Source organism: Paenibacillus sp. FSL R7-0345 (assembly GCF_038595055.1).
In the GTDB taxonomy this organism is placed as follows: domain Bacteria; phylum Bacillota; class Bacilli; order Paenibacillales; family Paenibacillaceae; genus Paenibacillus_AQ.
On record NZ_CP152002.1, the window covers coordinates 200,172 to 257,842 of the forward strand.

The window sequence follows — 57,671 nt, forward strand, 5'->3', positions numbered from 1 at the left end:
CTAATGAATGCCTTCAATGTCTTTCTAATGACAAATTATTATCGGAACAATATACCGGGCGCCTTGATTGAATCGGCCCAAATCGACGGAGCGAAAGAGCTGAAGATTTTCTTCAGAATAATCCTCCCTCTATCTGTGCCAGCCATAGCGACCATAGGGATATTCACAGGTCTTGCGTATTGGAATGATTGGATCAACGGCCTGTACTATATTACCCAACCGCAGCTCTTCGGCATTCAAAATTTACTTGTAAGAATGATGGATAACATTCAATTCCTGAAATCAGGAGCTGCCGGCTCTGCTCTTGGCTCAGGAGCCGTACAACTTCCAAGCAATTCAGTGCGGATGGCGCTTGCTGTAATTGGAGTGCTTCCAATTGTGATCATCTTCCCATTCATGCAGAAATATTTTATCAAAGGTGTAGTTGTCGGGGCTGTCAAGGGATAAAAAACACTTCAGAACATTGAACCGGGGGAGAGGGATTTTTATGAAAGTCCAGCAGGTTATTGATACTATATTGGATCGGTTTGGCGGAATTAAGTTTGAGCACACCTGCGACCAGCTTATGAGCGGAAGCTTTGATACAGAAGTTACCGGAATTGCAACAACGTTTATGGCTACCGTAGATGTCATTAATCAAGCTATTGAACGCGGTGCCAACTTCATTATTACGCATGAGCCCACTTATTACACCGGCCGCGATACAACCGATTGGCTGAATAACGACCCTGTATATGAGCAGAAAAAGAAGCTGCTTGATGACCATGGTATTGCAATTTGGCGTTTCCATGACCATATGCATGCAGCACCTACGGACCTGATTTATGACGGGTTGATGAAGGAAATCGGCTGGGAACCGTACTTAGTAAAAGATCAGAAGTTCCCTTATTGTTACCAAATTCCAGAGATGTCCTTAAAACAATTGAGCGCCATGTTTAAGGAAAAGCTTAACATGGATGTTATTCAAATTGTTGGTTCACCGGATACAAGGTGCAGAAGAGTTGGGATTTTGGTGGGTGGTGGAAGTCTGGGTCTGGGCACGGAAGAGATGCCAATGATTCTGATGAGAGAACAGAATCTTGATGTATTAGTGTGCGGCGACATTATCGAGTGGACACTATGCCCCTACGTCCGTGATGCTGCAGCCCTCGGCATGAACAAGGCGATGATTGTTCTGGGGCATGAGCGCAGTGAAGAGGCAGGAATGAAATACATGGCTGAATGGCTGACACCGATGCTGAGCAGCATTCCTGTTCACTTTGTAGATACGAAAGAACCGTTTATTTACTTGTAGAAAAAAGGCGGGTAGATGATGTCCTATCAAAATAGAGTATTACCTGAACTATTGGAGATTTTAAACAAAGCCCCAAAGATTGATTTGAATGAAGATATAGTTAGTATCAGGAAAATGGAACCGCCAGCTGCAGATCGTTCTCCTGAAGTGAAGATTACGACAAGGAACATTCAAGGTCCGGAATCTGAGCTGCTATTGAGAATTTACGAACCAGCGGACAGGAACGGAACTATCCTGCCGGCAGTTTACTGGATGCACGGTGGCGGATATATTCTGGGAAGCCCTGAAGGAGACGACGGGTTCTGTGAATACATGGTTAATGAATGCCAGTGTGTTGTTATCTCCGTTGACTATCGTCTTGCGCCTGAGCATCCCTTCCCTGCAGCTATAGAGGATTGTTATGCTGGCTTACAGTGGGTGTTTGCCCATGCGGAAGAATGTCAAATTGACCTCTCAAGAATTGCCATTGCAGGTGCCAGTGCCGGAGGCGGCTTGACCGCAGCGTTGTCCTTATTGGCGCGTGACCGGGGTGGACTGCAAATCGCTTTTCAAATGCCGCTGTATCCTATGCTTGATGATCGCAACGAAACTTCGTCAAGCTATGAAATTAACGAAGAGAATATGCCGAAAGCGTGGAATCGGGAGAGTAATCTGAAGGCTTGGGAATTATATCTGGGCCCAGACGCTGCAGCGGTGACTTCGCCATATGCTGCTCCAGGCAGAGCGGAAGATTTGACAGGACTGCCGCCGGCATATACGTTTATCGGTCAGTTGGATCCTTTCAGAGACGAAACCATAACTTACGTAGCCAGACTGGCGCAAGCCGGGGTGTCGGTCGAGTTCCATCTGTATCCGGGATGTTTCCATGGTTTTGATGCCATCTTCAACGATACAGAAGTCAGCAGGCAAGCTAGAAGTGGATGCATAGAGGTATTAAGAAAAGCTTTTAAACAATCGAATAAGGAGTAGATGGATGTGGCATTTTTTCAAGTGAATTTCTACTCGAAAACGTTGAAAAGATTGGTTTCTCTAAATGCCCTGATTCCGGTAGATACATTTGGGATTCCGGGTCAGGAAATGATTGAGCGGGGACCTATGAAATCACTGTACCTTTTGCATGGCTACTCCGGGAATCACATGGATTGGGTGGGCGGCACCAACATTCAAGAATTATCCCTGCTCCATAATATCGCTGTATTCATGCCTTCCGGAGAAAATAATTTTTACTTGGACGATACAGATAAAGGAGAATTGCATGCAGAATTTGTGGGCAACGAGCTCCTTGAATTTACCCGTAACGTATTCCCTATTTCCGCTAAGAGGGAGGATACCTTTATAGGCGGGTTATCCATGGGCGGATTTGGAGCGCTGCGTAATGGATTAAAATACTCGCACAATTTCAGCGGAATCATAGCTTTGTCTTCGGCATTAATCACGAAGAATATTGCCGGTATACCTGTTGATTTTAAGGACGCAATTGCGGACTATAACTACTATAAAAGAGTCTTCGGAGATTTGAACAAACTCATGGGAAGCGATAAAGATCCTGAAGAATTACTTCTCCGTTTAAAAAGGGCCAATGCGACCATTCCTAAAATATTTATGGCTTGCGGAACAGAAGATTTTTTATTGAGTGAAAACCGGGATTATCATAGCTTCCTTATGAAACAAGGGGTTGAACATACCTATGTTGAAGCTCCGGGAGTCCATAATTGGGTGTTCTGGAATGAGTTTATTGAGAAAGGCATCAAGTGGATGCTTCGCTAAACCATCTGTATATTATGCTGGACAAATCATTGGGAGGGCGTGTGAGCGAATGCTGCTTGAAGCGGAGTTAGTTCTGGAGCTTACTGTGGAACTGGGTGAAACCTTGGACGTTGGTAATACCCCTAATGGATTCCTAAGATTAATTCCAATAACCGGCGGAGGCTTTGCGGGGCCGGAAATCAAGGGAAGGATTCTTCCGGGAGGATATGATTGGAATACTACGCTAAATGATGGCAGGGCACATGCATTTGCCAAATATGCGCTTCAAACGGATGACGGTGTCTATATCTCCATCGAAAATGAAGGCTATCTAAGTTCTGGAATTCACAATAGTGCAATTCAAACGACACCGCGGTTTCAAGTGACGGATGGAAAGTACGACTGGCTGAGAAGCGGGGTTTTCGCAGGTAGCCTGGAAGCGGGCCAAACCGAAGTGCCCAGTGTATGCATAAAAATATATAAACTGAAATAGGTGTGAAGATGATTGAATTTGGAGACACGCTTACTTTTACAGATAGAAAGAATGATGTCTTGGCCATTGGTGAACTCTTGATCGATATGATCTCTGATGAATACGGCGATAACTTCGAGTCCGGTACCTATAAAAGGTTCTTTGGAGGGTCTCCGGCCAACATTGCCATGAATACGGGGCGACTTGGAATACACTCTCAGCTTGCTTCTGCCGTTGGTAAAGATGCGTTGGGGAATTTTTTGATCCATCAAATGCAATTTGCCGGCATAGATGCAAGCCTTATTCAACAGGTCGATTATTCCACGAGTATGGTCATGGTAACTAAAAGCGTAAGCACCCCGGTCCCGATATTCTATAGGGGTGCTGACTATTATTTATCCTTTACAGATGAACTGGATAAGGCCATAAAGAACTCCAAAATTGTTCATTTCTCATGCTGGCCTATTTCCAGAATTCCTGTTCGTCATACCATAGAGAAAGTTATCGATCAGGCTCAAAGAACCGGTTCTTTGATCTGCTTCGATCCAAACTATCATCCGTTGCTCTGGGAAAAGAATGAGGACGGAATTGAATATATCAAATCCCTTATCAAAAAGGTGGATATCGTGAAACCTTCCGAGGATGACGCGGAAAGATTGTTCGGGAAGGACAACCCCCTCAATCAGATAGACAAATTTCTTAAGCTCGGCGCTAAGCTTGTGGTTATGACGCTGGGAAAAGAAGGCGCTATTGTCTCTAACGGTAAGGAAACCATTCAATTCGATACTCTGGCGGATCAGATTGTGGACACTACTGGTGCAGGGGATGCATTCTGGTCAGGTTTTTATGCAGCCTTGGTGAAAGGATACACCCTTCAACAGTCTATCACCCTTGGTTTTGCAGTAAGCGCATATAAACTGAAGTTTCTTGGAGCTGTTGTAGACTTGCCAAAGCTGGATAAAATAAAACAAATGTATAGTTTATAGAGGATAACCAGGAGAGGAGAACGGGCATGGCGGTAAAAAACAAGGTGCAGCTAATTACTTATCCTGACTCTTTGGGGGGAGATCTGAGAACGCTCCATGATATTTTAATAAAGTATTTCTCGGATATATTTAAAGGGGGAATTCATATTCTCCCGCCATTCCCATCCTCCGGAGACCGGGGGTTTGCTCCACTTACTTACCTTGAGATCGATCCGGCATTCGGAACTTGGGAGGATATTAACGAGATCGGCGAAACCTTCGATGTGCTGGTTGATTTGATGGTCAATCATATTTCCAGGCAGTCCAAGTATTTTCAGGACTTTTTAGAAAAGGGCCGAAAATCGGAATATGCTGATCTGTTCATTACTCTGGATAAGGTCTGGGAAGACGGACAACCCGTTGAAGAGGATATCAGCAAAATGTTTTTGCGCAGACCCCTTCCCTATTCCAGCTTCAAGATTGCGGACACAGGTGAGGAAGAGACGGTATGGACGACTTTTGGCAAGAGTGATCCTTCGGAGCAGATTGATTTGGATATCCATTCCAATCAGGTTAGACAACTTTTTTCGCTATTCTTTGAAAACTTCAGCAAGCACAATGTGAAAATAGTCCGGTTGGATGCGGTAGGCTATATTATCAAAAAACTCGGAACGAGCTGCTTTTTTGTTGAACCGGAAATTTATGAATTTCTTGATTGGATCAAGGAGCTGGCAAGCTCATATGGAATTGAACTTCTGCCGGAAGTTCATGCTCATTATTCCATCCAGTACAAACTGGCTGAACACGGTTTCTGGATTTATGACTTCGTTCTGCCATACATGATACTGGATACCTTCATAAACCAATCCAATGAAAAGCTATTCGGTTATTTGAAAAACAGACCCGCCAAACAGTTTACCATGCTCGATTGTCATGATGGTATTCCCGTCAAGCCGGATATGGATGGTCTGATCGATCCCGCAGAGGCTAAAAAGCTTGTTGATGTATGTGTCGGAAGAGGCTCGAACTTAAGCTTGATTCTGTCGGATGAGCACAAGTCGGGTGATGGCTTTGATGTTCACCAGATCCGCTGCTCCTACTATTCAGTGTTGAACAATGATGGCGACGCCTACTTGGCCGCGCGATCCATTCAATTTTTTGTGCCGGGGATACCACAAGTCTATTACGTAGGACTTTTAGCTGGTGAGAACGATATGGAAGCGGTGAAGAAATCCGGAGAAGGACGTGAAATTAATCGTCATAACTTCACTGTGGAAGAGGTTGAAGAGGTAATTCAGAAGGATGTGGTGCAAAGGCTCCTGCAACTGATTCGTTTCAGAAATGAGTATGATGCATTTAATGGAGAGTTTAGCATAGCGGAGTGTCCTCAGGATGAAGTCCGGCTCTCCTGGAAAAAAGAGAAGACTTGGTGCGAATTAAATATCGATTTAAATACAAATAAGACTGTAATAAAGTATGTAGATGATAGCGGTATGGAGAACCGTTATGTGGTATAAATTAGGTAGAAAAGACACCTTGAGGGTGTCTTTTTCATTTTTTATTGGCTGGCGTGGCTGTTGGAACGGAGGGAAATTGAATGTGCTGGAGATGAACGTGGCGGTTGAAAATTAGGGGTGCATATGTTCGCAAAAATCGTTTATTTTCCTAAAATTTTGTGTATAATAAAGCTGACTGACCAACTTATTCCAAAGGGGATGAAGCATGATGTCAATCGGTTTGAACCCGTATTTTGTTTTTAATGGAAACAGAGGAGACGGAGGCGCGGGAGATTTTTGCTGCGCTGGGTGACGGCGGTCAGGTGGTCATGCCTCTGCAGAAGACGGATTGGAGCCCTTTGTATGGGATTGTAAAGGACAGGTTCGGTGTTACTTTTCAGGTGAATGTAAGTAACTAAGGAGGAATGATTGTGACCAAAGTAAAACAGACCATTGTGCCGCACCTATGGTATGACAAAGAAGCGGTAGAAGCCGCTAATTTTTACGCATCTGTTTTCCCCGAATCTAAGGTGACTAGCGTTACGCAACTTCATGACACGCCGTCCGGTGACTGTGATCAGGTTTCTTTTGAGATATGGGGACAGAAGTTTATGGCGATCAGTGCGGGGCCGTACTTCAAGTTAAACCCGTCGGTTTCTTTCTTCGTTAATTTTGATCCGTCACGCGATAAGGATGCAGCTGAGAAAATAGATGAGGTCTGGAACAAATTATCTGAAGGCGGACAAGCATTAATGCCGCTTGATAAATATCCGTTCAGTGAGCGGTACGGCTGGATTCAGGATAAATTCGGTGTGTCCTGGCAGCTGATGCTTACGAATCCGGAGGGCGAGGAGCGGCCGGCTATTATTCCGTCGTTTCTGTTTGTGGGTGATCAGTGCGGCAAGGCGGAAGAGGCGATGTCTCTTTATTTATCCGTATTTGGCAACTCGCGGCAGGGATCGGTCGCCCGCTACCCCAAAGGCTCGGAGCCTGACCGGGAAGGAACGATTATGTTCGCTGACTTCATGCTGGAGAATCAGTGGTTCACCGCAATGGACAGCGCGCATGAGCATAAATTCAGCTTCAACGAGGCCATCTCCTTTATGGTGAAATGCGATTCGCAAGAGGAAATTGACCACTACTGGGAGAGGCTGTCTGCCGTTCCGGAGGCTGAACAGTGCGGCTGGCTGAAGGATAAGTTCGGCGTGTCCTGGCAGATTGTTCCTTCTGCGCTGGATGAGCTGCTGGGAAAAGGAACACCTGAGCAAATGGAGCGGGTTACAAAGGCTTTTTTGCAGATGAAAAAGTTCGATCTTGCAGCCTTGCATAGGGCTTATAATGGCGAGTAGATGCACAGTACCTGTCGTATACCGGAGGAAATGATATAGTAAGGATGAGAAGCGGCGGGAGGTAGAACTCTTACCGCTTTTTTGGTGCGCCGGAGCATTTTCAACGGAAATTCAAAATAGTATCAAACGATCTAAAAAGTCCAATATAAGCTAATAAGCATCAGTGGAAATGGTTAAGAGGGAGATGAGTCACGGTTCACTTCAGAAAACATCCTAAATATTCGCTAAAATTGATAGCATTATGCTTTTAACATTCACTTTTGATACAAAATCAAAAATGACTATAGAAATCAGTAGCCATGATTTACAAGGGAATCTGTAAGGGCTTACAATCTGACATATCTTTGCTGATGCAAGAAGATCTGGATTCGGTCCAATACATCTATAGAGAAGCGAGGTGGGGCAGGAGCGAAAGCGATTCATTTATACTAATTCATATTGAAAACGCTTAATTATGAAGGACCGGAGAGCAAGCTTTCTCAGCAGGACTTGGCAGCTTCATGATTTTACGACGAGGAGTGAAGGTATTGAAGAGCAAGCTCAAAAAGTACATGTCTGTCGTTCTCACAGTTTCTATGGCATTTATGCTGATGCCCTCTGCGGTTTTGGGTGCGCCGCAAGGCGGCGGTAACGCAACTGCAGCTGCCGCTTTGACACAAGTAGGCGGTGTACTGGATTTTGAAGATGGCGAGTTAACAGGCACTGTAACCGGCGCTCCGGCAACCATAGGACCCGGGTCCGTTACGGTAGCAGTTTATGAATCTAACAAGGCACTCCGCGTTCAGCCTCCATCTGATACAGATTCAAATGAGGCCAAACAAGCCAGCTACTGGTGGACTCTTCCCTTAAACAGCGGTGAGTATGACCTGACCGGCAAAGATCAGGTTGAAGTATCCTTTGACTGGTGGGCTGATATTACCCGTCCAAGTGCCAACTCGCTTGATGTACGTCTTAATGACGGTACGGATCAAGTGGTAACGCTGCGGACTGCCGGAGGCGGGACAAATGCGGACTCACCGGCGACCATATCCTATTACGCCGGCAATATGAATGCGGCTAATGCTCCGGCAACAGGAGCGTCTGTTACTGCGCTAACAGGCGTGCCGCGACTGACCAAACTTTCAGCGACCCTGAGCCTTGATCTCCTGGCTCAAGTGGCAACAATCAGCGTTACTGACGGCGCTTCAAGGGTGTATACCACGCCTCAGCCGATAGCCATAGGCTCCGATAAACTGACCAGCCTGAGCATCGGTGCAAGCCGGGCAAGCGGACAGAACTGGGCAAGATTTAACGCGGTTACAGGTGTTGACTGGAATGAAGATACCTATGGCATGCGTGTTGACAATATCCTGTTCAAGGCAGCTTCGACCGGAGGCGTTAAACCGGTTATTAACCCAGGTGAGTTAACAATATCTCCGGCTTCTACTGCCAATCTGGAATATGGGGAAGGTTCTCTTGCCGATAAGCATTCAGCCACATTCAGCGCGGTTGTAATGCCTATTAATGCAACAGACCGGACGTTTACATGGTCGATCAGTGACGAGAAGATTGCTGCGATAACGGTAAATCCGGATAACAGTGTAACGATAACGGGGGTCGGTGCAGGCGAGGCCACTCTTACGGCTGTATCCGTTATGGACAGCTCGGTCAAGAGCAGTGTGCCGATCAAGGTTAAATATGTTCCTTCCGTTACTGAGCCGGCTCCGGACTTTTCTGCACTGTTGGCGGAGGGATACACACAGGAATTCGGGAGTAACTTTGCCGCTGGCGGAGAAGCTCCGCTATGGATATTTGCAGGCGGTACCTACCATACGCTTGCCAGAGAAGATGCTCCTCAGGTTAATAATTATTTCCGGTTTGACGCTTCCGGTTCAGGCAACCGCGGCGGTAAGGGGGATTTACCTCACGCCGTTTCCGGCAGCAAGGTCTATGTTAACTTAGACTGGAAGGTTCCGGCAGTTAACACCCTGCAGAATACGTTTAACCTGAGCTTCCAGGACGGTTCTAACGTTCTGCTTAGCTTAAGAACAGGTACTTATAACGGGGCAAGAACAATAGGTGCGTTTGCAGGGAGCCTGCCAGGGCCGACCGGGCCTAATCCGGCTAACTTCTGGAGTACTGACCGTTACCATGCGTTTACGTATAACGAGGTGAATACATGGTATACAGTCGGTGTAGAGTTTGATTTTGATACAATGCTCGCTACGGTTTCCCTTGTTCCAAGAGATGCTGCTGAAGCAGTGCCTTCGGTGCTGACTATTCCTTTTGAAGGAAGCCAGATCAGCTCGTTTGTCCTTACAGGTGAGCGTGCAGGCGGAAATAACGTGAGTGTAGTGGATAATGGCGTCGATAATTTGTACTTCTTTACTAAACAGCTTTCAGCGGACACGATAGTCGAAGTGCTGCCGTATGAATTCTTGCCGGTACTTCCGGAAACAGCAGACAGCAATACATTGGAGAGCTGGTTCAAGACCGTATACATCGGGGATGTGACTGACGAGGCAGGGCTTGATCTGCCGGCAACGGTTAAGGTTAAGCTCGCGGACGGCACAACTGCCGAGGTAGGCGTAACCTGGGCTTTAACGGAAGCCCCATGGTCTACAGCGGCTGCAGATCTGGTTTATAAGGCAGATAAACAGGGCGTATTTTCCTATGCCGGGACACTTACCAGTGTTCCTGACGTAGCGGTTAACAGAATGGGATTAAAGGCGAAGCTGTACATCGAGAACCGGCATAAAGACAAGGTTACTGCGGAGCCGATCTCAATGGAGTGGCTGGACAGAGGTGTGGTAGCCGTTCCGGTGAACAGCGGCGACGGTGTGCTTGTGACATGGCGCCTGCTGTCCTCTGAATACAACAAAGGCTTAACCTTTAATGTCTACAGAAACGGCGATAAGATTAACACGTCACCGGTTACTGTACTGGATTATGTGGATGCAGGCGGTAAAACCGGAGACAGATACGAAGTAGAGACTATAAACACTGGCTCGATGAGCAAGCCTGCAACAGCGTGGGCTAACAATTATGTAGATATTCCGCTTCAGAGACCGGCTGATCGTCCTAACCCGGCTCTGGCTTACGGTGCGACATCTAATGCCGACCCGATTACCTACACAGCCAATGACACATCTGTAGCGGATATTAACGATGATGGCCAGTATGAGATTCTTGTAAAATGGTATCCGTCCCAGGCCCAGGATCCGGGTCTTGCAAACCGGCATACCGGGGAAACCATTTTCGATGCCTATACGCTTGAAGGGAAATTGCTATGGAGAATCAACCTGGGTATCAATATCGTGTCCAGCGCCCATCACAGCGCATTTAACTTCTATGATCTGGATCAGGACGGAAAAGCGGAATTTTCAGTTAAGACAGCAGACGGAACCAGGGGTTATCTGCCTAAAGCGGACGGTACCATTGATGATCTGACTGATACTCCGGCTTGGGTATTGGGTGACCCGGAAGCGGTATGGGTAGGCAGCCTTCAGAATCCGGCAAAGGATAATCAGGTCAACAATACGGCGCTGGGCAGAGTTGCGTCTGGTCCGGAAACCTTTACGGTGTTTAACGGGGAAACCGGCAAACCGGTTGATACCGTTGATTATTTTGCACCGTACAGCATTAGCTCAAACTGGGGCGATAACAACAATAACCGCAGCGACCGCTTCAACGGAGCCGTTGCCTATATGCCGAAGAACGGCGAATATGGCGCAGAGCCTTATCCTACCGTTATTGAGGTGCGCGCTCACTACGGCCCGCAGTATGTAGCGGCATACCAGTTTATTGACGGTAAAATAGTGGAGATCTGGACGTTCACGCTGGCTGACTGGAACGCCGGCAGCAATCAGGGTAATCACAATGTTAAGGTGGCTGATCTGGATTTTGACGGCTATAACGAGGTTGTCCTTGGCGGCATCACAATTGATCAGGACGGAACGATTGTATGGAGCACCAACGGAACGAGAGGTACAGTAGCCGGAGGTCATGGTGACGCGCTGCATGTTGCCACGATGGTACCGGACAGCAACGAAATTTATGTTTTCCAGCCGCATGAAGCCAGTCCGCCAAACAATGTAACGCTGGTTCGCGGTTCCACAGGGGAGGCAGTGTGGACCTATTCAGCGAACTTAGGCGATGTTGGACGCGGCGTTGCAGCTAACGTAACTCCTTTACCGGGCTTTGAGGTGTGGGCGATAGGGACGCCTATGTACAATATTATGAACGGCAAAGTCATTACTGCTGATGTCGGCGGGATCGGCGTTGCTAACAAGGCGCCTGTTAACTTCATCCTGTATTGGGATGGAGATCTGCTGAGCGAGTTCTTTGACGGGCCTGATAACAACAATTCAACAGCCGCTCCAGCGATCACGAAATTCAACTATGATGTGACAACTGGGCAGAGCGAGCTTACAACGCTGCAGACCCTGACCGGAACCTATTCCAACAACGGGACCAAGGCGAATCCGGGCCTGATTGCCGATATATTCGGTGACTGGCGTGATGAAGTGCTTGTCCGCACCGATGACAATAATGCGCTGAGAATCTACACGACGGACATTCCAACGGATAATGTAATCTACACGCTGATGCATGATCCGCAGTACCGCCTGGCCGCTAACTCTCAGAACGCTATGTACAACCAGCCGGCGCATTTGAGCTTTTATCTGGGTGAAGACATCCGGGATGAGGTTCAGAACATGCAGCTTCCGGTGTCTAACATCTACTACACTGCAGAAGCTGACGTTACCCCGGCAGAGAATTCTGTTCTCTCTGTAACAGAGGCAACGTACTATACGAACGCGGGCGCTGACCTCACGGTAACGGTGACATTAAACGGCAACACGCTTACCGGGATCAAAAAAGGCGATTCTGCACTTGCTGATACCGACTACAGCCTGGATACTGTAACGCCGGATGGCAAACAGACGGTTACAATCAAGAGAAGCTATTTGGCAACACTGTCTAATGGTGATGTCCTGACCTTCGTGTTCAGTGCAGGGAAGTTTGCGAAGCTGAAGATTACGGTGACGACACAAGAGGTCTCTATTCCGGGATCAAACCCAGGATCAAACCCGGTTACTCCGACACCAACCCCGGGCCCTGCAGCGGGCTCAGGAACAGGTACCGGTTCTGCAGTGCAGACACCTACTCCGGAGAAGCCGATTTTAAAGAGCACCCTTGTGAACGCAGAGCAGACTAAGGCTAAGCTGCAGCAGGCACTGCAAGCAAATCAGCCGGTCAGCTTCTCAGACGTACCACAAACGCATTGGGCAGCAAAAGCAATCCGTTTAGCTTCACAGCTTGGCATCGTCGAAGGTATGCTTAACGGCGAGTTCAAGGGATCAAATCAAGTAACCCGGGCTGAATTCACTGCGATGATCGTCCGGACGTTGGGCATTGATACGACAGGAGCAGCAGGCTCCTTCTCTGACACTAAGGGTCATTGGGCAGATGCCTATATCACGGGATTACAACGTGCAGGTATCGTGAACGGTGCCGGGAACGGCAAGTTCAATCCTAACCAGGAGATCACCCGCGCCGAGATGGCTGCAATCCTGGCCCGTGTACTGGATATGAGTGCACCTGCCAGCGCAGCGCAATTCTCGGATCTCAGCAATCATTGGGCTGCAGACAGTATTGAGCAGCTTAGCAGAGCAGGTATCGTATCCGGTATGGGCGATGGTAAGTTTGCACCGAACGATACAGCTACCCGCAATCAGTCGGTAACGATTATTATGCGGATGCTGAATATCGTGCTTGATCTGGGTCTGGAGCTGTAGGACAGCTGATTTTAGAATCTCCACTTTAAATGCTGTTTGTGTCAGGTGAAATGAAGCGTTGACAGCAGAAATGAGGGGGCACCGATAAGCGGTGCTCCCTTTTTTGCTTATCCGGGATAACTAAAATTAGGGGATATCAAAACTGTGACCACATTCGTAGATATGAAGGCAACGTTGCTCATATAGTGGAGTTGCGGTCCATTTTGTTAGGTAATTTATTCAAATATGAACGGAGAGGAGCTTTACTATGATAATGGATAAAAAAGTTCTGCTGGCAGCCATCTTATCCTTATTTTTTGTAGTCCTTGTTCCCTATTCAACACCCGTAATTTATGCAGATCAGACTTTAAAAGTAATCTCAATATCAGTAGCAGGTCCGGCAAGAGCATTAAAGCCGAAACAGACCTATCAGTTAAAACCGGACGTAGTCACCTTACCACAAGACAGCAATGTAAAAATTGCGTACTCCTCGGCCAATACTCAGGTAGCAACAGTAAATATGAGCGGTCTTGTAACAGCTGTCAGCCCGGGGAAGGCCATTATATATGCCAGCTCGGGCGGAAAAAGTACATATGCTGTAATCAAGGTGGATTCAAGTGCAGTAAAACTCACTACAGGGCTGTGGGTGGAAAAGAAGAATATTAAAAAGCCAAAAGAACAGCTGTTAACAGAGGGTGCCGTTTATTTTAAACTCAAGAGTTTCGATAATCATGTGTTGACCGGACATTTTTTTGCCGTTAGTGCTCCTCCATCCAATCGGATAGCTGATGTTGAAATCAAGACAACACTGAAGAACGGCAAGGGAAGCTTCTCCTATACGGATGACGGCTGGGGGAACAGCGGGGAAGGAACTGTAGAAATGAAGGGCGGCACTCTTGAATTCAGCTTTAAGGAAACCCAATCAGACAGCATGGCAATGTGGCAGCTTGGAACGCATATTTTTATATTGTACAAATCTGAAAGTTAAATCCCCGATTTTTGCCTAACCTCCAATACTCCTTTATAATGATAGGCCAATGCTTCTAGACAGGAGGAAACTATGGCTTTTATTAAAAATCAGCTGGCGGAGTTTGGTGTAGGCGGGGTGATGCTGGATTATCTTTCGAATCTAATCATGGTTGCTTTTATAGCGCTGCTCTGTGTACTGGCTAATTTTGTAGTCAAAAAGCTGGTGCTGCGGGTCATCATTCACATCATCAATAACAACCGGTACACGTGGGATAACATTATTCTGGAGAAAAAGGTGTTCCACAAGCTGTCCCATCTGGCGCCCGCCTTCATTATCTACTACTCGGCTGCTATTTTTCCGTTATATCAGTCTCTGATTGAAAAAGCGGCAATGACCTATATGATTATCGTAACGATCACGGTACTGAATGCGCTGCTTGATGCGGTTGATGCGATTTACCGTACCTTTGATGTCTCCAGGATCAGACCGATTAAGGGCTACATTCAGGTTGCCAAAATCATTCTGTTCATCATCGGTGCTATTGTGGTAATCGCAAATCTGATCGGACAAAATCCGCTGATCATCCTTAGCGGGCTGGGCGCCTTGTCAGCGGTGCTGATGCTGATCTTTAAGGATTCCATACTGGGTCTGGTGGCGGGCGTCCAGCTGTCCTCCAATGACATGGTGCGGGTGGGCGACTGGATTGAAATGCCCAAATATAATGCGGACGGTGAGGTCATCGACATTACCCTGAACACCGTGAAGGTCATGAATTTTGATAAAACGATTACGATGATTCCCAGCTACGCCCTCATTTCGGACTCCTTCAGGAACTGGAGAGGCATGCAGGTGTCCGGCGGCAGACGGATCAAACGGAGCGTATATATTGATACGAGCAGCGTGTGCTTTTGCACCCGGGAAATGATTGATGAGTTTCAGAAAATCCATTATCTCAGTGATTATGTAACAGCGAAATTAAGCGAGATCAAGGCCTATAATATTGAGCATCAAGTGAATATGGAGAGCAATGTGAACGGAAGACAGCTCACGAATATCGGCGTATTCAGGGCTTACATTCAGGAATACCTGCGGAATCATCCGAAAATTCATAAGGATATGACCCTGCTCGTCCGCCAGCTGGCTCCGGGTGATAACGGGCTGCCTCTTGAGATCTACGCATTCAGCAATGATACCACCTGGGGGGTGTATGAGTCGGTGCAGGCGGATATTTTTGATCATATTTTTGCGGTTATCCCCACCTTCGGGCTGCGGGTGTTCCAGAATCCGACCGGCCATGATATTGTTCATCTAAAAGAGAAAGCGGAGCTTCAAACGATCATTCCCCTGTCAAATAATCATTAATCCAGAATTCTGCAATGCAGCTTGCGATATGAGTAAATGATTGTATCGCAACCCCATACACGAGGATATGCTGAGGTTGTTTCAGGACCTAATTTGTGGGAGGGAATGAAGTGAAGAAGAGAACGGCAAGGGTAACGGGGATTTTGCTTTTATTTACAATGGCCTTATCTTTGGTGGCCGGCAACTGGGCAAACCCTACGGCACATGCAGCAGGTGTGTCCATTACGGAAAGCGGGGGCTGGAATGAAACGGCTTATACGGAGTGGTCGCCGGTAAGCGGTGCAACGGGTTATAACGTATATGTGAAGCAGGCAGGCGCAGCGGACTCGCAGTATCAGCAGCTGGATAATCAGTTAATCCGCAACTACGCCTCCTACTGGAGAGCGGATGCAGTCGGGCTGGCCGCCGGGAGCTATGTAATGAAGGTAGAGGCTGTACTGTCAGGAGGAGGAACCGCCAGCAGTGTAACAGGTACGCTTAATGTGGCGGCGCATGACCGGTCGGGGTTTGCTTTTTCACCAAGCTCTCCCTTCGGCACGGGTTCTGGTGCTTATAATGCGAACGGGACGCTGAGAACTGGCGCGCAAGTCCTTTATGTCACCTCACAAACGGCCCAAACGGTAACCCTGCCTGTCAAAACCAGCAGCTCAGGTGCAGTGCAGACCGGCGTTGGCCTCGGCGAGATTTTGAACCTCAGACAAAAGGGTTATGATACGACTCCGCTGGCGATCCGGATTATCGGAAAGGTAACAGCGGCCGACCTGAGCGGACAGCTGAACAGCAGCGGCTACCTGCAGGTCAAAGGCAAAAATAACTACTCGGAAATGAACATCACCATCGAAGGGATCGGCCGGGATGCTTATGCGTACGGCTGGGGACTGCTCCTCCGTTACGTAGGCAACGTGGAAGTGAGAAACCTGGGGCTGATGCTGTTCCCGGACGACGGCGTCTCGATGGATAGCGGAAATGCGAATGTGTGGGTGCATAATAATGATCTTTTTTACGGGGCGGCAGGCGGAGATGCGGATCAAGCCAAGGGTGACGGCTCAACCGACCTCAAGAACGGTTCATCCTACATCACCATTTCCTACAATCATTACTGGGATTCGGGAAAATCCTCGCTGGTCGGCCTGACCGAACCGTCGGAGTTCTATGCTACCTTCCATCATAACTGGTTCGACCACTCGGATTCCCGCCATCCGCGGATCCGCGTAGCGTCGGTTCATATTTATAACAACTATTTTGACGGAATCTCCAAATATGGTGTGGGGATGACAAGCGGAGGCTCCGCTTTTGTAGAATCCAATGTCTTCCGCAATGCCAAGTATCCGATGATGATCTCCCTGCAGGGCACGGATGCCCTTGGGGAAGGCACCTTCTCTGGTGAAAACGGCGGGATGATCAAGGCGTACAACAATCAGGTGACGGGTGCAGCCAGCCTGATCTATGCCAACTCCGGCACGGGGACAGCTGCGGCTAATGCGACCTCTTTTGACGCTTATCTCGTATCCTCAAGAAGTGAGACCGTCCCAAGTTCATTCAAAGCTTTAGCAGGTGGTACGGCCTATAATAACTTTGATACGACCGTAAATACAGGGGTAAGCGCCGCTGCGGTTGATGCCGTCAGCTCGGTTGAGCAGAATGTAAAAGCAAAGGCCGGACGCCTGGGCGGCGGCGACTTTAGCTGGACCTTCAACAATGCCGTGGATGACGTATCGTATGCGCTCAATACCGCGCTGATGTCGGCGATCCGGGGGTATACTACCCAGCTTGTCTCTGTAGGTGGCAATTCCGGTGCCACACCAACACCGACACCGACGGCAACAGCAACACCTGCACCAACAGCAACACCTGCACCAACGGCAACTCCAGTGCCAACGGCAACGCCTGTGCCAACCGCGACTCCGGTACCGACAGCCACCCCGGCTACGGGTGTGTATGTCCACGACTTTACGGCATCCGGGAAAACGAGCAGCTTTTTTAACATCCAGGGCAATCTCTCTACCAGCAAAGGGACGGTAGTTTATAATGGCCTGACTCTGACCCAATGCCTGAAAATCGAGAGCTCGACCAGCATCCAGTTCACGGCGGCCAAAGCCTCGACGTTAACCCTGGTGTTCAACGCCGAAGGAACGCAGATTAAGGTGGACGGAACAAGCTATCCGATCACGAACCGGATTGCAACGATTCCGCTTGCGGCGGGGGCACATACGATTACGAAGGATAGTACGGCGAATTTGTATTATATGAAGCTGGAGTAGAGCGGACGGGCGGCCCTTTGGGGCCGCTTTTTCTATTTCCTCAGGGGACCCATTGACTTAAACCAGGGTTTAAGTCGTATGCTAGGGGTGTCGACAGGGTAAGATCACATTTGGAGGCCTTCAATATGAAAACAATTTCGATCGGTGAGGCTGCGGCTGCGCTTCGTATTCCGGAATCCACACTACGATATTATGAAAAGCAGGGGCTGCTTCCGCTGATCGAGCGTGACGGGGCGGGCAGACGGTTATTTTCGGAACATCAGATGGAGCTGCTGGAAACCATACTGCGGTTGAAGCATACACATATGCCCATTCAGGATATAAGGCAGTATATCGCCTGGGTCATTGAAGGGGAGAGCACAACGGAGCTGCGGCTTGAAATGATGACCAGGCATAAGCAGGCGGTGCCGGACTGCATGTACACGGGGAGCCGCTGGAAGCTTTTGCAGACGGAATTTTCAAAGGGCTGGAAGAAGGAAAAGCAGAGATCGGATACGGAACCTCGGTAGACCGCCTGCGTATGTCCCGCGATCTGGTGGATGAGTATACGGCGAAGATGTATGAGGCTAGTAAGCGTATGGTTGAGTAGCGAACTGAGCCATGCAGGTTTCACCTGCCGGATTTTGGTTTAGGAAGAGGTTGAGTGGTATAGTTAAACCAGTCCAGCCAAGGAGGTAATACAAAGTGAACCAGCATATTTCGGAAAAGGTTTTGAACGACGGTCTGAAAATACCCGCTATAGGCTTTGGTACAGCCTTTCTGAAAGGCGCAGATGGAGCGAAAGCAATTACGGGAGCCATTGAAGCCGGATACCGGCTGATTGACTCGGCGTTTAATTATGAGAATGAAGGGGCGGTCGGACAGGCTGTCCGTGAGAGCGGATTGCCGAGAGAAGAGCTGCGGATTACTTCGAAGCTTCCGGGGCGCCACCATGCTTATAAAGAGGCACTGGAGACGATTGAGGAGTCCTTATATAGAGCAGGCCTTGATTATTACGATCTGTATCTGATCCACTGGCCTAATCCGAAGACAGATAAATATGTGGAAGCCTGGCAGGCGATGATTGAGGCGAAGAAGCGCGGCTATGTCCGTTCCATCGGAGTCTGCAATTTCCTGCCGGAGCATAATGAACGTATTATAAAAGAGACCGGTGTAGCGCCGAGCATCAATCAGGTGGAACTGCATCCGCTGTTCAATCAGAAGCTACAGCGTGCAAAAGACGCCGGACACGGTATCGTAACGGAGTCCTGGAGCCCGCTCGGACGCGGTCACAGCATGCTGAAGAATGAACAGATTGCAGCCATCGCAGCTGCCCACGGCAAAACACCAACCCAAGCCATTCTGCGCTGGCATATCCAGCTTGGTGCGGTTCCGATCCCACGGACCAGCTCTGTGGAGCATCAGAAGGAGAATCTCGAAATCTTTGATTTTGAGCTGTCGGATGCTGAAATGAAGGTCATTTCAGGCATGAGCAAACCGGACGGACGGCTCTGGGAGCAGAATCCGGCGGAGTATGAAGAAATGTAAACTAAAAAAAGTGCCTTCCCCGTCGAACAGGGAAGGCACTTTTTATTGCAGTTCTCGCGGCTTCGGGTTTCTCGGCCGGCGCGGGGCCTTCTCCTGCCGGGCAGCACGGACCGGCCGCATGCCGGTCATCTCCGGCAGGTGCTTCCAGTAGCGCTTCGGCATCATGGAGGCGCGCTGCCGGTCGTTCTTGCGCTCTTTGATGCCGATGGCGTGATAGAAGCTCTGCCAGAGGCGGCGGTAAGCAGCTTCAGTCTCATCCGGCTGCGGCGGAACCCATTCATCGAGTGGAACAATGGCGTGCCGGCCGGGCTGATGAATCAGCGCTACCCTGTGGGTGCGGTCGTAGATCATGAAGCTCTCACTCTGGAACCGGTCGCAGAAATGGTCCTTGATAACGGGCAGAACGTAGCCTTGCGGTTCAATAACGGCTGCCATGACAGGGCCGTACACGGTGAACCGGATGAAGCCCAGATAATGATGGCTTTCCCGCCGGAGCAGCCGGACTGCCTTATTCAGGGCGAAGAACGTATCATCTGCAAGCATGTTCATTACTGCGCTGCCGTTGCTAAAGCCCAGATACAAAAAATTCAGCAGCAGCATCTCTTTATCCGGCACGGCAGACCAGAAGCCAAGGCGGACAAGCTCCTCCGCTTCGCGGGAAATCTTCAGCGGGATGGAGCGCAGCACGCGGTCTGCCTTGATCTTATCGGTCTCGATCCATTTTGCTTCCAGCAGCAGTCCTTGGCCGCTGCCCTCCGAGTGGATGGCCAGCGGCGTTTCCTTCCACTGGTAGCTCTCGAACACGCAGCATAGCAGGCCCTCAAAGCTGCCGTCATAGGAATAGGCTAAGGAGGAGGTTACAAACATGGTGCTTAACCTCCGTAACTGAAGGATGCAGCCACCCCGGCCTCAGGCAGGGCAGCTAAATAGCTGTCGTCGAAGAAGGAGAGCTGTTCGATCTCCGGCTGCTGAAACTTAGCCAGCTCCTGTCCGGACATCAGCGAGCGGAGCAGGGTATGCTCGCCTACCTTGAGGCCTTCCAGCGGCCGGCCTTTGCAGGTGATGAAGAACTGGGCGCGCTTGAGCACAACGCCGAGCTTCTTCAGCGCATGGAAATCAAGCGTTCCGGCCCGGCGGGCCTTGATGATCCGCTGGGCGCTCCGTACGCCGATGCCGGGCACGCGCAGCAGCATCTCATAAGGTGCGCGGTTGACCTCCACCGGGAACTGCTCCCGGTGGTTGATGGCCCAGCTGCATTTCGGATCAAGCAGCGGGTTGAAGTTGGGCGCTGCCTCATCGAGCAGCTCCTTGGCCTCGAAGCCGTAGAAGCGAAGCAGCCAGTCGGCCTGATACAGCCGGTGCTCGCGCAGCAATGGCGGCTTGGTATCCAGCGAGGGTAGCAGCGAATCCTCGACCACCGGGGTATAAGCGGAATAGAAAATCCGCTTGAGCTTATACTTCTTGTACAGTCCCTCTGTAAGGTTCAGAATCTGGTAATCGGTATCGGGCGTTGCGCCGACGATCATCTGGGTGCTCTGGCCCGCCGGCGCAAAGCGCGGGGCATGCTTATATTTGACGAGTTCCGTACTGTTCTCGGTAATCTTGTTCGTAATAAGGCCCATCGGCTGCAAAATAGACTGCTTGCTCTTGTCCGGAGCAAGCCGGCGCAGGCTCTCCTGGGAGGGCAGCTCGATGTTGACGCTCATCCGGTCGGCCAGCGTGCCCAGCCGGGACAGGAGGGCATCGTCTGCACCGGGGATGGCTTTTACATGGATATAGCCGCGGAAGTGATATTCATTGCGCAGCAGCTCAAGGGCGGCAATCAGCTGCTCGGTCGTATAGTCGGGACTGCGCATAATGCCGGAGCTGAGGAACAGCCCCTCTATATAATTGCGGCGGTAGAACTGCATCGTAACATCGGCAATTTCCTGCGGAGTAAAAGCGGCCCGGCGCACCGGGTTGGACTTGCGGTTGATGCAATAGGCACAGTCATAGATACAGCCGTTGGTCATCAGCACCTTGAGCAGCGAAATACAGCGCCCGTCAGCCGCGAAGCTGTGGCAGATTCCAAAGCTGACCGCGTTGCCCAGGCTTCCGGCCTGGCCGGAGCGCTGGGAACCGCTTGAGGTGCAGGCGACATCATATTTGGCTGATTCAGTCAAAATCTCTAGTTTCTCCATCATATCCATCGTTACACACTCCTCACAAAGAAAAGTATATAACGAACATATGTTCTTGTCAAAATCCAGATAATTGCACATAAAATCACGGAGTAATGAGCTTGCTGAGCACATAAAAACCTGAGAAGCCCGCTTGATTATGAGCTGAACGATGGGGGAATCTTGTGTAACCATATGTACCTATATGTAAGCCATACAGAAAGCTTGCACCAGAATTTTAACGGACTGAACAGCCGTTATTTGCGGAATATCGGGGCCCGATGCAGGCTAACGGACACCAGAGCCCCTATTGGGCTCAAATTAGTCTGGAAGCAGACTATCCCGCACAAATAACGCCTCCTGAGTCCGTTAAAACTTCAATATGCCAAAAAAACCTCCAATAGCGCCTCCTGAGTCCGTTAGAGACTTTCATTTTTGCAGCCATTGAGTCAGCGAATCAGAAAAATCTGCACATGAAGGAGAAGCATAAAATGTAACCGCATTCCTGCTTATGCTATAATAGCAACTAACAGAGAGAGAAAGTGCTTTACCAAAATTAGAATGGGAGTGTTGCGGGAATGAGAAAATATAACATTTGGCGGCCGATTATGCTGATTCTGGTTGTCTTCGTGACGAGATCACTGGTAACCACAGTCTGCCTGCTGTTTGGCATGTCAGAGGAGTCGGCGGGCAGCGTTGCGATGATCGGGATGATTATTGCCGCCCTGATTATGTATAACCGGATGATGAAAACCACCAGGCGCAAATAAAGCGCTGCAGGGTGTCTGCGTAAACAAGCCAAGCATTTATTAAATTCGTACAAGTCGGATAAACGAACTTATGAGAACATCAGCAAGCAAACCTCTCCTTACAAAAGACTGGCGGCAGACTGGCCGGCTTCCGGGTTAACAAAGAGGGGTTTCTTTTTTTTGCAAGTTTTCTCGGAGGAAGCGATAAGGCGAACTATTCTGCTGTTTATCCTAATAAAAAAGGGCGCCCCAGGCAGCCGTCGTTTGACGGGCTTGAGGGCGTCCTTTCTGCTGCGTAACGGGTTATGCGGCGGTTACTGATACCTGGAGTAAAGCAGCCAGATGAGCTCCCGGCGGCTGCTGACGCCTGCCTTGCTGAAGATTGACTTCAGGTGATCCTGCACAGTGTAGGCGGAGATGTGGAGGTTCAGGGCGAGTTCCTTTGTGGAGAGTCCTTTGGAGAGCAGCAGGGCGATTTCTTTTTCCCGTTCCGTGAAGCCGTAGGCTTCGGTAACCATGGGCAGCAGGTCGGCAGCTTTGGCTGCCGTGAAGGAGACGGCAAGCTGGACGAGACCCGATGGGCCGTCCAGCCTGCTGGCAGTAATGTTGATAAAACGCCCGTCGGGGGCGCGGAAGCAAACCCTCGCCGCCGCTGTGGATTCACCGGAAGCAGGTGATCCGCCCCGCGGCAGTTCACCCGCCGCCCGTTTCCCGGCCAGCGCCCGCAGGCTGACTGCCCTGACCGGCCCGGGCAGCGCGGGCCGGGACTGCTGTTCCATGCGCTGCAGCTGCTCCAGCCAGTAGCGCCCGCCCGGATTCTGGCTTACCGGCTCAAGCCGGTCATCCAGAATAATAATGCCCTCCTCCGGCTGCCCGCCGGAGTCAGTCAGGGCGGCCGGGTTCAGCGCCTTGGCCTTCAGGCGGCCCGCAATCAGCGGGGCAATATCGCGGATGAACTGCAGCTCCTCCTGCTGAAACGGTCCCTGTTCCGATTTGCGGAACAGGATCAGAAATCCCCAGCAGGCTTCGCCGGTCCGGAGTGCAGCCCTGAGCTCGTCCGCGAAGCCCGCGGGCTGCAGCACCTCACGGTATCGCCGGCTCAGCTCCGGCCGGCCGCCTGTGGCTTCCCATAACGAGGAAGCCGCAGCGTTAGAGCGGGCCAGCTCGGCGAACTTGTTATAGTCGTCATGCAAATACTCATTGTCGAGCAGGGCGCCATGAATGCGCTCCAGACCCTGCTCGGTAATAGCGCCTGTGGTGAGCAGGGTCTGCGGATCGACGGTCGTGCAGCAGGCTGCGTCAAAGGCCAGGCCTGTTCTGATCCGGGTCAGCATGATCTCCCTGTACATCAGGGAGGACAGCTCCTGCTTCTGATCCAGCTCCTGCAAAAGTTTAGTCATTGCGGCAGATGCTTCTTTCATAACATGGCCCTTTCGCTATATAGATAGATTGGTCTGCCTGAGGACTGTGCTGCGTTGAAGATAAATCCCAGTTATGTGGGATGGTGCAAAAGCGGTGCAGCTCTGATAATGAAAAGTAATTCTTATTATAGCTTACCGCAGCAATCCATCAAATGGAGGGGACTCTATGAGCAATAATATAAATGGGCCAGCCAACCCTTGGGAACAGGCCGATGGTGATCAATATACAAGCAATATCAGCCGCAAAATACCAGGCTATCAGCTGCAGTATGAGCTGATGGATACCCTGCTGACGGCACAGCTGGACAGGCAGGAGCAGCCACGGCTACTGGTCGTAGGCGCAGGCGGCGGCCAGGAGATTCTTACACTGGGACGGAACCATCCGGATTGGCGCTTCTGCGGCCTGGATACCTCCGCCCCGATGCTGAAGACGGCCCGGCAGCGGATTGCCGCAGCCGGAATTACAGCTCAGGCGGAGCTGCATCACGCCGATATCTGCTCCTGGAGCGGCGGCGGATATGATGCGGCAACCTGTATGCTGGTGCTGCATTTTGTGCAGGGGCGCGGGAGCAAGCTCGCGCTGCTGCAGGCCATTGCCGCGCGGCTGAAGCCAGGCGCGCCGCTGCTGATCTCGGCCATTAACGGCGACCCCGCTTCGCGGGCCTGGCAGGTACAAATGGCCGGCTGGAGGCTGCACATGCTGCGCGGCGGAATCGGGCAGGAGCAGGGGGAGGCTTTTACAGCCTCCTTTGGAGTGACTTCACATCCGCTCCCGGCAGAGGAGATGGAGCTGCTGCTGGAGCAGGCCGGCTTTACATCGCTGTCGAGATACTTTGGTTCTTACCTGATCGACGGATGGGTGGCGCTCAAGCGTTAAGCTTTCAGAATCAGCTTTCAGAATTTAAATGAAGGAGCAGGACAGAATGAGGACAGATATTGTTGTAATCGGCGGATATGGTCATGTGGGCGGGCAGATCTGCACGCTGCTGGACAGCAGATTTCCGGGTGTTGTCTACGCGGCAGGCCGCAATTTCGAGCGGGCAGAGCGGTTCAGCCAAAGCACCGGGGGCCGGATCAGGCCTATGCGGATTGACGCGGCTGAAGCTTTTCCGGCACAGCAGCTGAGTAAGGTCAAGCTGGTTGTTGTGTGTCTGGATCAACAGGACACTTCCTTTGCAGAGGCTTGTCTGAAAGAGGGGATTCACTATATTGATGTGACGGCAAGCCTCGACTTTTTCACCCGCATGGAGCAGCTGAACAGCTCCGGACATGATTATAAGGCGGCTGCGTTGCTGAGCGTAGGGCTGGCTCCGGGGTTGACCAACCTGCTGGCGGGCGAAGCCGCCCGCTCGCTGGATAAGGCGGAGCAGCTGGACATCGGCATTCTGCTGGGGCTCGGCGACAGCCACGGCCAAGCGGCGATTGAGTGGACAGTAGATAATCTGTCGGCACAGTTCGAGGTGATGCAGAAGGGCAGGGAAACCAGAGTGGACAGCCTTACGGATGGCCTGCTGACAGACTGGGGCACAGGGCTCGGCAAGCGCCGGGCCTACCGTTTTCCGTTCGCAGACCAGCAGACGCTGGCCCGGACCCTGCGTATCCCGACCGTCTCAACGAGACTGTGCTTTGACTCCAAAGCGGCCACGGCAGGCATTGCGCTGCTGCAAAAGCTCGGGCTACTGTCGCTGCTCAAAGGCAGACGGATGCGCGGGGCGGCTGTAGCCTCCTTTGGCCGCATCCGCTGGGGCAGTGAGCAGTATGCCGTTAAGGTGGAGGCCTCCGGCTTAAAGAACGGAGCGGCTGCCCGCTCCGAATATGTGATCCGCGGATTGAAGGAAGCTACAATCACCGCCCGGGTGGCTGCGATTGTAGCCGGGACAATCTATCTAGAGGGCCATAGCAAGCCGGGGATTCATCATCTGGAGCAGCTGTTCAGGGTGCAGCTGCAGACGGACCGCCTTACCCTGCAGCTGCAGGATCAGGTGCCTGACAGCGGCAGCTATAATACGATTAGCGGGATCAGCTGCTGGTCCCGGCATACTTGAAACAAGGAGGCACATACCCTCTTTTGCAGAAAACCGGATGAAAATCCAATCAAACCTTTGATTCTTGTAAGGGTATTCTTTATAGTAAGGGGAGAACCTGCAAAGGATAGGGATCTTACAACCGGGAGGAAACAAATTGAGCACTGATAAAATCGGAATTCCATTGGAAGGCTTTGCTGAATTCAGCAGAATAGTAGCTGCAGAGGGCGCTGTCCTGCTGCGTAATGAAGGAAATATACTGCCGCTTCGCGATAACGAAACCGCTTCAGTTTTTGGCAGAATTCAAGTAAACTACTACCGCAGCGGTACAGGGTCAGGCGGAAGCGTGAATGTAGCTTATACAACGAATCTGCTCGACGGGCTGCGCAGCAAGAAGAATATCAAGGTTAATGAAGAGCTGGCTGCAACCTATGAAAAGTGGATCCAGGAGCACCCGTTCGACAACGGCGGAGGCGGCTGGGCTGCTGAGCCTTGGCACCAGAAGGAAATGCCGCTGAGCGAGGAGCTGGTGAAGCAGGCCAGAAGCATGTCCGATAAGGCGATCATCGTCATCGGCCGTACTGCCGGCGAAGACCAGGATAATGCGGATGCGGCGGGAAGCTACCAGCTGACCGAGGATGAGAAGACGATGCTGAAGCAGGTAACGGCCTATTTTGAACAGACCATTGTCGTGCTGAACGTATCGAACATTATTGATATGAGCTGGCTGAATGAGGAGAGCTACGTTAATCCGATCTCTTCTGTGCTCTACTCCTGGCAGGGCGGGATGGAAGGCGGCAACGCGATTGCCGACGTGCTGGCTGGAGAAGTTACGCCAAACGGTAAATTGACGGATACCATTGCGTATTCCATTGATGATTATCCGTCGACGGTCAATTACGGCAACGAGTTCAAGAACCTGTACCAGGAAGATATTTATGTGGGCTACCGGTATTTTGAGACGTTTTGTCCGGAGAAGGTCCAGTTCGAATTCGGTTACGGGCTGTCCTATACCACTTTCAGAGTAGAGCCGAAAGAGGCGAAGCTGTTCACCAAGGATGAGAAGACTTATGCATGGATTGACGTAACCGTAACTAATACTGGCAGTACTTATGCCGGAAAAGAAGTCGTACAGGCTTATTACGAAGCGCCGCAGGGCAAGCTGGGTAAACCGGCAAAAGTGCTGGCAGCCTTCAGTAAGACCGGCGTGCTGTATCCGGGTGAATCCGAGACGATTGCCCTGGGCTTCGAGCTGCAGACTATGGCTTCCTACGATGATGCCGGTGTAACAGGACATCCTTCCGCTTATGTGCTGGAGGCCGGAACGTACCGTATATATGCGGGAACCAGCGTGAAGAACGTTCAGGCGATCGCTTTTGAAGGACAGGAAGGCTATATCGTGGAGGCGCTAGAAGTAGTGGAGCAGCTGCAGGAGGCGCTGGCGCCTTCGGAGAGCTTCACCAGAATGATGCCGGGTGCCCGCCGGGCGGACGGCTCCTATGAGCTGACTTATGTGGAGGCGCCGAAGCAGAAGATCTCGCTGGCCGAGCGCATTGAGCACAACCTGCCGCAGAGTCTGGAACAGACCGGCGATCAGGGCTATAAGCTGCGCGATGTGCAGGAGGGCAAGGTCAGCCTGGCAACGTTCATTGCCCAGCTGAGCGATGAGGATCTGGCTGCACTGGTCAGAGGCGAAGGCATGAGCAGTCCTCTGGTTACACCGGGAACAGCTTCGGCCTTCGGCGGCGTAACCGATTCGCTGTACAGCTTCGGCATTCCGGTGGCCTGCACATCGGACGGCCCGTCCGGCATCCGGATGGACAGCGGACAGAAGGCGACCCAGGTCGCGATTGGAACGCTGCTTGCGGCAACCTGGAACGCGGATCTGGTCGAAGAGCTGTACGTGCTGGAAGGACAAGAGCTGCTGCGCAACAATATCGATACGCTGCTCGGACCGGGACTTAATATCCGCCGCAGCCCGCTGAACGGGCGTAACTTTGAGTATTTCTCCGAAGATCCGCTGGTCTCCGGCGTATTCGCCGCAGCCTGCACCCGCGGTATCCGCAAAGGCGGCTCCAATGCGACGCTGAAGCATTTTGCCTGCAACAATCAGGAGAAATACCGCAGCAAGGTGGACGCTGTTGTATCGGAACGCGCTCTGCGCGAGATTTATCTGAAGGGCTTTGAGATTGCGGTCAAAGAGGGCGGAGCGAACTCGGTCATGACCTCGTATAACCCGGTTAACGGACACTGGGCGGCATCCAATTATGACCTGAATACAACCATTCTCCGCGGCGAATGGGGCTTCCGGGGCATTGTGATGACTGACTGGTGGGCGGTTATGAACGACTGTGCTGAGGGCGGACCGGCTGACCGGAAGTACACGAACTGGATGGTCCGTGCGCAAAATGACCTGTACATGGTAGTCAGCAACTATGGCGCAGAGACTAATGCCTATAGTGACAATACCATTGAATCGCTGGCCAACGGTACACTGACCCGCGGAGAACTGCAGCGCAGTGCGGCGAACATTCTGTACTTCATCCTGCAGTCTCCGGTATCCTCCAGAGAGCAAGTGATTGAAGAGACTGTTGAGTCCTTTACGCCTGCCCCGTCCCTGGCAGCAGGACAGGCACAGACGTTGTCCGCTCAAGGACTGATAACGCTGACTGCAGAAGGAACGGCTGTCCTGAACGTGGAGCAGGCCGGGGTATACCGGCTGTTTGCCCGCGTCATGTCTCCGGATACCGAGCTGGCGCAGAGCGCCTGCAACCTGAACCTGAACGGCCGGACGGTGACCACCGTTCAGACGAATGGTACAGACGGCCGCTGGATTCAGCTGAAGCTGGTTAAAGCCGAGCTGGAAGCTGGACTGTATGAGCTGACGCTTGAGCATGTGAAGCCTGGCATGCAGGTGGAAGCCTTCGAATTTAAGCTGGTTTAGGATAAGGCCGTAAGCGCCGTTTCCTGGCCCCGCAGCAAAAGACACTCCGGCCCCCGGCCGGGTGTCTTTTGCTTTTTTTGGTTATATAAGAGGTAAGCAACTATCCGGCTCCCGGTTCCGTCTGAAAGATATAGCCGCTGTAACCTACATCCTGAATAAACCAAGGGAGATGAGTACGATATGAAAAAAGCATTGCTGCTAACAATGTTAATGTGCAGCGTGGCCCTGGCCGGCTGCGGAAACAATACTGCTCAGAATACCCATTCAGCCGGATCAAACCAGGCTGAGCAAGCGACAGCCGCCCCATCAGCTCCGGCTACAGCAGCGCCGATGGAGACTGCAGCCGCCCCGGCGGCGACACCGGCGGCTGAACAAACACCGGCCGCCTCCGGCACCAAGGAGGAGTACCTGGCCAAGCTGGATGCTGTGGAAGCCGGGCTCAGCGATCTGCAGGAACAATATGATTCCGGAGTAACGGCATCCATGCGCGAGGCTGCCAGTGAGGAATATGAACGCTGGGACAAGGCCTTGAACGAAATATATGCGGCGCTGAAGCAGCAGCTGCCCGAGAGCGAAATGGCTGAGCTCAAGGAGAAGCAGCTGGAATGGATTACCTACCGGGACGAAACAGCAAAAAAAGCATCCCTGGAGTTTGAAGGCGGCACGATGGAGCCGCTGGAATATGTAGCGGTGCTGGGAAGTGTCACTAAAGACCGCTGCTACGAGCTGGTGAATATATACATGAAATAAACCTGCCGGATAAATAATCAGGCCGGACAGCGGTTTTCCTGATATCAGGAGATGCGCTGTCCGGCCTTTTTTGTGCCGATTATTAAAAGCTGCGGCTATTCCTTATTCATAAGCCCCTTCAGCCCGGTCATAAACGGCCGGATCTGCTTAATCATGCCATAGCCCATCTTCATGACCGGCATCGCCCGGCGCATCAGGCCGAAGAAGCGCAGCCCGCCGCCCATCAGTCCGCCCAGCCCTCCGAGTCCGGCGCCGGCGCCGCCCGCTCCGCCCAGTCCGCCTAACAGCGGTCCCAGGAGCGGCATAAAAGCGGACACTTCCGCCTGCTTGGCGCGGGGAGCAGCGGCTCCTCCCGCTTTTTTGCGGGCGCGCGGTGCGGCGGAGAGGACCACCGCCTCTTTTTCACAGCCGGTTATCCATCCTACATACGTCCGTCCGTCATGCAGCGTAATGCAGACCTTGCGGCCCTTCAGCTGCTTGGCCTGACTGCGGACTTTTGCTGAATTTCCCATCAAGGATCACCTCGCCTTCCTGTTTACTTTATAGTACACAGGGATTTGAATACGGCTTGTGCTGATGCAGGTGCGTAGCAAATAACAGTTGAGAAATGGGCGCCGGATAGAGTAGTATAACAGTATGGTATTTATTTATATGAATTAATTTATATTTATATTAAATAAAAGATTGGGAGAGTCCACAATGACAAATTTTCGTGATCAGCTTATCGCCCATTATAAGTTCGATGATGCCGCAAATGCCGGCAGAGACAGCTCGGGACAGGGACAAGACGGCGCAGCTTCCGGCACAACAGTACCAGTAGTAACCGAAGTAGGCGGAAGAACGGCTGCCAGGTTCGCAGGAGGACCAAGCGGCACATCCTATATTCAGCTGCCTGCCGGGCTGCTTACAAATGTAAGCGACAACAATGGCTTGACGGTAGCTGCCTGGGTGAACTTCAGCAAGGGTACGAATGTGTGGGAACGTATCATTGATTTTGGCAAAAGCGAGGCCGGACCCTACCTGTTCCTGACCCGCGGACTGCGCGGTACACTGACGGCCGGCGGCGATCTGTCGGCTGATCCGGGGAGAGGTTATGCAGCAGGGGAGTGGATTCATTTTGCGCTGTCTGTCACCGGGACGCAGGGCGGTACGCTGAGCAGCGCCGGTCCGGTCGTCTATGTGAATGGTGAGGCGGCGGCCGACGGCTCTATCAGCCAGACCTCAAGCGGAAATTACGCCCAGCTGCGCAGATGGTTCGCTACCTTTGCTGATCCGGACAATTACAGCCGCAATTTTATCGGGCGTTCGCAGTATGCGGTGGATGCTGATTTTGCCGGAGCGTTATCAGATCTGCGGATATACAAAGCCGGATTGTCGGAGGATGAGGTCATTGAAGTGATGTGTGAATCGCTGACCGACCAGGAGATTGTGAAGCTGGCCAGAGACAAGTATCTGCCTGTCCTGAATTCGATTGTAACCAGTAACTTATCCCTGCCTTCGTCGCTGATGGGCGGAAAAGTACAGGTGGTCTGGACGTCAAGCCAGCCCGCTGTCCTGTCGGACTATGGTGTCATTCAGGAAATTAGCGGGGCTGAGGCGGTAACGGTAACTGCGGTGCTGAGCAGGGGCAATGCCTCCAGTGAAAAAAGCTTCGGCCTCTCCGTGCTTCCGGCTCACTTGCCGCCCTACACGCTGACAGTGCATGGCGGCTGTGAGGTGCTGGATGTCAGTGAGGTGATGTATGGCCTGTTCTATGAGGATATCAACAATGCGGCTGATGGCGGCATTTATGCCGAGCTGGTGCAGAACCGTTCGTTTGAGTCCTTTGCTTTTGATACATACTCGCAGGTTTCCGGCGAATGCGGCTGTTCTACAGGACGGAACCGGGAGCCGCTGTTTGCCTGGTCGGGAGATACGGAGCTTATGAGCCCGCAGCATCACGGCGGCTTGAATGAGTTTTTTGGAATCGCGGATAAGGAGGTAAATGCGGTTTATGTGACAGTGGCGGACGGAGCAACGATCCGTAACCGCGGGTTCGCTGATTCTAACGGGCATTGTGCAATGTCGGTTGTTAAGGGCGCCAAATACGATTTTACAATCTGGGCCAAGGCGGAGTCCGGCGGGACGATTACGCTGCAGCTGCAGGATGCTGACGGTATGGCTGTCAGTGACGCAGTTATTGTACAGATAGAAGGCGGGACCGGCTGGAAGAAATACGGAGTGCTGCCGGAACAAGAAATTACACTGACAGGTACGGCTAAAGTGCTCGGTCAGCTTGTGCTCACTTTTAACGGTAAAATTTCCATTGATATGGTCTCACTTATGCCGCGCGATGTCTGGGGAGCAGGGGAGGAGACCGGCTCGCCGACTGCCCGCGCCAATTATCTCGGCAACCCGAACTACCGGCTGAGAAAAGATCTCGTGCAGGCACTCGCCGGCATGCATCCCAAATTCCTGCGCTTCCCGGGCGGCTGTATCTCCGAGGGCTCCTTCATCTGGGAGAACGTCTATGACTGGAAGGATTCGGTCGGAGCGGTGGAGCTGCGCAAGGAGAATTTTAACGTTTGGGGCTACATGATGACTATGGGCCTTGGTTATATGGAGTATTTTCAGCTGGCTGAGGATCTGAATGCGGCCCCGCTCCCGGTTATGGCCTGCGGCGTGCTGTGCCAGGCCCGGTCCGACTATGCCCATCCGGCAGGCGGGGCGCTGCGCGACTATTTTATACAAAACTTTACTGATCTCATCGACTTTGCGCTCAGTACCGATTTTGAGAGCAATGAATGGGCGGCGCTGCGCAAAACGATGGGTCACGAAGCACCGTTTGATCTGCGTTATCTGGGCGTGGGCAATGAGAACTGGGGTACGGAGTTTTTTGCTAACTTTGAAGTGTTCAAGGCGGCGATTGATGCTTATATGGAGTGCCACTATCCGGGTTATGAGCTGCATATTATCTCTACGGTCGGTGCCCAGGCGGATGACGATGCCTACCAGCAGGGCTGGAAGTTCCTGAGCGGCAATTTGCGGGGAACGGCTGAGGTGGCTTTTGCCGACGGCCATGATGTTATTGAAGAAACGGTGACCTGGTATCAGAAACAGCCGGATTACATGGACACCATTGCCGATGAGCACTACTACCGTTCCAATGAATATCTGCTCAAGAACGCTGACCGTTACAACTACTACTATAGAGCGTATCAGGCTGACGGCAGCATAGACTGGAAGGCGACCTCCAAGGTATTTGTCGGGGAGTATGCATCCACGGATAAAAATACACTGGCCGGCGCTGTCGCCGAAGCCGCAATCATGACCGGTTTTGAAAATAACGCTGACGTTGTGCGGCTGGCAGCCTATGCGCCGCTGTTCAACAAAGTGCTGACTGACGGCACCTACCGCTGGACCCCGGACTGCATCTGGTTTGACGATGAGACGGTCTGGTTCACGCCGAATTATTATGTACAGCAGCTTTACGCCAAGTACCTGGGCAACAAGGTGCTCGCCACTTCCTTCTCGTATTATGCCAAAGGTAAACCGGCGGCACTTGTCCCGCATGGCGGGGTTGAAATTTCTGCAGGCAGTGCGGATCTGCTGGTGAAACGGGTCACCGTTATTTCCAACAAAGACGGCAGCGTGCTGCTGGATCAGGATTTCACTCGGGAGCTTCATCCCGGCTGGCAGGTGATTCCGGGCCCGGCTGAGCATGTTGTGCAAGGCGGCGAAGGTGTGCTGCTGAAGGGGCAGGGCAGCGGCCGCAGCGGACTCTATTTCCTGAACGACAGCTGGTCTGACTATACCTTGGAGGTTGTGGCTTCCCGGAGACAGGGTGCGGATGGCTTCTATGTCGGCGTGGGCTTAACAGATATTGCTGCAGAGACAAAGAATGTTCTGGAGTATGCTGTCGGCTACGGCGGAAACGCTACGGGCCTTAAGGTATTCAAGCAGGGAGCAGAGGCTTACACGCTTGGCGACTACTCCTCCAGCACGGCAGCAGGTAATCTGCGGGCAGCATGCTATGAGGGGATAGAGGATAATACAGAATACACGATTACGGTGAACTACGGCGGCGCGGACGGCAGCAGACTGCTTTGTTCTTACACGGACGGGGCGACTAGCAGCAGGGTGCTGGATTACAAGCTGGAGGCTTATAACAGCGAGGTGTTCAACTCGGTTACCCGAGATGCTGAGCATGTATATGTGAAGCTGGTGAATCCAGATGATGTGGCAAAAGCGACAGAGCTGAAGCTGCTGGATTTAAACGTTACCGGTACTGCGAAGCTGATCACCCTCAGCGGTGATGCCTGGCTGGTTCATGTGCCTAATGTGAATCAGAAGCTGAGCGAGCGAATCGTTCCGCAGGAGCAGCAGATCATGCTGGACGGCAGCCCGCTGGTGCTGAACCTGCCGGCCAACTCGGTGAATGTGCTGGTGCTGGACCTGGGAGTTTAGCGGGTTAAGGGTGGTCTAAGTGCAACTGCAATCTGAGTGCAACTGCAACTCAAGTCAAATCCCTGGGTGCTGCCTTTGCTATGATTCATAGTGAAAGGAGAGAGGCAACAATGTACGAATGGAACGAGATGGTTCAGCAGATGATTGACTGGATTGACGGTGATCTTACGGATGCCCCGACCCTGCTGCGGATGTCGGAGGAGCTTGGTTATTCGCCGTATTATTGCACCAGGCAGTTTCATACCCTGACTGGTATGACGGTGCGCGATTATATCCGGCTGCGGCGGATCAGCCGTGCCGCCCTGGAGCTCCGCGATACGGATGCCCGCATTCTGGATATAGCCGTAAAGTACGGATTTTCTTCGCAGGAGGCATTTTCGCGGGCTTTTGTAAAGGCTTTTAAGCTGACACCCGGAGCTTACCGTACAGCCCGCAGTCCTATTCCGCTCGCCATTCGTGCTGAGGTGTTCTCTCCTTATCATTATCTGATGAAGGAGCGGGAAAAAATGCGGGAGGTTCATCTGCAGGCAGCTCAGATTAAGCTTGAGTTCATACCAGCCCATAAATTTATCGGGATTTGGGATCCGGGTTCGGTCAATTACGGCGGATTCTGGAACAACGGACACGACTGTGACGAGGTGTCGGGAACGCTGGAGAGCATGTCTCATCATACGCTGGAGGGTCAGCTGGGCCAGACGGCCGGGTGGTTCTATCGAAACGGGCAAAAGGGTTATTTGTACGGAATCCCTGTACCGGCTGATTATGCCGGGGAGGTTCCGGAGGGAATGGAATGCCGGGATATCCCGGCTTCGGAGTACCTGGTCTTTTTCCACCCTCCGTTTGATTACCTGCAGGATAACGGGGCGGTCATGCGCACAGTGGAGGAAGTAGCCTGGAACTATGACCCTGCACAGATAGGCTATGCCTGGGACGTGGAAGAGAAGCAGGATTACCAGCGCCATTTTCCGGAGGGCTACGGTTATGCCGTGCTGCGGCCGGTGAAGAAGCTGGGATTGGAGTAAACAGCCGAGATGAAGGCCGCCCTGTTGGGCGGCTTTTGCTGTTGGCGGTCCGGACAGCTGCTGACTTGGCAAAGGAAAAAATGCTCTTGATTCCGCCGAAAGTAGGCCGACGGGCGAAATGAAGGGCAAAAATGCTCTTGATTCCGCCGAAAGTAGGCCGACGGGCGAAATGAAGGGCAAAAATGCCTTTGATTCCGCCAAAAGTAGGCTGACGGACGGGATGAAAGGCAAAAATGCCTTTGATTCCGCCGAAAGTAGGCCGACGGACGGGATGAAGGGCAAAAATGCCTTTGATTCCGCCGAAAGTGGGCTGACGGACAAAATGAAAGGCAAAAATGCCTTTGATTCCGCCGAAAGTAGCGAACCAGTAAAAGGAGAGGCTTCAATGCCTCTCCTTTGCCATAAGCAGGCCTACCGTACCTCAGCCTGTTCGAGTATCTTCGTCGCCAGCTCATCGCCGCGCTGGTCAAGGCCTGCTGCCTCCTGCAGAAGCTCTGCCTGCTGCCTGCGGTTTTTCTGATCCCAGAGCTGTTTAGGGGAAGCGTGTGCTTCAAGGCTGGCCGGTAAAGGCATGTTACTATAATAATAATCGAGCAGTGTATACAGCTGTTCATAGGTAGCTGCCATCTCACTCAAAAGCGCATACGCCGCCGGATTCTGCACCAGACCCAGTGAAGCTTTTAAATAGGCGGCTGCACTTCTTCGGGCATCGGCCAGCGCCATCATGCAGAAGTGGTTGACGCTGTAGCGGCGTAAGAAGATGCCGGCATCGGCAACTGTGTACCACGCATCATCCAGCAGACCTTCCTGCCAGGCAGCCATGGCGTTATATCCCACGAGATAACCCTGATACTCCTCCGCCTGCATAGCTTCGAGTTTGACCCGGAGAGAGGTATAGAGGCAGTCCAGTGCCGGCGGGATTTCTCCGTGCTTTTCCAGATAGAGCAGCTTATACGGCCAATGGTCTACGTACAAATAACCCTTGCTGTTCTTCATCGTCTCCTGGAATTCGGGTTCATCTTTCAGTTCCGTAAAGGTCTCCTCATCAAAATAGCTCCGGCACAGCAGCGTGTCTCCATTATCGAGATAGCCTGTAATGACTCCCCATTCGGGCGCGACCCTAAGGTTCAGAGCGACTGGCAGGCACTGCCGATGGAGACTGTTTATAATAGAAGCCCGTTCAAGTCTGCGTTCTTCAGCCGTAAGCCGGTTTGCCCAGCGGGCCTTGAGCCCGTATGCGCTGAAGGCCGGTGAAGCATAATCGTAGGCGGCAAAGGCGTCAGCGGCGCTGAAATCCCATACCGGAGTAAACGCCACTCTCCAGCACGCCCCCGAAACGCCCATCACTGCATCATAGCAGGTATCAACCCCCATGGCAGACAAGGAGGTGTAAAGCGCCCCCGCCCATGAGCAGTCCATTCGTTTGCCAAAGCCGAGATGGTTTACATTTTCGATAATATGATGCCGGCAGGACGATCCTCCTGCAAACAGCCGGGTCCGGTCAAGATTGTAATGGATTCGTTCTCCCTCGGCACAGCTTATCGCATGAATTCCGTCTGCATTCACATAAACGATCAGCAGATATTCACTGCCTTCATGTCCCATTGTGCTTGGAAAAAGCTCCTGGTCTACCGTAAACTGCGTCCATTCAAAATAAGCATAGTGTTTCATCTTCTGCAGCATATCCCGTCCGGCCCTTTCATTGCCGTATACGGCGTGAACAAGTGTCAGTTCGCTTTTGCCCAAAGGATAGCCTTGTGAATGTACATCAATCTGCAGGAGCTGCCCCTTGAGCGCAAAAGCTGAATAAATTCCGGAGGGTGTCCCATATTTAATGAGCAGCAGCTTAGCCCGGTCGGTGTGCAGTAATCCCTGAAAAAACTGGTCGCTCAGGCTCAGCGTAAGTTTATTTCCGGTAATAAGCTGGTTTATCCAATGGGTGACGTCAATCTGTTCATTTCCGTCAGTGTAGACAGCTGAGAGCACCGTAAGCTCTTGCGGCAGCAGGATGCTGTCGATGGAATGTCCCAGAACGGCAGAGAGCAGCGGAAGGGTGGAGGTTTCAGGCAGTGATCTGCCGGTTTCCCATTTGGATACGGCCTGGGCGCTGACATGCAGCTGTTCGGCCAGCTGCTCCTGGGATAGCTGTTTTTCTCTGCGTAGTATGGAGATTCGTCTGCCAACCTGTTCAATATTCATCATGACCTTTTCTCCCGGATTCAAATTCGACGTCGTAATTTCATTATAATTCCCCCGTCTGTAATGAACAGCGATTAGAGTAGGAGGAGCCCTGTGCAAAATCAACTGCCGGTTGAGCGTCAGAGGATGCTGAGCATGTGAGAGGGTATTAAAATCCCGGCTGATGAGATAAGCGTTAGAGTTTTTTATGATTTTTTCGAAAAAGGCTTGCGCAATTCTGGATTTCATGATATATTCATTCTTGTGCCGCGATAAACGATTTGCGGTCGTGGCGGAATTGGCAGACGCGCACGGTTCAGGTCCGTGTGGTAGCAATACCGTGGAGGTTCGAGTCCTCTCGACCGCATACTAGCAAAGAAGCTTCCGAATTGCCCTTGGGCAGTCCGGAGGCTTTTTTCATTATATTTAGTCTGGTGGGGGACGAACCGAGTGTTAGTGCCAGGTGCTGGTATCGAGCCGGGGGATCGTGCTGAGTACTAATGCCGAGTAGAGTACCGAGTTGAGTGCGGGTGCTGAGTACTACTGCTGAGTCGAGTACTGAGTAGAGTGCTGAGGCTGAGCGTTAGTGCTGAGCCGAGTAACGGCGGTAACTAAGACCCGGGCTAACGGACACCAGAGGCCTTATTTTCCTGTAAAAGCGTACTTTGCCTGGCTAACGGACCGTAGCGCTCTTATTTCCTCTCGAACAGTGGTTAGTGAGGCCGAAAGCGGCGGATAAGGTCGCTGGAGTCCGTTAGCGTGTCTAAAAAGCAATTTCGGCTGAAATAACGTCATCTGAGTCCGTTAGCCGACCCTCCCGTCAATAAGACAACAAAGCCGATCCGGCTCCAGGTGCCGCCTGCTGCTTACGGAAGGCGGAAGGCGACATGCCGGCCAGCTTGTTAAAAATCCGGTTGAACTGCGAGAAGCTGGTGAACCCGCACTGCTCGGCAATGCCGGATATTTTGAGGCGGGTATGGATCAGCAGGTGCTGGGCTTTGCGGACGCGGGTGGTCTGGATGTATTCGGTCAGGGTGGAGCCGGTGACTCTTTTGAACTGGTGCGATAAGTAATAAGGGCTGGTGAAAAACTCCCTGGCAATAGAATCTAGTGATAGCTCGCTGCTGTAGTTGGCGTGGATATAGGCGGTGATGGAATATATTTTTTGCGCTGCCGTACTGCCGGCTTCCTCCAGCACGTAGCTGTTCTGATCCTGCTGCTGGCATAAGGCGCATAGAAACTGCTGGAACAGCGTGTGTACCAGTACCGGATTCAGCGGGGAATCACTGTGCGACAGGGTGAAAATAGCGTTAAGCGGATCGAATACGGCGCTGCGCACCTCGCCCGTCAGACGGTAAATCGGCACCTCTTCGCTGAACGGGAGCAGCATGCTTTTGTAGGCGTCATCCAGACCAAAAGTGCCGGCAGGAATGGCAAAGTTAATGATCAGCCGCTTATGCGGAGGGCCTTCCGGATACTGGGTCATGTGCAGCAGGTACGGGCGGAGCAGGACGATGTCGTACTTGCGGAGGGCGTGGATTTTGCCGTCAATGACGTGGGTGGCCCGGGAATCCATCAGAATATGAATCTCATAAAAATCATGTTCATGCTGGAACTCCATATTAATGTTATGCGACCGCTCGTCATAGTCAAAATAATAAAAAAGCGGATCACCCGGCGTATTTATGTTAACACTGTACCCCTGCTCATATAGTAAGCCGTTTTCAAGCATGTCCTCTCACCGCCTATCCCCGTTATTTTCTTCATTATAGGTTTTAAAAAGCAAAAGATGCAATAAATATGCCCCATTCCCGCAAATAAAGCGTAGTTTTTGAGCCTGGAGGTTTGATATATTGGCAATATGAAAACGGATACAAGGGGTGAGGGAATGTTTTTAACGGAAGAAAAGCTGATCCGGCGGCAGGCGGAGGTTGGAAAATACAGATATGTCACAGTGAATGAGCTTACCGGGCTGGAGTATGCGGAAGATGAGGACGGCAAAAATGGCGTTTACCCGGATGAGGTCTCCTTTAACGGCACGATCACGCTGGGTGAGCAGTGGAGCGGACGGGACCGTTATGTCTGGCTGCGTGCTGTGGCGGTATTGCCCGAGAAGAAGGAAGGGTTCAGGATTGCAGGCCGGTTCGATTTCGGCAAATCCGGAAGCTTCAATAACTCGGGATTCGAATCGCTGCTGTTTGTGAATGGTTCGCCTTATCAGGGGGTTGATAATAACCACCGGGAGGTTTATTTTGACGATGAGCTTGGCGGCAGGGCGGTGGAGCTTGTCTTCCGGCTGTGGTCCGGCCTTGAGGGCGGCGGAGTGCCGAGGGTGCAGGAGCACAAGATCAGTGAGGCGATGCTCGGATATCTGGATGAGCGGATTGATGATCTGTTTTATATGTCCCAGGCGGCGCTGGATACCTTCCGTTACCTGAACCGGGACCAGCCGGAGAAGCAGTGGCTAAAGCAGGCGCTGGATGCTGCATTCCGCGAGATTGACTGGTCAGAGCCGGGCTCTGAAGAGCATGTCAGCTCCATGTACCGTGCAGGCGCCAGCCTGAATGAGGCGGTGGAGGCGATGCCGCAGACCTTTGATGTTACACTCACCGCGCTGGGCCATACGCACATCGATGTCGCCTGGCTGTGGCAGCTGAAGCATACCCGGGAAAAAGCGGCCCGTTCCTTCTCGACCGCACTGAGGCTGATGGAGGAATATCCGGAATACCAGTTTATGCAATCCCAGCCGCAGCTGTATGCCTATCTGGAGCAGGATTACCCGGAGCTGTTCGGAAGGATCAAAGCGCGCATTGAAGAGGGGCGCTGGGAGCCGGAGGGGGCCATGTGGCTGGAATCCGACTGTAATATTCCGTCCGGCGAGTCGCTCGTACGCCAGATCCTGGCGGGCAAACGTTATTTCCGGGAACAGTTCGGGATCGAGAGCAAGTATCTGTGGCTGCCCGATGTGTTTGGCTACAGCTGGGCGCTGCCGCAGATTTTGCGCAAGTCAGGCATTGATACCTTTATGACGACCAAAATCAGCTGGAACCAGTTCAACCGTATGCCGCATGATACGTTCTGGTGGCGCGGGATGGACGGCTCTGAGATATTGACTCATTTTATCACCACTTCGGAAAAAGACGGCGATGCCTACACCTACAACGGCCGGATGACCGCAGGGCTGCTGCGCGGTATCTGGAACTCGTATCAGGATAAGGAGATTAACGACCACCTGCTGTTTGCCTATGGCTGGGGCGACGGTGGCGGCGGGCCGACACGGGATATGCTGGAGCTGCGCCGCCGGTTTGACAAGCTTCCGGGTATGCCTAAGATTAAGCCCGGCAGCGCGGGCGATTACTTCAAAGGTCTGCATGAGCGGATTGAAAAAACGGACGGATTCGTGCACACCTGGAACGGCGAGCTGTACTTCGAATGCCACCGGGGAACCTATACCTCACAGGCCGGCAATAAAAAATATAACCGCCGCCTGGAGCTGCTGCTGCGTGATGCGGAATGGCTGTATACGCTGACCGGCGTGAGCCGCGGCAATCTGGCGGAAGCTTATCCGGCTGAGGAACTGCGCGGTATCTGGGAGATTCTGCTGCGCAACCAGTTCCATGATATTATTCCGGGCTCCTCGATCAAAGAGGTCTACCAGGACAGTGATCTGGAATATGCGGAAGGAGAGGCCCGGTCACTTGCTTTGATTAACGGTGCGGGGGAGACGGCAGACGGAGAGGAAAAAGCCTCCGGAGAGCAGCAATTCCTTACTGCGCTTGGAAGCTCGAACTGGGATAGCCCGCGTTATCTGGAGCTGCCGGGCAATGCTTCTGACACCAGCATCATTCAGAATGTTGACGGCGGGCAGCTGGAGCAGCAGCGCACTGCAGACGGCGGCTGGCTGGTGTATATTCCTTCCGTGCCTGCCTTTGGTACAGCTGTCCTGGAGGTTGTGCCGGAACAGGCAGCGGGCGGCCGTTTGGATGGGGGAACCCTGCTTGCAGATGCTTCCGAAGGGCGGCTTACGACCCCGCTGATTGAAGCGGCCTGGAATAAGCAGGGGCAATTCACCTCGCTGCGCGACCGCCGCAATGGCCGGGAGATTCTGGCTCCGGGCCAGCGCGGGAATGTGCTGCAGGTGTTCGAGGATAAGCCGCTGGATTTTGAAGCATGGGATATCGATATTTTTTATCAGGAAAAAATGACCGAAATTTCGCAGCTTACAGATTGCAAACTGATCGAAAACGGCCCGCTGCGGGCGGTGCTGCGCATGGCCTGGACGTATAACCGCACGACCATTACTCAGGATATTATCTTTTACCGGGATACCGCCCGGATCGACTTCCGCACAGAAATGGACTGGCATGGGCATAACCAGCTGCTGAAGGTAGCCTTCCCTGTGGATGTTCATACCACGGAAGCAACCTATGACATCCAGTTTGGCAATGTCAAACGCCCGACCCACTGGAATACAAGCTGGGATTACGCCCGCTTTGAAACCGTGGGACACCAGTGGGCGGATGTCAGCGAGAAGGAATACGGTGTGGCGCTGCTCAATGACTGTAAATACGGCTATGACATCAAGGACAGTGTGCTGCGGCTGACGCTGCTGAAATCGGCGGTTCACCCGAATCCGGAGCAGGATCAGGGACATCATGCCTTTACGTATGCGCTGTATCCGCATGAGGGTGATTTCGCCCTGGGCGGAGTGGTCCGGAAAGCGTGGGAGCTGAATAATCCGCTGCGGACGGTACCGGGCAGGCTGGAGGTTGATCCTCTTTTCTCCATCGATGGGGGTTATGTGCTGGTTGATGCGGTAAAACGTTCCGAGGACGGCGGCGATGTAGTGCTGCGTCTGCATGAGTATGCCGGAGCGCGCAGTCAGGTGCGGATCGCAAGCGGCTACAGCATTACTGCCTGGCAGGAGTGCAATCTGATGGAGGAGCCGGAAGGTGAGTGGCAGGCGGGAGAACCGGATTTTCAGATCAGACCTTATGAGATCAGAACATTCAGAATCAGACTGGGCCAAGAGCAGACACGAGAGGGGATTTAACGATGGGTGTAAAAGGAACGCAGCTGGATCAAGCGGAGATTATTGCAAAATTGAACCGTGTATCGGATAAGCTGCTGAATCTGGACCGGCCGGATAACGAGGCGGAGCTGCAAACCTTAGGCGAGGATGCAGGGCGCCGGGGCTATTTTGCCCGTGACTTCGGCATGGAGGAATGGGACTGGCCGCAGGGCGTCGGACTGTATGGGCTGCAGAAGCTGGACCGGCATTTTGCCGACGGGCGTTATCCTGCTTACGCCAAGCCGTGGATGGCCCGGCAGATGGACAAGGGGCTGCCCAGCCGGAACATCAATACCACCGCTCCGCTGCTGTCGCTGATGGAGCTGGATGAGGCGGAGGAGCTGAGCCTGGAGTGGGTGGAGTGGCTGATGAACGGGCTGCCGCGCACTGTGGAACAGGGCTACCAGCATGTCACGACCGGAGCCGACAAAAGCGAACTAACGCTCAATGAGAATGAAATCTGGATTGATACGCTGTTTATGGCCATTCTGTTTACAGCCAAAATGGGCGTAAAATACGATAAGCCGGAGTGGCGGCAGACGTCGCTGCATCAGTTGCTGTTGCATATTAAATATCTGTATGACAAAAAGACAGGGCTGTTCTATCACGGCTGGCATTTCACCGGCCGCCATAATTTCAGCGAAGCCTTCTGGTGCCGTGGAAACGGCTGGTTCAGCCTTGGGTTGCCGGAATACCTGGAGCTGATGCGCCCGTATTTGGAGGACGGCGTATTTACTTACCTCCAGCAGGTGCTTCAGGCGCAGGCAGAAGCGCTGCTGGACTGCCAGAGCGCAGACGGGCTGTGGCATACGCTGCTGGACGATCCGGACAGCTACACCGAGACCTCCGGCTCGGCCGCCATTGCCGCCGGCATTCTGCATGGCGTACGCAGGGGACTGCTGCCTGAGGAGTATGCGCAGCCGGCGCTGAAGGCAATTCAGGCCGTGCTGGACCGGATTGACGATGAAGGTACGGTACTTGGCGTCTCCGGCGGTACGCCAATCGGCAAAACCAGAGACGATTACAAGGGCATTATTATAGCGCCGATGGCCTACGGCCAGGCCATGACGCTGGTCGCGCTGGGCGAAGCGCTGCATTATTGCTGAGGTGTGCGGCCGTGACAAGACAGCTTCCGTTATCATCCACGCACCTTGGCGTGGCGGAAGCGGAAGCGGATGGTAAAACAAGAGGACTAAGAGCAGACGCCAGCCACCGGGGAACCCCGGTGGCTACGGGTGTTTAACTGCAGTCTAAAGATTAATTGCGGCTGATCAGAGGAAAAGGCATGAACTAAGACTGCTGCTCCTACTTAGAAGGTACATGGAGCGTTCGACAGCTGGCCTTTGAGGTGTTTCACTAAAGGTTTGGTGGAGCTGCATCCTCGAAATAGCGGAAATCCAGTGCGCAGTGGGGGATGTGAAGGATGAGGAGTGAAGTATGAAGTATGGAGTATGACAAGTAATCCTTCCGCTGCCGTATCAGCACACATTGGCTGGAATTATAAGATGTGCCGGCTGGTAACGGACCGGGGAGCCCTTATTTCGCCCCAAGGGCCCGAATTTACAACCTAACGGACTCCAGAGGCGTTATTTTCGGATTCAGGTCCGGTTTGCAGTTGCTGGCAAGGGAATAAGGGTGCTGTAGTCCGTTAGCCAGAATAATGGTGCTTTTTTTGATGAATAAAGGCTCTACGGTCCGTTAGCTGGGGGGAGTGCCTCTTTTGGGTGAACTGCAGCCTCCGTTAGCCGGGCGGGTTGCATCTTTTGAGTGGAAGCGGTTCTGTATTCCTTGGGTGAAATTAATCCACGGTCCGTTAGCGCAGATGAACAGGCTGGCTTAGAAACAAATCCTAGAAAACACTTGTAGCCTGCTGCGGCTTGAAGTATACTGATCTCGGAAAGGTTAAGCGCTTACCTTGAGGGAGGATAAGCGAGTATGGTCAATCAAGTAACAGTAGGCATTATCGGCGCCGGAAGAATCGGACGTCTGCATGCCGATAATCTGCGTGTACTGCCGTCTTATAAAATAAAGTCTATTTCAGAGGCTTTTATGACCGAAGAGCTGGTTGCCTGGGCGGAGAGCCGGGGGCTTGGAGCTGCTTTTACGGATGGGGAAGCCATTCTGAACGATCCGGAGATCGACGCCGTGTTCATCTGCACACCGACAGATACGCACGCCTCCTGGATTGAGCGTGCAGCGCGTGCCGGGAAGCATATTTTTTGCGAGAAGCCGATCAGTATGTCCTCGGAAGAAACAAGCCGGGCGCTGCAGACTGCCAAGGAAGCAGGCGTGCTGCTTCAGGTGGGCTTTAACCGCCGGATGGACCCGAATTTCCGCAAGCTTAAGCAGCTGGTTCAGGCGGGCGAGCTGGGCAGACCGCATATTGTGAAGATCACCTCGCGTGATCCGCAGCCGCCCGGTGAAGCCTATGTGCGCTCCTCCGGCGGGATGTTTATGGATATGACGATTCACGATTTTGACATGGCCCGTTATCTGGTGGGTGAAGAAGTAGCTGAAGTGTATACCCGTGGCGCCAATCTGATCGACCCGATGTTCGGACGCTGCGACGATGTGGATACGGCTGTCATTACGCTGACTTTCACAAACGGCGCTATCTGTGTGATCGATAACAGCCGCCAGGCTGTCTACGGCTACGACCAGCGGGTGGAGGTATTCGGCTCCCAGGGAGCGGCAACGGCCGACAACTGCCGTCCGACCACAGTTGAGGTGTCTACAGCCTCATCGGTTACCCGCGACCAGCCGCTGCATTTTTTCCTTGAGCGCTACAATCAGGCGTTCACCGATGAGGTTGCGGCATTCGCCCAATCCATCATTCTGCAGGAGCCGGCTGTGTGCAGCGGCTATGACGGACAGCAGGCCCAGCTCATTGCTGAGGCGGCTCTGGAATCGCACCGGACCGGGCTCCCGGTGAAGCTGAAGGTTTTAGCCGGCGGGGAACGCCCGGAGATAGAAGTCCTGTAAGCGGAGGTTTATCTTGAACACGGAGGGAGCTGTGAGGATGTCTGATTATTTGATCAAGGCTGCTACACCCGGCAAGGACGGGCTTGTTACAGCAGTCAGCAAGGAGAGCGCCGGCTGGGAGTATGTGGGGTTTGAAGTGTATCAGCTGCAGACAGGTGATACGCTGAGCCGCGATACCGGAGACAATGAAGTCTGCCTGGTACTGCTCTCCGGAAAAGCGGATGTGAAGGCGGACGACCAGCTGTTTACGGGGATAGGAGAACGAATGTCGGTCTTCGAGGACCAGCCGCCTTATGCGGTCTATGTTCCGGCGGGCGGACGCTATGAGGTGACAGCCCTGACGGAGTTAGAGCTCGCTGTCTGTCTCGCCCCGGGTACGGGCAAGTATCCGGCCCGGCTGATTGCACCGTCCGATACGGGAGCCGAAGCCCGTGGTTACGGCAGCATGTCACGCCGTGTAGTCAATATTTTGCCGGAGAGCAGTGAGGCTGAGAGCCTGCTGGTGGTGGAGGTGCGTACGGACGGCGGCAACTGGTCCAGCTATCCGCCGCATAAGCACGACAAGAATAACCTGCCGGCAGAGTCTTACCTGGAGGAGACGTATTATCACCGGGTGAACCCGGCTCACGGCTTTGTGGTGCAGCGTGTATACAACGACGACCGCAGCCTCGATGAAACGATGGCCGTGCCCGACCGCAGCGTGGTGCTTGTTCCGGAAGGCTATCATCCGGTATCAGCACCGCCGGGCTATGATTCCTATTATCTCAATGTGATGGCAGGACCGGTCCGGACCTGGGTATTTCATAATGATCCTGATCACGAATGGCTGTTCAAACCGGCCGGGCATACTCCCGCAGGCCAGGAGGAATAGGCCTTGGGATAGAGGCAGTATTAAGGGGCTTCCGCAGGGCGGAGGCTCCTTTTTTGTATCTGATAATGCTGGCAAAACGCAGCGTAAAGTGCGCAGCATTGCTGAGTGGCATCGAAGCAGACAGCGGACCGGGCCGCAGCGGCAGCGGGTGAAATGACAATACCGGCGAATAGACACTTTTGGAGGAGTTCCCTATAATCGAAGTATAAGACGGCAAGAACGTAAAGGCGGTTTTAAACAATGAAACCTACAATTTATGATGTGGCGCGGGAGGCCGGAGTCTCCATTGCTACGGTGTCCAAGGTGCTCAATAATAACGGCAGGATCAGTGACAAGACACGGGATAAGGTAAATCAGGTGATGGAGGAGCTTAATTATCAGCCGAGCCTGGTGGCCTCTGCGCTGACGAGCCGCCGGACGGGGACGATCGGGCTGATGATTCCCGATATTGCCAATCCTTTTTTTGCGGAGACGGCGCGGGGGATCGAGGACTATGCCCAGCAGCAGGGCAGTGACCTGATTGTCTGCAGTACAGACCGTGATGATGAAAAAGCGGCCCGATACACCTCGCTGCTTCTGCGCAAAAGGGTAGACGGCCTGATCATCGCCTCTCACACGGGAAAGACGGATATGATCCGCCGCCTGCTTGCCGACCGGGTGCCGCTGGTGCTTTTCTCGGCGGAAATCCGCAGTCTGGAGAGCAGCAGCGTTACGGTGGATGATTATAAGGGCGGATATCAGGCGACGGAGTACCTGCTGTCCCTGGGGCACCGGAAGCTGGGCATCATCTCCGACAATCTGCCGGGGAGCAAGCTGCGGGCCGAGGGCTTTCTGGATGCGCTGCGGGATGCGGACGTCCCGTTCGACAATCCGGCCAACCTTACGCATACGTCAGCTACCTTGGAAAACGGCCGCCGGGCAGCGGCGGCTATGCTTGGCCAGGCAGAGGAGCTGCGGCCGACGGCTATATTCGCCTGCAACGACCTGCTGGCCATCGGCGTCCTGAAGGAAGCGCGCAGCGCGGGATTGTCCATTCCCCGCGATCTATCCGTTGTGGGCTTTGATAATACGGTGCTGGCAGAAATCTGCCACCCTACGCTGACCAGTATCGCCCAGCCGCTGCGCGAGATGACCGAGCAGGCGATGATTCTGCTGAACGAATCTATCGACAATCCGGACAGCCCCAGACGCAAAATTATGCTGATGCCGGAGTTGGTCATCCGGCATTCAACCGGGCCGGCGCCGGAGGATCAGCCTTGATAGGCCCGGATTTGTCCGGTCCGGCTGCCGGATCACTCTTCCAGAGCCCGATGTCAATGGCTTGCTCCAGGGACCTGCGCTAGAGATTCGCGATAGAGACCTGCACTAGGGGGGTGCTGCAGTCCGCTACGTTATTGAGACCAAATGCTCCAAGACTAAATACCTCAAGACCAGTCCCCCCATTACGGTGGCGAACGGGTCTTTTTTTTATGCGGAAACGTTATTGATCCATGCCTTTTGCGTGAGTTAACAGAAAACTTGAGATCGCTTTCAAATTAAGGATTGCCAAACCGGATGTTCTGGCCTATACTATTTATAAAATTAGGTTAAGCGCTTACCCTTTCTCTCCCTGACAGACCGGTATTTTAAAAATAACAACGTTCCTAATGAATCCTTATCATCTGTTCCGCTCATCCTGCTCGCATTATATCCAGGCTATTATCATTCATTTCTTCTGAAGCTTTTTCAAGGAGGCGTCACTATGAACGATCTGCAGTTCGATCCCGCCCGTCCGCTCGATTTAGTCGCCGTCGGCCGGCTCTGTATTGACCTTAATGCTAATGAAACCGGAAGACCTATGGAAGAGACCATGACGTTCACCAAATATGTCGGCGGCTCTCCGGCCAATATCATTATCGGAACGGCGCGGCTGGGCATGCGCACCGGCTTCATCGGCAAGCTGGCCGATGATCAGATGGGCCGGTTTATCCGGAGCTATCTGCAGAAGGACGGCGTCGACGACAGCCAGGTGTGCGTTGATCATACCGGTGCTGTGACGGGGCTTGCTTTTACAGAAATAAAAAGTCCGCAGGAATGCAGCATTCTGATGTACCGCGATAACGTTGCAGACCTGCTGCTGAATACAGACGAAATTTCAGAGGATTATATCCGCCAGTCCAAAGCGCTGCTGATCTCCGGCACCGCACTGGCACAAAGTCCTTCCCGCGAAGCGGTGTTCCTGGCGCTGGAGTTTGCCCGCAGACATAATGTGACTGTATTTTTTGACCTGGATTATCGTCCTTATACCTGGAAATCCGCCGCTGAAACGGCTGTCTACTATAATCTGGCCGCAGAGAAATGCGACTGCATCATCGGTACCCGCGAGGAATTCAACATGATGGAGAATCTGTACAATGTGACAGATGCCGACGACGAAGCGACGGCAGCCCGCTGGTTCTCCCAGCAGGCGAAGCTGGTTGTCATCAAGCACGGCGGAAGCGGCTCGATTGCCTATACAGCAGACGGCCTGAATCACCGGAGCGGGATTTTCCCGGCCAAGGTGCTGAAAACCTTCGGCGCAGGCGACTCCTACGCCTCGGCTTTCATCCACAGTCTGATGCAGGGCGACAGTGTCGGTGAAGCTATGCGGCGCGGCAGCGCATCGGCTTCGATTGTAATCTCGCGGCACAGCTGCTCGGATGCCATGCCGACCCTGGAAGAGCTTGAAGCCTTCCTGGCTTCGAATAAAGAGGTTGCTGCAGGCACCCGGTAAAGAGAAATTCAAATACATCAACAGAGATGAAGGAGTGGACAGTAATGGCACAGCAAAACGTAGAAGTGCTGAAAAACTATATTGGCGGAGAATGGGTTGAGGCAAAAAGCGAGCAGACGGAACCGGTGTTCAATCCGGCTTCGGGCGAAGAGCTGGCCAGAGTTCCGCTGTCCGGCAGAGAGGATGTGGACCGGGCGGTGGCTGCGGCCGAGGAGGCTTTTGCCGGCTGGTCGAAGACACCGGTTCCGCGGCGGGCACGGATTCTTTTTAAATATCAGCAGCTGCTGGTTGAAAATTGGGAGGACCTGGCGCGAACCATTACGCTGGAGAACGGGAAAAGCTATAAAGAAGCTTACGGCGAGGTACAGCGCGGCATTGAGTGTGTCGAATTCGCGGCTGGCGCGCCTACACTGATGATGGGCCGGCAGCTGCCGGATATTGCGACCGGCATTGAATCAGGAATGTACCGCTATCCGATTGGTGTTATCGGCGGGATCACTCCGTTTAATTTTCCGATGATGGTTCCCTGCTGGATGTTCCCGCTCGCGATTGCCTGCGGCAATACCTTTGTGTTGAAGCCGTCCGAGCGTACACCGCTGCTGGCGGCACGTCTGGCGGAGCTGCTGGAGCAAGCGGGGCTGCCTAAAGGTGTGCTCAATGTGGTAAACGGTGCGCATGATGTGGTTAACGGGCTGCTGGAGCATCCTGGTGTGAAGGCGATTTCTTTTGTCGGATCACAGCCGGTGGCGGAATATGTCTATAAAAAAGGAACAGAGCATCTGAAACGGGTTCAGGCGCTGGCAGGGGCTAAAAACCACTCCATCGTACTGGCGGACGCCGACCTTGAGGCTTCCGCTACACAGATTATCAACGCTGCCTTCGGTTCTGCCGGAGAGCGCTGCATGGCCTGTTCCGTAGTCACTGTGCAAGAAGATGTAGCAGACGAGCTGATCTCGATCCTGCTGCGCGAGTGCGGGAAGATGACGATCGGGGACGGGCTGGAGGAAGACACCTTTCTGGGACCGGTTATCCGCCAGGGGCATAAGGACAAAACGGTTGCTTACATCGAGCAGGGCGTAGCCGAAGGCGCGAAGCTGCTCAGGGACGGACGGGAGGATGCTGCAGCTGCGGGTCAGGGCTATTTTGTCGGACCTACGGTATTTGACGGAGTCACCAAAGAGATGAAAATCTGGCAGGAAGAAATCTTTGCGCCTGTCCTCTCGGTTGTCCGGGTTAAGGGTGTGGAGGATGCGGTGGAGCTGGCCAATGCGTCGCGTTTTGCGAACGGGGCTTGTATCTTTACAAATGACGGCGGGAAAGTCCGCTATTTCCGTGAAAACATTGAGTCCGGCATGCTAGGTGTCAATGTAGGCGTACCGGCTCCGATGGCTTTCTTCCCGTTCTCCGGCTGGAAGGATTCCTTCTACGGCGATCTGCATGCGAACGGCACTGACGGAGTTGAATTCTATACGCGCAAAAAGGTTGTCACTGCCCGCTGGCAGTAACGATAGAGGAAGGGTGGAACTCAAGTGGAACGGATCAGATTAACAACGGCGCAGGCGCTGGTGAAGTTTCTGAATGAGCAGTATGTCGATTTCGGCGATGGGCCGGAGCGCTTCGTTGAGGGTGTGTTTACTGTTTTCGGCCACGGCAACGTGCTTGGCCTTGGGCAGGCGTTTCAGGAGAACCCGGGTGGATTGAAGGTGTATCAGGGCCGCAATGAGCAGGGGATGGTGCATGCGGCGACTGCTTTTGCCAAACAGAGCCGGCGGCGGCGGATTATGGCCTGTACGGCCTCCGTCGGCCCGGGCTCGGCCAATATGCTGACAGCTGCCGCGACAGCGACGGCGAATCAGATTCCTGTACTGCTGCTGCCCGGCGATACCTTTGCTACCCGACAGCCGGACCCGGTGCTGCAGCAGATGGAGCACACGTACAACCTGTCGATTACGGTTAACGATGCTTTCAAGGCTGTAAGCAAATACTGGGACCGGATTTACCGGCCGGAGCAGCTGATGTCAGCATTGCTGAACGCAATGCGTGTGCTCTCAGATCAGGCAGACACCGGGGCGGTGACAATCGCGCTGCCGCAGGATATTCAGGGTGAGGCTTGGGATTATCCGGCCGACTTCTTCCGCAGACGCGTTCATAAGATTGCCCGCCGGCTGCCGCATCCGGATGAAATTGCCGCGGCGGCCGAGCTGATCGCCGGCAAGCAGCGTCCGCTATTGGTGTGCGGCGGCGGTGTGCGCTACAGCGATGCCGGAGCTGCGCTGCGCGACTTCGCGGAGAAGTTCGCCATTCCGTTCGGCGAGACGCAGGCCGGCAAAAGCGCTGTCGCCAGCGACTTCACCTACAACCTGGGCGGACTGGGCGTTACCGGCAACGGCTGCGCCAACACGCTGGCTGCGGAGGCAGATCTGGTTATCGGTGCCGGCACCCGGTTCACCGATTTCACCACAGGCTCGAAGAGCCTGTTCGCCCATCCCGGCGTGGAGTTTGTGACGCTTAACGCGTCGCCTTACCATGCAGCCAAGCTGGATGCGCTGGCGGTGGTCTGCGATGCTGCCGAAGGACTGAAAGCGTTATCCGCTGCGCTGGAGGAACGCGGCTATCGTTCCGCCTATACGGATGAGATCACGGAGGCAAAGCAGGCATGGGCGGCGGAAAGGGCGCGGCTGGCCGGTATTGAATACCGGGCAGATGATGCTGCTGTTGGAGCTGTAGCAGAAGCGGCGGGTATAGCCGGTGGCGGTGGCGGGACAGCTGCTTCCGGCGCGGCTGAAGCTGTGCAGGGAGAAGAACCGGCTTCGTTTGTGCCTGAGATTGCCGGTCATCTTGACGACAAGCTGCCCGAGTATGCCGAGGTGCTGAACACTTCGCTTACGCAGACGCAGGTGCTCGCCATAATCAACGAGCTTATTCCTCAGGATGCGATTGCTATTGGAGCGGCAGGCAGTCTGCCGGGAGACATGCAGCGGATGTGGGAATCCGCTGTGCCGGATACTTACCATATGGAATACGGCTTTTCCTGTATGGGTTATGAAATTGCCGGAGCACTCGGCATCAAGCTGGCTGAGCCGGAGCGCGAGGTATACGCCCTGGTCGGCGACGGCAGCTACCAGATGATGCATTCCGAGCTGGTAACCAGCCTGCAGGAGAACAAGAAGATCAACGTCATTCTGCTGGACAATGCAGGCTTCGGCTGCATCAACAATCTGCAGATGGAGCAGGGCCTGGACAGCATGGCAACGGAATTCCGCCGCCGCGGAGCAGACGGCCAGCTGAGCGGCGAGCTGATGCTGATCGACTATGCAGCGAGCGCAGCAGGTTACGGGGTCGAGACCTTCCGGGCGGCGACAGCCGAGCAGCTGCGCAGCGCGCTGGAGGCGGCAAGGAAGAGCGAGAAGTCCACGCTGATCGACATCAAGGTGCTGCCGAAGACGATGACCCACGGATACGGTGCGTGGTGGCATGTCGGTGTGGCGGAGGTATCCGGCAAGGAGAGCGTGCAGGAGGCATATGCTCAGAGACTGAGCGGACTGGAGAAAGCACGCAGCTACTGATGCTGCCGAAATATAACGGGCTGCAGCGGCCGGCCGGAGCCGGCCATACCTGACATAATGGAAGGGGAGGAACATTGATGTTCAAAGAAGAGGCGGTCCGCCTGGCGATTGCGCCCATTGCCTGGACCAATGATGATATGCCTGAGCTGGGCGGGGGCAACACCTTTGAGCAGTGCATCAGCGAGATGGCACTCGCCGGTTTTCAGGGCAGCGAGGTCGGCAACAAGTATCCGCGCTCTCCGGAGGTGCTGCACCGGGCGCTTGGTCTGCGCGGCCTGGAGATTGCCAGCGCCTGGTTCAGCGCGCATCTGACGGTGCAGCCGTACAAAGAGACGGCTGAAGCTTTTGTGGCGCACCGCGATTTTCTGCATGCCATGGGGGCGAAGGTCATCGTCGTCTCCGAGCAGGGCCGGAGCATCCAGGGGCAGATGGCAACGCCGCTGTTTGATGCCAAGCCTGTCTTTACAGAGGACGAGTGGGCGCTACTGGCCGAAGGGCTAGGCAAGCTGGGGCGTCTGGCCGCCGAAAAAGGAATGGCCATCGTCTATCATCATCATATGGGCACCGGTGTGCAGACAGCTGCGGAAATCGACCGGCTGATGGAGCTGACGGATCCAGCTGAAGTTTCCCTGCTGTTTGATACCGGACACCTGGCTTTTTCCGGAGAAAATCCGCTTGAAGTACTGCGTGCCCATCTGCCGCGGATCAGGCATGTTCATTTAAAGGACATCCGCCCGGATGTGGTCCAGCGTGTAATTGCCGGGAAGCTCAGCTTCCTGCAGGCGGTAAAAGCGGGAGCGTTCACTGTGCCTGGCGACGGGTGTATCGAGTTCGCTGATATTTTTGCCGAGCTGGCTGGTTCGTCCTATACAGGCTGGTTCGTGGTCGAAGCGGAGCAGGACCCGGCGCTGGCCGACCCGTTGGAGTATGCGATCAAAGCCCGGAAGTATATCCGGGAAACCAGCGGTCTGTAGTTATATTAGCTGGGGATACGAGTGAAGGGGGATTTGTCCCAGAACGCCGGGATAGAGGGAAAAATCCCACTAATGGCACCCAAATCGGGGCCGAAACGCCGGAGTAAAGGGAAAAATCCCACTAATGGTATCCAAACGGGGGCCGAAACGCCGGAGTAGAGGGAAAATCCCACTAATCGTGCCCAAAGCTGGGCCGAGACGCCGGAATAGAGGGGAAAATCCCACTAATCGTGCCTAAAACTGGGCCGAGACGCCGGAGTAAAGGGAAAAATCCCATTAATGGTACCTAAACAGGTGCCGACACGCCGGAGTAGAGGGAAAAATCCTACTAATGGTATCCAAACGGGGGCCGAAACGCCGGAGTAAAGGGAAAAATCCCACTAATGGCACCCAAATCGGGGCTGAAACGCCGGAATAGAGGGAAAATCCCACTAATCGTGCCCAATCTGGGCCCAAATGTCGGATGCTGTACGTCCGCACCCGACCAGGGTTCCTTCTAAACTGCCAGCGTAGAGCGGGTTTTGCATGCTGATTTTATCTAAAAAAGCGGAGAATACTCCACCCTCGATAGGGTGGGGATGAATCTGCGGTTGTTGACTTAAACCCGAACGTATGTGCTATGATACGGATAAGATCACCCAAAAAAAAGAGGTGTCACACATGCTGATTCATCAAGCCTATAAATACCGGATCTACCCTACACCGGAACAACAGCAACTCATAAGGCGTATGTTTGGCTGCTGCCGCTTTGTGTTCAATTACTTTTTGGATACTTGGAATCAAAGCTATTCGGAAACGGGAAAAAGCTTGTCCTATCACGCTTGTGCGACACAGCTCCCTGCACTAAAAGCACAATACGACTGGCTGAAAGAAGCCGATAGCATCGCTTTGCAGTCGGCTGCCCGTCATGTGGCGGATAGCTTTGATCGCTTTTTCAAAAAGCAAAATCAAGCGCCACGCTTCAAGAGCCGAAAGCAACCGGTTCAAAGTTACACGACCAAATTCGTGAACGGGAATATCGCCATTGAGGGTAGTCGCTTGAAGCTCCCAAAACTCGGCTGGATGACTTTTGCAAACTCCCGGAAGCTGGAAGGCCGGATATTGTCCGCTACCGTGCGTCAAAACGCCAGCGGGAAATTTTTCGTTTCGCTCGTTTGCGAAGTTGAAAAGAACCCACTGCCGCAAGTGGACGCACATATCGGCATCGACCTAGGTTTGAAAGAATACGCCGTATGCTCGAATGGGGAACGTTATGCCAATCCCCGCTTCTACCGCCAATATGAGAAAAAGCTGGCGCTTTGGCAGCGGCGGATGGCTCGGCGTACTCACGGCGGCTCCAACTGGAAGAAAGCGAAACAGCATGTCGCTCGCATTCACGAACGTATTGCGAATAAACGAAATGATTTCCTCCACCAACTGACAACGAAACTGATTCGTGAAAACCAAACGATTAGTATCGAACATCTGCGTGTCGCGAATATGATTCAGAATCCCAAGCTTTCAAAATCCATCGCGGATGCGTCTTGGGGGGAGTGGGTACGGCAACTGACGTACAAAGCCCTATGGTATGGACGAACCCTTCGGATCGCCGATACATTTGAACCAACCAGTCAGCGGTGTCACATCTGTGGCACGATCCACCCCGAAGTAAAGAATCTGGCGGTTCGGCAATGGACGTGCATCACTTGCGGTACGCTCCATGACCGTGATGAAAACGCCGCTCATAATATTGCACAATTAGCGGTTTAACCGCTACCCTAACCAAACCATCGAACTGCGGGAACGTAGGGATCGCTTGCTAAATAAGAAGAGGCTACTCTTCTGTTCGCAAGAATCCGTCACTTCAAGCGTCAGCTAAGTGGGGGAGAATTCAAAGTTTTAAGCTTATCACCCGTAAGGGTGATTTTCTGCTATACGGAAACCCTTATAAATACTGTTAAATTAATAACTTATTAACTATATTTACATATAAACAGCCCATCCCGCACCAATTCCGTCACCATAACCTGCTCTCCTCCACAGCGGAATCCAGCGGTTGCGTCAGCATTTTTATTATGCTGCCGGTCCGGCACAGCGGGGGAAAAGGCTCAGCGTGAAATCCCTGATTTTACCCGTTGGCCGGGTCCTGGACGCCTATGCTATAATGGCAGAAATCCGAACATAAGCTCGTCTGTGATTCATGAGTCTTTAAATGGCTTAACCTTATACAGGCTTCATCTTTATCCCGTATTTGCACATGAACGGCCGGACCGCGGCCTGGTATCCTAACGGTTGTGGAGGAGGTTGTCTATTGTTCCGTACCTGGTATCGCCGATTGCTGCTTTCTTATTTTCCTATCTTTTTGCTGACGGTAACGATTCTGATCTTTGCCTCGTTTGTATTTATTAATGATATTTCCCGGATGGAGACGCAAAAAGCCGACCGCATCTCAGCCAGCTATCTCATGGATAATGTAGATAAGACCATTAGAGAAGTGGAGCTGTCCGTGCTAGAGTCGATTGAACGCAGCGATGTCTACAAGCAGTATTTTAATAACACCGGACAGCCGGATACCGGATCTGTTTATGCAGTTGCCCAGAGCCTGCGCGGCCTCATTCAGGAGTCCTCTTACATTCAGTCTATCTATCTCTATGACAAAGTTAATGAAAGCGTTTTAACAGATACTGGATTAAAGGACCTTTCCGGCTTCATAGACGAGGACTGGATCAGGCAGATCACCTCCGGACCCTTGCCGGAAGGCTGGCAGCCTGTTCGCAGCTATGAGGCTGAACTGTCACAGCGTACACCGATACGTGTGCTTACTACTAATAAAGCGATGCCGCTGCCTTTCGGCTCTGAGGGAGTACTGGTCATCAATGTCAAAATGAGCGGAATTGAGCAGCTTGTCGATAGCATGGTCAATCAGCAGCTTTCTTTTGTAACGATTCTGGACGGGGATGGCAAAACAGTCTACCAGGCCCATTCCGACAATGAAGGGGCGGCAAGCGGCAAGCAGCTGAATACACTGCAACTTAAGCGGCTTGGATGGACCTTCGCAAGCGGAATTAAAGCAGGCAACCTGTTCGGCTGGGTTTCGGTCATTTCCTATCTCTGGGTGGCGATTGCCATCGGAACAGTAATTTGTGCAATCTTTTACCTGGTCTATGTGACCCGGCGCAACTATAAACCGATTCAGGTTATTATGAACCGCATTGAAGGCCATCAGATCCGGCAGATGGATCAGTCCAAAGATAAACCTGACGAAATGATGCTCATTGACGGGGTGCTGGAGGACCTGATTAACCACATGACCGACTATGACCGCAAAAGCCGGGAAAACCTGCTGCTGCAGCGCAGTAAGCTATTCACTGATCTGCTGCACAGCGAGCGGCTGGATGATGTCATCGGGCGGATGGAGGAGCTGTCCCCGCTTACGGGTGCTGACGCCTCCTCCCGTTTTACAGTCGTGCTCAGTGAAATTAACCGCTATGAGCGGGTTTTTGAGGAGCGTTATACCAGAGGAGATCAGAATACGCTCAAGTTTGCGCTGATGAATGTATTTCAGGAGCTTGCGCGTAACGCCGAGCTGCAGGGCTGGGCAGAGTGGGTCGGAACGCGGCGGGTCGCGATATTGTTCCTGGCGACCGGCAGCGATGAGGAAATGACCAAGCGGATCCGCGTCTTTGCGGAAGATTGCCGCTCATGGGTGGAGCAGAACCTGCGAATTTCGCTCAGCTTTGGCATTGGCCCGGCTGTGGCAGGTCCGGGAACCATTCGTGAATCCTATACGGCGGCTGAATATGTCATGCAGCATAAGCTGCTCCGCAGCGGGGATGTCGCTTTGGCAGAACACGGAGAGGCACGCCAGCCGCTGCTGGAGACCTATGCTTATCTGCAGATGATTGCAGAGTTTGTTAAGCAGTTCCGGATGTCGAGCGGTCAATGGCGGGAGCAGCTGGAGCGGATTTTTGAAGCGTTTGAGCAAAATTTTCTCCAGGACGATGATATCCGCTCCCTGATTCAGGCGATGCTGCAGATGCTCAGCCGTGAGGTAGCCGTGATGTCGGAGGAACTGCAGGATGAGCTGTCGGCGGAGACCGCCTCGATCCGGCTAAAAGGGCTTGAGGAAGCCGAGTCGCTGGATGAGATGAAAAATATATTGCTGGAATATCTGACCGATCTGTTCCGTACGTATGTCTCGGCCAGTGAGACCAAGAGCTACCGGGCGATGGTCACCGAGATGAAGCATTATATTGAAGAGAATTTTGCCAATCCTGATCTTTCATTGAAGCATTTGAGCGACCGCTTCCAGGTATCGGGCAAATACGCCAGCTATCTGTTCAAAACGGAATTTAAAATGAAGTTTGTGGATTTCGTAACAGAGCTGCGAATGAAAGAGGCTGAACAGCTGCTGGCGGAGACCGATTATCCCCTGCAGGATATCGCGCTTCAGGTAGGCTATGCCAATGCAATTACATTTGGCAGAGTATTCAAACGGGTGGCCGGCATCACACCGGGAGATTACCGCCAGCTTAAACGCCGGGAATTGGGCAAAGCCTGATTAGATAGAAGCAGTGACACA

39 protein-coding genes, 1 tRNA gene and 1 pseudogene (1 of these 41 only partly in view) are annotated in these 57,671 nt (G+C 52.9%); 35 read left to right on the top strand and 6 right to left on the bottom strand.

Going from position 1 to position 57,671, the window contains the following annotated elements; translation table 11 throughout:
* From NST84_RS00970 to NST84_RS01040, 15 genes and pseudogenes are all read left to right on the top strand, one after another.
* Positions 1-447, top strand: partial view of a carbohydrate ABC transporter permease gene (locus tag NST84_RS00970; RefSeq protein WP_342563816.1) — the end only. The gene continues 453 nt to the left of window position 1, outside the view; the window shows 447 of its 900 coding nt (coding positions 454-900); its start codon lies off the left edge, out of view; it ends in the stop codon at positions 445-447.
* Positions 448-487: 40 nt separating this feature from the next.
* Positions 488-1,294, top strand: a complete 807-nt coding sequence (locus NST84_RS00975; RefSeq protein WP_342563817.1) for a Nif3-like dinuclear metal center hexameric protein — start codon at positions 488-490, stop codon at positions 1,292-1,294.
* An 18-nt stretch (positions 1,295-1,312) separates the two neighbouring features.
* On the top strand, positions 1,313-2,263 hold the full coding sequence (locus NST84_RS00980) for an alpha/beta hydrolase (protein ID WP_342563818.1): 951 nt from the start codon (positions 1,313-1,315) through the stop codon (positions 2,261-2,263).
* Entirely contained in the window at positions 2,264-3,061 is a 798-nt protein-coding gene (locus NST84_RS00985; RefSeq protein WP_342563819.1) for an alpha/beta hydrolase-fold protein, read from the top strand.
* A gap of 49 nt (positions 3,062-3,110) precedes the next feature.
* Positions 3,111-3,533, top strand: a complete 423-nt coding sequence (locus NST84_RS00990; protein ID WP_342563820.1) for a DUF3237 domain-containing protein — start codon at positions 3,111-3,113, stop codon at positions 3,531-3,533.
* An 8-nt stretch (positions 3,534-3,541) separates the two neighbouring features.
* Positions 3,542-4,498, top strand: coding sequence for a sugar kinase (locus NST84_RS00995; RefSeq protein ID WP_342566315.1), 957 nt, complete (start codon positions 3,542-3,544; stop codon positions 4,496-4,498).
* A 26-nt stretch (positions 4,499-4,524) separates the two neighbouring features.
* Positions 4,525-5,994 carry a sucrose phosphorylase gene (gene gtfA / locus NST84_RS01000; protein WP_342563821.1) on the top strand — a complete coding sequence of 490 codons (1,470 nt, stop codon included), beginning with the start codon at positions 4,525-4,527 and terminating at the stop codon, positions 5,992-5,994.
* A gap of 251 nt (positions 5,995-6,245) precedes the next feature.
* A pseudogene (locus NST84_RS01005) lies at positions 6,246-6,392 on the top strand (VOC family protein); the annotation flags it as partial.
* 12 nt (positions 6,393-6,404) lie between these two features.
* The gene (locus NST84_RS01010) at positions 6,405-7,322 is read left to right on the top strand and encodes a VOC family protein (protein ID WP_342563822.1); all 918 of its coding nucleotides are present in this window, start codon (positions 6,405-6,407) and stop codon (positions 7,320-7,322) included.
* 527 nt (positions 7,323-7,849) lie between these two features.
* Positions 7,850-13,102: an S-layer homology domain-containing protein gene (locus NST84_RS01015; protein WP_342563823.1), complete on the top strand. Its 5,253-nt coding sequence runs from the start codon at positions 7,850-7,852 to the stop codon at positions 13,100-13,102.
* A gap of 253 nt (positions 13,103-13,355) precedes the next feature.
* Positions 13,356-14,069, top strand: coding sequence for an Ig-like domain-containing protein (locus tag NST84_RS01020; RefSeq protein WP_342563824.1), 714 nt, complete (start codon positions 13,356-13,358; stop codon positions 14,067-14,069).
* A 72-nt stretch (positions 14,070-14,141) separates the two neighbouring features.
* Positions 14,142-15,413 carry a mechanosensitive ion channel domain-containing protein gene (locus NST84_RS01025; RefSeq protein ID WP_342563825.1) on the top strand — a complete coding sequence of 424 codons (1,272 nt, stop codon included), beginning with the start codon at positions 14,142-14,144 and terminating at the stop codon, positions 15,411-15,413.
* 110 nt (positions 15,414-15,523) lie between these two features.
* Complete coding sequence (locus NST84_RS01030; protein WP_342563826.1) at positions 15,524-17,674, top strand: pectate lyase; 2,151 nt, start codon at positions 15,524-15,526, stop codon at positions 17,672-17,674.
* A gap of 125 nt (positions 17,675-17,799) precedes the next feature.
* Complete coding sequence (locus NST84_RS01035) at positions 17,800-18,183, top strand: MerR family transcriptional regulator (RefSeq protein ID WP_342563827.1); 384 nt, start codon at positions 17,800-17,802, stop codon at positions 18,181-18,183.
* 175 nt (positions 18,184-18,358) lie between these two features.
* Complete coding sequence (locus NST84_RS01040; RefSeq protein ID WP_342563828.1) at positions 18,359-19,201, top strand: aldo/keto reductase; 843 nt, start codon at positions 18,359-18,361, stop codon at positions 19,199-19,201.
* Between the two features lie 42 nt (positions 19,202-19,243).
* On the opposite strand, the gene NST84_RS01045 is transcribed toward NST84_RS01040, so the two are convergent.
* Both NST84_RS01045 and NST84_RS01050 read right to left on the bottom strand, forming a co-directional pair.
* On the bottom strand, positions 19,244-20,068 hold the full coding sequence (locus NST84_RS01045) for a TIGR03915 family putative DNA repair protein (RefSeq protein ID WP_342563829.1): 825 nt from the start codon (positions 20,066-20,068) through the stop codon (positions 19,244-19,246).
* Positions 20,069-20,073: 5 nt separating this feature from the next.
* Complete coding sequence (locus NST84_RS01050) at positions 20,074-21,390, bottom strand: putative DNA modification/repair radical SAM protein (protein ID WP_342563830.1); 1,317 nt, start codon at positions 21,388-21,390, stop codon at positions 20,074-20,076.
* A 548-nt stretch (positions 21,391-21,938) separates the two neighbouring features.
* Here NST84_RS01050 and NST84_RS01055 point away from each other — a divergent pair.
* A complete protein-coding gene (locus tag NST84_RS01055) occupies positions 21,939-22,130 on the top strand; it encodes a hypothetical protein (RefSeq protein ID WP_342563831.1) in 192 nt (63 codons plus the stop codon).
* Between the two features lie 293 nt (positions 22,131-22,423).
* Here the strand turns inward: NST84_RS01055 and NST84_RS01060 are convergent, their stop codons facing one another.
* The gene (locus NST84_RS01060; RefSeq protein ID WP_342563832.1) at positions 22,424-23,509 is read right to left on the bottom strand and encodes a helix-turn-helix transcriptional regulator; all 1,086 of its coding nucleotides are present in this window, start codon (positions 23,507-23,509) and stop codon (positions 22,424-22,426) included.
* 187 nt (positions 23,510-23,696) lie between these two features.
* Between NST84_RS01060 and NST84_RS01065 the strand changes: the two genes are divergently transcribed.
* The 4 genes from NST84_RS01065 (at position 23,697) to NST84_RS01080 (ending at position 29,248) form a co-directional block, all read left to right on the top strand.
* Entirely contained in the window at positions 23,697-24,407 is a 711-nt protein-coding gene (locus tag NST84_RS01065) for a class I SAM-dependent methyltransferase (RefSeq protein WP_342563833.1), read from the top strand.
* A 46-nt stretch (positions 24,408-24,453) separates the two neighbouring features.
* Positions 24,454-25,575 (top strand): saccharopine dehydrogenase NADP-binding domain-containing protein, encoded by a 1,122-nt coding sequence (locus NST84_RS01070; RefSeq protein ID WP_342563834.1) that lies wholly within the window; start codon positions 24,454-24,456, stop codon positions 25,573-25,575.
* 136 nt (positions 25,576-25,711) lie between these two features.
* Positions 25,712-28,498: a glycoside hydrolase family 3 C-terminal domain-containing protein gene (locus NST84_RS01075; protein ID WP_342563835.1), complete on the top strand. Its 2,787-nt coding sequence runs from the start codon at positions 25,712-25,714 to the stop codon at positions 28,496-28,498.
* A 180-nt stretch (positions 28,499-28,678) separates the two neighbouring features.
* Positions 28,679-29,248 carry a lysozyme inhibitor LprI family protein gene (locus tag NST84_RS01080; RefSeq protein ID WP_342563836.1) on the top strand — a complete coding sequence of 190 codons (570 nt, stop codon included), beginning with the start codon at positions 28,679-28,681 and terminating at the stop codon, positions 29,246-29,248.
* A 95-nt stretch (positions 29,249-29,343) separates the two neighbouring features.
* Here the strand turns inward: NST84_RS01080 and NST84_RS01085 are convergent, their stop codons facing one another.
* A complete protein-coding gene (locus tag NST84_RS01085; protein ID WP_342563837.1) occupies positions 29,344-29,760 on the bottom strand; it encodes a hypothetical protein in 417 nt (138 codons plus the stop codon).
* Positions 29,761-29,947: 187 nt separating this feature from the next.
* On the opposite strand from NST84_RS01085, the gene NST84_RS01090 reads away from it, so the two are divergent.
* Both NST84_RS01090 and NST84_RS01095 read left to right on the top strand, forming a co-directional pair.
* Positions 29,948-33,694, top strand: coding sequence for an alpha-L-arabinofuranosidase C-terminal domain-containing protein (locus tag NST84_RS01090; RefSeq protein WP_342563838.1), 3,747 nt, complete (start codon positions 29,948-29,950; stop codon positions 33,692-33,694).
* Positions 33,695-33,804: 110 nt separating this feature from the next.
* On the top strand, positions 33,805-34,716 hold the full coding sequence (locus NST84_RS01095) for an AraC family transcriptional regulator (RefSeq protein WP_342563839.1): 912 nt from the start codon (positions 33,805-33,807) through the stop codon (positions 34,714-34,716).
* 411 nt (positions 34,717-35,127) lie between these two features.
* Here the strand turns inward: NST84_RS01095 and NST84_RS01100 are convergent, their stop codons facing one another.
* Positions 35,128-36,918 (bottom strand): helix-turn-helix transcriptional regulator, encoded by a 1,791-nt coding sequence (locus tag NST84_RS01100; protein WP_342563840.1) that lies wholly within the window; start codon positions 36,916-36,918, stop codon positions 35,128-35,130.
* A 259-nt stretch (positions 36,919-37,177) separates the two neighbouring features.
* On the opposite strand from NST84_RS01100, the gene NST84_RS01105 reads away from it, so the two are divergent.
* Positions 37,178-37,261 (top strand) — tRNA-Leu (locus NST84_RS01105).
* A 453-nt stretch (positions 37,262-37,714) separates the two neighbouring features.
* On the opposite strand, the gene NST84_RS01110 is transcribed toward NST84_RS01105, so the two are convergent.
* A complete protein-coding gene (locus NST84_RS01110; RefSeq protein ID WP_342563841.1) occupies positions 37,715-38,626 on the bottom strand; it encodes an AraC family transcriptional regulator in 912 nt (303 codons plus the stop codon).
* Between the two features lie 156 nt (positions 38,627-38,782).
* On the opposite strand from NST84_RS01110, the gene NST84_RS01115 reads away from it, so the two are divergent.
* The 12 genes from NST84_RS01115 (at position 38,783) to NST84_RS01170 (ending at position 57,650) form a co-directional block, all read left to right on the top strand.
* Positions 38,783-41,947 carry an alpha-mannosidase gene (locus NST84_RS01115; protein ID WP_342563842.1) on the top strand — a complete coding sequence of 1,055 codons (3,165 nt, stop codon included), beginning with the start codon at positions 38,783-38,785 and terminating at the stop codon, positions 41,945-41,947.
* Between the two features lie 2 nt (positions 41,948-41,949).
* Entirely contained in the window at positions 41,950-43,071 is a 1,122-nt protein-coding gene (locus NST84_RS01120; RefSeq protein ID WP_342563843.1) for a glycoside hydrolase family 88 protein, read from the top strand.
* 11 nt (positions 43,072-43,082) lie between these two features.
* Positions 43,083-43,208 carry a hypothetical protein gene (locus NST84_RS01125; protein ID WP_342563844.1) on the top strand — a complete coding sequence of 42 codons (126 nt, stop codon included), beginning with the start codon at positions 43,083-43,085 and terminating at the stop codon, positions 43,206-43,208.
* Between the two features lie 692 nt (positions 43,209-43,900).
* Positions 43,901-44,947: an inositol 2-dehydrogenase gene (gene iolG, locus NST84_RS01130; RefSeq protein WP_342563845.1), complete on the top strand. Its 1,047-nt coding sequence runs from the start codon at positions 43,901-43,903 to the stop codon at positions 44,945-44,947.
* Positions 44,948-44,984: 37 nt separating this feature from the next.
* The gene (iolB, locus tag NST84_RS01135; protein WP_342563846.1) at positions 44,985-45,818 is read left to right on the top strand and encodes a 5-deoxy-glucuronate isomerase; all 834 of its coding nucleotides are present in this window, start codon (positions 44,985-44,987) and stop codon (positions 45,816-45,818) included.
* A gap of 240 nt (positions 45,819-46,058) precedes the next feature.
* Complete coding sequence (locus tag NST84_RS01140; RefSeq protein ID WP_342563847.1) at positions 46,059-47,078, top strand: LacI family DNA-binding transcriptional regulator; 1,020 nt, start codon at positions 46,059-46,061, stop codon at positions 47,076-47,078.
* Positions 47,079-47,559: 481 nt separating this feature from the next.
* On the top strand, positions 47,560-48,570 hold the full coding sequence (gene iolC, locus NST84_RS01145) for a 5-dehydro-2-deoxygluconokinase (protein ID WP_342563848.1): 1,011 nt from the start codon (positions 47,560-47,562) through the stop codon (positions 48,568-48,570).
* A 44-nt stretch (positions 48,571-48,614) separates the two neighbouring features.
* The gene (locus tag NST84_RS01150; RefSeq protein ID WP_342563849.1) at positions 48,615-50,075 is read left to right on the top strand and encodes a CoA-acylating methylmalonate-semialdehyde dehydrogenase; all 1,461 of its coding nucleotides are present in this window, start codon (positions 48,615-48,617) and stop codon (positions 50,073-50,075) included.
* Between the two features lie 24 nt (positions 50,076-50,099).
* Positions 50,100-52,136 (top strand): 3D-(3,5/4)-trihydroxycyclohexane-1,2-dione acylhydrolase (decyclizing), encoded by a 2,037-nt coding sequence (gene iolD / locus NST84_RS01155; protein ID WP_342563850.1) that lies wholly within the window; start codon positions 50,100-50,102, stop codon positions 52,134-52,136.
* A 77-nt stretch (positions 52,137-52,213) separates the two neighbouring features.
* Positions 52,214-53,110 (top strand): myo-inosose-2 dehydratase, encoded by an 897-nt coding sequence (gene iolE / locus NST84_RS01160; RefSeq protein WP_342563851.1) that lies wholly within the window; start codon positions 52,214-52,216, stop codon positions 53,108-53,110.
* A 660-nt stretch (positions 53,111-53,770) separates the two neighbouring features.
* Positions 53,771-54,859, top strand: a complete 1,089-nt coding sequence (gene tnpB / locus NST84_RS01165) for an IS200/IS605 family element RNA-guided endonuclease TnpB (protein WP_342563852.1) — start codon at positions 53,771-53,773, stop codon at positions 54,857-54,859.
* A gap of 541 nt (positions 54,860-55,400) precedes the next feature.
* On the top strand, positions 55,401-57,650 hold the full coding sequence (locus NST84_RS01170) for a helix-turn-helix domain-containing protein (RefSeq protein WP_342563853.1): 2,250 nt from the start codon (positions 55,401-55,403) through the stop codon (positions 57,648-57,650).
* Positions 57,651-57,671 lie beyond the last annotated feature (21 nt).

Coding starts and splice junctions, on each gene's coding strand:
- NST84_RS00975 (WP_342563817.1), top strand. CDS start 488: ATGAAAGTCCAGCAGGTTATTGATACTATATTGGATCGGTTTGGCGGA.
- NST84_RS00980 (WP_342563818.1), top strand. CDS start 1,313: ATGTCCTATCAAAATAGAGTATTACCTGAACTATTGGAGATTTTAAAC.
- NST84_RS00985 (WP_342563819.1), top strand. CDS start 2,264: ATGGATGTGGCATTTTTTCAAGTGAATTTCTACTCGAAAACGTTGAAA.
- NST84_RS00990 (WP_342563820.1), top strand. CDS start 3,111: ATGCTGCTTGAAGCGGAGTTAGTTCTGGAGCTTACTGTGGAACTGGGT.
- NST84_RS00995 (WP_342566315.1), top strand. CDS start 3,542: ATGATTGAATTTGGAGACACGCTTACTTTTACAGATAGAAAGAATGAT.
- gtfA (WP_342563821.1), top strand. CDS start 4,525: ATGGCGGTAAAAAACAAGGTGCAGCTAATTACTTATCCTGACTCTTTG.
- NST84_RS01020 (WP_342563824.1), top strand. CDS start 13,356: ATGGATAAAAAAGTTCTGCTGGCAGCCATCTTATCCTTATTTTTTGTA.
- NST84_RS01025 (WP_342563825.1), top strand. CDS start 14,142: ATGGCTTTTATTAAAAATCAGCTGGCGGAGTTTGGTGTAGGCGGGGTG.
- NST84_RS01035 (WP_342563827.1), top strand. CDS start 17,800: ATGAAAACAATTTCGATCGGTGAGGCTGCGGCTGCGCTTCGTATTCCG.
- NST84_RS01045 (WP_342563829.1), bottom strand. CDS start 20,068: ATGTTTGTAACCTCCTCCTTAGCCTATTCCTATGACGGCAGCTTTGAG.
- NST84_RS01050 (WP_342563830.1), bottom strand. CDS start 21,390: ATGGATATGATGGAGAAACTAGAGATTTTGACTGAATCAGCCAAATAT.
- NST84_RS01055 (WP_342563831.1), top strand. CDS start 21,939: ATGAGAAAATATAACATTTGGCGGCCGATTATGCTGATTCTGGTTGTC.
- NST84_RS01060 (WP_342563832.1), bottom strand. CDS start 23,509: ATGACTAAACTTTTGCAGGAGCTGGATCAGAAGCAGGAGCTGTCCTCC.
- NST84_RS01065 (WP_342563833.1), top strand. CDS start 23,697: ATGAGCAATAATATAAATGGGCCAGCCAACCCTTGGGAACAGGCCGAT.
- NST84_RS01070 (WP_342563834.1), top strand. CDS start 24,454: ATGAGGACAGATATTGTTGTAATCGGCGGATATGGTCATGTGGGCGGG.
- NST84_RS01080 (WP_342563836.1), top strand. CDS start 28,679: ATGAAAAAAGCATTGCTGCTAACAATGTTAATGTGCAGCGTGGCCCTG.
- NST84_RS01085 (WP_342563837.1), bottom strand. CDS start 29,760: ATGGGAAATTCAGCAAAAGTCCGCAGTCAGGCCAAGCAGCTGAAGGGC.
- NST84_RS01090 (WP_342563838.1), top strand. CDS start 29,948: ATGACAAATTTTCGTGATCAGCTTATCGCCCATTATAAGTTCGATGAT.
- NST84_RS01095 (WP_342563839.1), top strand. CDS start 33,805: ATGTACGAATGGAACGAGATGGTTCAGCAGATGATTGACTGGATTGAC.
- NST84_RS01100 (WP_342563840.1), bottom strand. CDS start 36,918: ATGATGAATATTGAACAGGTTGGCAGACGAATCTCCATACTACGCAGA.
- NST84_RS01110 (WP_342563841.1), bottom strand. CDS start 38,626: ATGCTTGAAAACGGCTTACTATATGAGCAGGGGTACAGTGTTAACATA.
- NST84_RS01115 (WP_342563842.1), top strand. CDS start 38,783: ATGTTTTTAACGGAAGAAAAGCTGATCCGGCGGCAGGCGGAGGTTGGA.
- NST84_RS01120 (WP_342563843.1), top strand. CDS start 41,950: ATGGGTGTAAAAGGAACGCAGCTGGATCAAGCGGAGATTATTGCAAAA.
- iolG (WP_342563845.1), top strand. CDS start 43,901: ATGGTCAATCAAGTAACAGTAGGCATTATCGGCGCCGGAAGAATCGGA.
- iolB (WP_342563846.1), top strand. CDS start 44,985: ATGTCTGATTATTTGATCAAGGCTGCTACACCCGGCAAGGACGGGCTT.
- NST84_RS01140 (WP_342563847.1), top strand. CDS start 46,059: ATGAAACCTACAATTTATGATGTGGCGCGGGAGGCCGGAGTCTCCATT.
- iolC (WP_342563848.1), top strand. CDS start 47,560: ATGAACGATCTGCAGTTCGATCCCGCCCGTCCGCTCGATTTAGTCGCC.
- NST84_RS01150 (WP_342563849.1), top strand. CDS start 48,615: ATGGCACAGCAAAACGTAGAAGTGCTGAAAAACTATATTGGCGGAGAA.
- iolE (WP_342563851.1), top strand. CDS start 52,214: ATGTTCAAAGAAGAGGCGGTCCGCCTGGCGATTGCGCCCATTGCCTGG.
- tnpB (WP_342563852.1), top strand. CDS start 53,771: ATGCTGATTCATCAAGCCTATAAATACCGGATCTACCCTACACCGGAA.